A 57,107-nucleotide genomic window follows, 5' to 3' on the forward strand; every position below is an offset into this window, starting at 1 on the left:
CCGCGGGCCGCAGGCCCGCGTGGCGCGGGCCACGGCCGGCCCACCGGCCGTCGCGCAGCGACATGCCGCTCCCGCCGTTCCCTCGGGCCGCCGGCCGTCGCCGCGCCGCGCCGGTAGGCACCGGCCGCCGCAGGCGCGCGCACCACGTCAGCCAACACGGGCCGCAGGCCGACCCTCGTCACGGCCAACACGGCCGCCAGCCGCAAGCCGCACAGCGCAGCCGGCCGTCGTGCGACCACGCACCAAGGAACACCCGGCGCTCCGCGCCGGCAGGCGCCGGTCGCGCGGCCTGGGCCCACGTCCGACCCCGGCCGCCCCGCGGCGGCGCCGCGGGCCGCAGGCCCACGTCGCGGCACGGCCGCAAGCCGCGCAGCGGCAGACGGCCGCCGGCCGGTGCCGCGTCGTGAGTACCCGGCGCTCCGCGCCGGTTAGGCTCCGGTCGTCGGGAACTCCGCGTCGAGCGCGGCCAGTTCGGATTCGAAGCGGGCGCGGGCCGCCGACTTGTCGGCGGCCGGGAGCCACGCGGCGTCGATCGACCGCAGGGACATCTCGCGCAGCCGCGCCCGCGGAACGCCGATCGTCTCGGCGGCGATCCGGTACTCGTCGGCCAGCGAGGTCGGGAACATGCCCGGGTCGTCCGAGGCGAGGACGACGTTCAGGCCGGCGTCCACCATCGCGGCGATCGACGCGCGGCGCCACGGCCGCCAGGAGCGGCGCGACGTCGTCGAGATGACCGTGAACGGCACGCCCTCGTCGCGGCAGCGGGCGACCAGGTCGTCGTCCTCCAGCACGTAGTAGCCGTGGTCGATCCGGTCGCAGCCCAGCAGGTCGAGGCAGGTCGCCGTGTTGACCGCCACCGGCGCGTGCTCCGAGGCGTGCGCCGTGCGGCGCAGCCCCGCGTCGCCGGCCAGCCGGTACGCCTCGACGAACCGCTCGGGCGGGCCCGCGAGTTCGAGGTTGACCAGGCCGATGCCGGCCAGGTACTCGTGCGGCCGGTCCACCGCCCGCCGCACGTAGTCGAGCGCCCACTCGGCGTCCCGGCTGCGGTCGATCGAGCCGATCAGCCGGCCCGTCATCCCGAAGTCGCGCTCGGCCAGCCTGATGCCCTCGGCGCACGCCTCGAGCAGGCCGTGGAAGTCGAGCCCGGCCTCGGCCAGCCGCGGCGGCACGTCGTCGACGTGCAGCTCCAGGTGCCGGACGGCGCCGCGGTGCGCGTCCTCGAACGCCTCGTAGGTGATCCTGGTGAGGTCGTCCGCGTCGCGCAGCGCCTCCTCGACCCAGCCGCTCGCCCGGAACAGCGAGTACGACACCTCGGGCTCGTCCGGCGACCGCTCCTGCGGCACCGGGATCCGGGTGTTCCGGTACAACTCGGGGTCGGGCGGCAGGGAGTTGATGTCACGCCAGATGGCCTCGGGCGCGTCCGGCAGGTCGAGCCCGGCCCGGCCGGCGAGCTCGGCGAAGGTCGAGGCCCGCACCGTGCCGATCAGATGGACGTGCAGGTCCGCCTTGGGTATCCGCGCCAGGTACGCGGCCGGCGTCGGTTCGTTCGACGCCTGGTTCTCTGTCTCTCGCATGGCTCACTTACGGAGGTGGAACACCCGGGCCGGCGAGGGTGACTCCGCGTCGCCGGCCCGGGGGCTGTGGGGGGTGGGCAGATCAGGGACGTCCCGGCTCAGCTGCCGGAGACCTCGCGGGCGAACCGCTCCACCCACTCGGTGCGGTTCTCCACCAGCTGCCGCGGGTCGAGCGTCTGGTAGCCGGCCGCGATCGGGTCGGTGGCCGCCTCGCCCATCAGCTCGGCGAACGTCTCGGACGGCGCGACCTCCGGGTTCACCGGCAGGTCGGACTCCACGCTGGCCTGCTGCGCCTCGACCGACAGCATGTAGTCGATGAAGGCGTACGCGCCGGCGGAGTTGGGCGCGCCGTCCGGGACCATCAGCCGGTTGGTCGCCATGTAGCGGCCCTCGGTCGGCGGCACCCAGTCGACCGGCTCGCCGGCCGCGATCAGCGGCGGGACGAAGGCGCTGATGGTCGGCACGGCCGCGATCTCGCCCTGGGAGATCAGGTTGGTGACCTCGGTGGTCGAGCTGTAGAACTGCAGCACGCCGGACGACCAGCCGCCCATCGTCTCGAAGGCGGTGTCCATGTCGTAGGGGCCTTCGCCGAACTGCTCGCCGATGCCTGAGGCGGTCAACTGGCCTGCGGTGGCGGAGATGTCGGGCAGCGCGACCCTCCCCGAGAAGGCCGGGTCGCCGAAGACGCCCCAGTCCGCGGCCTCCTCGGCGCTCAGCTCGTCGGTCCGGTAGAGCACGCCGTTGAGCTGGTAGGTGTAGGCGGGCCCGGCGTAGGCGTCGTCCGCCGCGAACTCGGCGATGGCGTCCAGGTTGGGCACGTCGCCCGAGTCGAACTCCTGGAACAGGCCCTGGTCCTGGCCGAGCGCGGCGAAGGTGTCGGAGATCAGCATCACGTCGATGCCGGGGTCGCCGGCCGCCAGCTGGAGCTGGGTGAGGCGGTCGGCGTTGCTGCCGCTCTCGATCTCGACGGTCGCGCCGGTGGCCTCCTCGAACGGCTCGACGATGTTGGCCTCGAAGTCCTCGACGCCGAACGGGAACGTCGACACCACGATGGTGGCGCCCTCAAGACCTTCACCACCCTCGCTGCCCGAGCCGGCGTCGTCCGAGGAGTCGGAGCCGCAGGCGTTCAGGGTCAGCACGGTGGCGAGCGCGCCGGCGCCCACCGCGAGCCTGGGCAGTCCGGTCAGGTTGGGCAGTCCTCGTCTGGTCCGCCGCGTGCGCTGCGTCCGCTTCATGGGTTGTGCTCCGTTCGTACGTGTGACTCAAGGCTTCAGCCGGCGAGCGACACCAGGTGGTCGGGGCGCGCGGAGACCGTCACCCTGCCTCCCGGGTGCAGCGCGGCGCGGTCCTCGGGGGTGAGCGCGTCGCCGCGCAGCGAGGCGACCAGCGGGGTGGTCTCCCCGCCGGCCTCGGCCGCGTCGAGCGCGACGCGGACCTCGACCCCCCGGTAGGCGATCGACCGCACCGTCGCGGACACCGCCGTCTCGCCGCCCGCCACGTCCCCCGGCGAGACGGTCAGCAGCTCGGGCCGCACCGTCACCAGGCCGCGCTCGGGCAGCGTGAGGAAGTTCTCGTAGCCGAGGAACTCGGCCACGAACCGGTTGGCGGGCGCCGGGAACAGCTCGTCGGGCGCGCCCTGCTGCATCACCCGGCCCGCGTTCATCACGACCATGTGGTCGGACATCTCCAGGGCTTCTTCCTGGTCGTGGGTGACCAGGACGACGGTGAGGCCGGTCTCGGCCTGGATGCGGCGGATCTCGCCGCGCATCTGCACCCGCAGCCGGGCGTCCAGGTTGGAGAGCGGCTCGTCGAGCAGCAGCAGCCGGGGCCTGATGGCGATGGCGCGGGCCAGCGCGACCCGCTGCTGCTGGCCGCCGGAGAGCGCCTTGGGGCGGCGGTCCCCGAGGTGGCCGAGCCCGACCAGCTCCAGCGCCTCGGCGACCCGGCGGGTCCGCTCGGCCTTCGGCACCTTGCGCAGCTTGAGCCCGAAGCCGACGTTGCCGGCGACCGTCATGTGCGGGAAGAGCGCGTACGACTGGAAGACCATGCCGAGGTCGCGCTTCTCCGGCGGGGTGGTGGTGTGGTCCTTGCCGCCGATCATGATCGTGCCGGCGGAGGGCTCGAGGTATCCGGCCAGCATGCGCAGCGACGTCGTCTTGCCGCAGCCGCTCGGCCCGAGCAGCGTGGTGAGGGCGCCCTCGCGGATGGCGAGGTCGAGCGAGTCGACCGCGGTGAAGTCACCGAAGTGCCGGCTGACCGCCACGAATTCGGCTGCGGTGGTCATCTGTTGATTCCTCCGAAGATGCGGGCGAAGCCGAGGATCCGTTCGGCGACGACGGCGAGCACCACGGTGGCGGCGAGCAGCAGCGTGGACATCGCGGCGATGATCGGCGTGTAGTTCTGCTGGACGTAGTCGAGCATCGTGACGGGCAGGGTGCGGAAGTCCCGCGACTGGAGCAGCAGCGAGATCGGCACGTTGTTGAACGAGGTGACGAAGCTCAGCAGCGCGGCCGAGATGATGCCGGGCCGCAGCACCGGCAGCGTCACGGCGAAGAAGGTGCGCAGCGGCGAGGCACCGAGCCCGCGCGCCGCCTCCTCCAGGGCCGGGTCGGCGAGCACCAGCGAGGCGCCGGTGACCCGGACCGTGTAGGGCAGCAGCAGCGCGGTGTGGCCGATGAGCAGCGCCTGGAAGTTGTCGAGTTCCAGCTGGAGCATGAGCTGCTGGAAGAGGGCGAGGCCGACGACGAGTTCCGGGAGGATCAACGGCGAGAGGAAGAGCCCCTCGACGAGCGACTTGCCTGGCAGCCGGCCGCGCATGATCGCCAGCGTCGCCGGGATGCCGACGGCCAGCGCCAACACGGTGGCGAGCAGGGCGAGTTGGAGGCTGGAGAGCAGGGCGTCGGTGAACGGCTGGTAGCTGGTGGCCTCGTCGAACCAGCGGAGGGACAGGCCCTCGGGCGGGAACCGCAGGGTCTCGCCTTCGGTGAACGCGGTGGCGACCACGAACAGGATCGGCACGATCATCACGACGTAGCCGAGCACCGCGAGCGAGGCGGCCACGGGGCTTGAGCGCTTCACTGGATCCGCCCCCTCGTCCTGGTCGCCAGGGTCGACGCGACGTAGACCAGCACCACGAGGATCGTCATCACGATGGCGGTCGCGGAGGCGGCGGCCCAGTCGAGGGTGACGCCCGAGTAGCTGAAGAGCTGGGTGGAGAGCATCCGTTGCCGGGAGCCGCCGAGCAGGTAGGGGGTGGTGTAGGCGGTGACGGCGCCCGCGAAGACGAGGGTGGCGGCCATCGCGATGCCCGGCATGGAGAGCGGGATCACCACGCTCCACATGGTCCTGGTGCGGCCGGCGCCGAGCCCGCGCGCCGCGTCGTCGAGGCCGGCGTCGACCTGGGCCACCGCCGAGTAGCAGGTGACGATGGCCAGCGGCAGGAAGAGCTGCACCAGGCCGAGCACCACGGCGAGTTCGGTGTAGAGCAGCTGCGGCGCCTCGTCGGTGAAGCCGAGGGCGACCAGGGTCTTGCCGACGACGCCGTTGCTGCCGAGGACCACCAGCCAGCCGTAGGTCCGCACCACGTTGCTCAGCAGCAGCGGGAAGATCGCCAGCGCGAGCAGCGGCCCGGCCCAGCGGGACCTGGAGCGGGCCAGCAGGAAGGCGGTCGGGAAGCCGAGCAGCACGCAGATCGCGGTGACGACCAGGCCGACGCGGAGCGTGCGCCAGACGATCTCCAGGTCGTAGGGGTCGCTGAGCATCCGGCCCAGCCGGTCGAGGACTTCGCCCGTCTCCACCCGGGGTGGCGAAAGCAGCATCACGAGGGAGGGCGCGACGACCCCTCCGACGAGAAGTGCCAGGCCGGGCAGCAACAGCGCGAGCGCTATTCGGCGCGAACGGATCAAGGTGTGTCCTGATGACTCTCTGGTGATGCTCTCTGATGTAGCTCTCTGTACTCACAACCGGTTGCGCAACCGGTTGCGGTGACAGTAGTTTGCCGAGAGGTGCGGCGTACAGGGGGCGTTATTAACTCTTTGTAAAAGTCCCCGAGTGCGCCTCACGCTGGGTAAGATCACCTGCACACGCCCGAGGAGTCCGGTGCCCACGCTCGACGACGTCGCCCGCGCCGCCGGCGTCTCCAAGTCCACGGCCTCGCGCGCCCTTTCGCGCCCGGCCCTGGTGGCACCCGAGACGGTTCTCCGGGTGCGGGAGAGCGCCGAGCGGCTCGGCTTCGTGCCCAACCGCGCCGCCACCGCGCTGGCGCGCGGCCGCACCGGCGTCGTCGCGGTGGTGGTGCCCACCCTGGAGAACGCCTTCTTCACCCCGATCATCGGCGGCGCCCAGCGCCGCGCGGCCGAGTCGGGCCTCCAACTCACCGTCGTGGTCAACGCGTTGCGCCACGACGCGGACCTGGAGGCACTGACCCAGCTCTCCGCCCAGGTCGACGGCTTCCTGCTGACCGCACCGCTCGGCTCGGAGTCCCGCACGCTGGCCGCCTGCCAGCTCAAGCCGACGGTGCTGGTGGACCGCGAGATCCCCGGCGTCTCCTCGGTGATAGCCGACACGGCGACGGCCTTCGCCGCCGTCGCCCGCCACTTCATCCGGCGCGGCCACCGGCGGATCGCCCTGGTCGGCGGCTCCAACCGCTCCTGGCAGAACGAACAGCGCACCGAGGCCGTCAGCGCCGCCACCCGCGGCCTGGCCGAGCTCGCCATCCTCGACCCGATGCCGCCGACCTTCGCGGCCGGCACGGAGATCGCCCCCGCGATCGCCGACCGCGACGTGACCGCCGTCATCCCCTACGCCACCGCGCTCGGCCTCGGCATCATCTTCGCCCTCGGCGCGCGGGGCATCGCCGTCCCCGACGACATGGCCATCACCATCGAACGCCAGGTGGCCACGGCGCTCGGCCTCACCACCATGCCGACGATCGACGTCGACGGCCCCGAACTCGGCCGCACCGCGATGTCCACCCTCCACGACTTGATGACCCGCGACACGGCCGAGACCGCGGCCCGCCTGCGACTGCCGGTCCCGGTGGTCTACCCCACCGGGGCGTGAGAGCGGACGCCCTCCCGTTCAGAGGCCCCGGACCACCCGGGCCCTCCCCTGCGTGCGGAAACCGAGCTCGTGACGGTAGATCTCGGGCATGCGATAGCGGCCGTCAGCATCTCTGGCCAGCGCACCCCACTGCTCCAGAGCTTCGACGTCATCGGCCGTCAGTGCCACGTCTGCCGCGTCGAAGGGCATTCTGACGGAGTCCGAGAAGGCGGAGATATCCCGGAGAAGCTTTCCCAAACGCGGATTCTCCTGGTTGATCTCGTCAACTTTGGCGCGGCTACAGGCGCCCAGGGCGTTGCGCATAGCCGCCGGAGTCAAGACCCGGTCCGGCCAGCGCTCATCTCCGACCGAGGCGCTCGCCGCCTCGCGCAGAAAACGAACAACGTCGCGAGCCTGGATCTGTTCATTGAAGTCCGACAAGGCTGCGGGAACCCAGCGCTCGGACCGTGCCTCGCGCGAGCTGTCCGTCCCCAGCTTCGCACCCCAGAGAGGCTGGAGCGCCTGGACGATCTCGTCGTAGCCCATATCGGCGATCGAGCGATGTGGGGACGTCGCGTCGGCATTGGTCGCTACCCAGAGGGCGAGTCGGAGGGCATCCTCGGTGTCCCATCGCAGCTCATAGGGAGAGTAGCGGTCGAGGAACTGGCCGAGGTTCTGCCTGATCGCCGAGCGGACCAGGTCCTGGCGCACGAAGACCACAAGGCCAAGCGTGCGATGGCGAAGCATGCTGAGCCACGCGGGAATGTCCATGAGCAACGTCCGCAACGCGACGCGCTTGGGTTCCCCGTCCACCGACTCAAGCCAGTCCTCCAGGCCGTCGATGACGAAGACGCAGGCCCCGGACGCGTCCAACGTCCGATTGATCAGGTAGCCCTCGGCGGATTCATCCCGTTCGGCACCTGCTGACCATGCCAGACACTCCAGCCAGCGCAGCCGCCAGAACCCGGGGTCGTCGGCGTGCTCGTCCCGCAGACCGGCGTTGAGATGCCTCCGGATCTCAACCGCGGTAACGCCAGCCCCGCCCGCCGCGCGGTCTCTCAACGTCTGCGGCGACGTCACGTCGGCTTGCGGATCGGAGATGTTCGCCGGGTCCAACACGGGAACCACCATGGCGGACCGCTCAACGCCCTGCCCGCTCTCTCGCGCGAACGCCTCCCAAGTGCCACTGGCGCACATCCTGGCGTAGGTGAACGTCTTGCCCGAGCCCTTCGCGCCCACGACGACCGTTACCGGGAGATCGGTGCTGTGATCCGCAATCAGTCGTCGCATCGGCTCGGTGGTGAGGAACCCGAGACCCGTGTCCATGCCGCGCCGCTCAGCGAAGACGAGTCGGCCTGCCGCGTCTTCGAGGGCGCGCCGACGCCCCTCCAGCCTGGCCGGCTCCTCAAGGTGTGCCGGTGTCGTCGATGGCCTGCTCGGGGCGAATTCGCCGAGCAGGCCGGGCAGGCCATAGCGCCTGATGACCTCGATGACCGCGTCCCAGGTCGGCGGAAGCGCCAGCAGTTCCTCGCGGAAGGGACTCAGCACAGGCTTGGTGAGGACTTGCTCGTCGACCGCCAGTTCCTCCTGCGGGTAGGCGTCGGCGGTTGTTTCCGACAAGGCGATCGTGGATGACAGGGCTGCCGAGAGCGCGCCGCGTGCCCGCTCGGCATGAGAGTCATGGACGTCAAGCCGGTACTGCGTCACGATCGCCCCCGGCGTGGGATCCGTCCCCGCCACTGCGGGCGACTGCGCGCCCAACTGCCGGATCATGGTCTCGGTGCCACGGAGCGACTGGCTGCTGATTGTCGTCACGAAGACCCGCATCACCCGGGGGTCCAACAGGATCGGCGCCGCCAGTTCGGAAGCTCCGGCCCGGAGGTCCAGCACGACGGTATCGGCCTCGGCGGCGACCGCGAGGGCCGCCAGTGACTCACTGAGAAAGTACGGTGAGCGGTCCTCGGTCAGGAGGTCGGCGGGCCCGATCCGGGGCGGCCCGAGACGCCTGCGCCGACTGGCGGGAAGGACGGTCACCCGCCCTGTCCCCGGATATCGCGAGACCCGCTGATTCGGCAGATAGGCGGCGGCGATCTCCACCGCCTGGGTCGGATCGCCCCGCTGGGAGGAGTGAAGGAGGGCGAGGAGATCCTCGTACGCGATGTCGCAGCGCCCCCCCTGGGCCTGGTACATCCAGGTGATGCCGGGCGCCTCCAGGTCCGCGTCCACGAGGAGCACGTGCTGCCCCTCGGAGGCCAGCCGGTCAGCCAGCGCCACGGCATGCAGCGTGCGTCCCACACCTCCCTTGAACGAGTGGAACGCGGTGACCTGCGTGTCCCCGGCGAATCGCGTCGCTTCCGGGCGCGGAAGGGTTTCTGTCAACGCCGAGGTGACACGGCGTTCGCTGAGCTTCGGACGGCGCGCGACCATCCGGATATCCGTGGACTCGGCCAACCGCACGGGAAGCGACTCCTGCACGTGGCTGGTAGGACGGTCCAGGGCGAGATGAAGAAGACCGCCCTCGTGCTCGGCGGTTGATCCCAGGCCGAACTGACGATCCAACCACGCCCGGACGTCAGCCACTCCTGTGCCGGGGTGAACCGTCAGCTCCACCCCGTCCCACCACGCGTCGACCTCCAGCAGCCAAGCGGGCCACTCCCCCCCTTCCTCCCCGAGGGCTGCCTCGGCCAGTTGGGAATCGATGTCAACCCAGGTGAAGAGCTTGCCAGCCATAGCGCTCAAGATCCCTTCCTGGCGTCCATCACCAGTGACTTCAAGGCTTCCAACGCCGCCCTCTGATCATCCGCACGCAGTTCCGCACCATAGCGCCATGCCTCATGCAGGTCGTTGCTCTCGATCCAGGCGCCGCCCTTGTGTCGACGGCAGCGCAACGGGTCAGGGCCGGCTGGGAGAGGCGGCAGGTTCAATTTCTTCGCCAGGCGGCGCAGATTGTGCGTCCGTAGGTCACTGGGTAAGGCCGAGGTGTCCTCGCGGCGCAGAACCCAGTGCAGCACCTCGGCCTTCAAAGCGCACTCGGCGGCGTAGAAGAGCAACAGCCCGGCAACCGCGACTTCCCCCGCCTGTTCGGCGGCCTCTCCCCGCTTGGCGAGCCGATCACGGCTCCGCCGCAACTCGCTGACCCCCACGTCCACCATCGGAACAACCTACTTCTTCTCAGACCGCGGCCGGCCTGCGGGCGCGGCCCATGCGAAGCGCGGTGCGGATCTTGGCCGCGTGCGCGCTGGCGTTCGCCCCTGGTCGCTCCGACGACGGGGCGGGTTCGCCTCGGCAGGTGCCGCAGATGCCCCCGGGGAGTGCTTCGGGGCGGCCGGGCGCCGCGCAGACCGTGCATTCGAGGATGCGGCGAACCGAGGGTCCGGCCTTCGGCCGAGCTCGCTCCGGCGGCAGCTTCTCCGCCAATCGGCGGCGGGCGATCCCGCACGCCGAGAACACCTGCGATGGCAACCCCGCGGTGAGCGCGTGCCAGAACTGCTGCTCGGTCGCGCCTCGTTCGAACCAGGGCACGGCCAGCTTCTCCAACTCCGCGCAGTCGCGGGCCGACAGCATCATCCGGGCATCGGTCTCGCCAAGCCGGGCGAGGGCCGCGTAGGCACGGGAGCGGACCGGCTTCTGCTCCTCGTCCCAGTCCTTCGGCTGCTGGCCGCCGGTGAGGAACGCTTCCCACCAGGCGTCGTCGCGTGCCGTGCGGGAGAAGTAGGTGCGGGTGACCCACTGCGGCGCGCCGTCGACGCGCTCGTTGACCCGGCGCAGGTGTCCGGCCTCGGAGAGGCGGCGCAGTGAGGTGGACACGGCCATCTGTCCGAACGTGAGCTGGCCGGCCAGGCCCTTGATGGAGATGTCCGCGCCCTCGGGAAGCCGGTCGATGTGGTGGGCGATGGCGGCGTCGCGCCAGTGCAGGTGCTCGAAGTCGTGTCCGGTGCGGGACCGTTGACCGGGGGCCGAACGCTTTCCGTAACCGGAGCGTGCCATCGGGTGTGCGGTGGAGGGCGTGACGGGGCTAGGATTGGGCGAAGCCACGGGATTTTTTCCCTTTGTTTCGATCTTCGTGGTCAGAGCTCCGCTCGGTGGTCTCAACACCGGCGGGGCTCGTTTTTGTCCGCTGTGCCGCACGTTACGCCGTTGGAGCCAACTGTGTCCAATGCGTCACATGAGGTGATCGGCGCACCCCAGGAGGGCGGGAGGGTGGGTCAAGACCCGCCACCCATTCCACAGAAAGAGCGCTCGCTTCTCGCATCGCGAAACCCAAGCCCCGGCTGTTGGCCGCGTCACCCTCGACGTCGATGGCTCCGAACTCGGCCGGACCGCGATGTCCACCCTCCACGACCTGATGACCCGCGACACGGCCGAGACGGCGGCCCGCCTCCGCCTGCCGGTCCCGGCGGTCTACCCCACCGGGGCGTGAGGGGCCCGCCGGCCGTCGTCTCAGGGCCAGGTACGGTCGATCCGGTCGATCCGGACGGCGTAGGCCGCCGGCCCGCCCCGGACGATCGCCGCGTGTATGGCCTCGCGGTTGTGGTCGAGCCGGCTCACCATCTCCAGCGCGCGCAGTTGTTGGTTGTCCAGGTAGAAGAGCACCGCGGCCCGGTCCCGGACCGGCTCGATCTCCCGATCCCGCGTCTTGATGCGGCCGTCCTTGGACAGGGGGACCCACCCCTGGTCGAGACCGTGTGCGATCCAGTCCTCGTCGGCGATGTCCTGTGCGTCGGCCGGGAACACCTCGCCGATACGGTGCACCGTCCAGCCCCGCGCGCGTAACTCCTCAGCGACCCGCCGCCCGAGGTTCCGGTCGAGGAAGAACTCAGGCGGCAAGGCGCACCACGGCTCGGCACAGGGCGTCGACCTGGTCCGCTTCCATGTCGTACTCGTAGGCGATGTCCTCGACCGACTCCCCCGCCTCCCAGAGGTCGGTCACCGCCTTCACCGGCACCCGATTCGCCTCGATCACCGGGAGACCGTGCCCGAACCTCGGGTCGATGGCCACGGGAACCGACTCGGGATACTGCCGCAGCCGAAGACTGATCGGGAACTCGTCGCCGGGGTTCCAGGACAGATATCGCAGATAACCGGCGACGACCTCGCGGATGGGTGCCTGCCCGTCCCTGGCGCGGCGCAGGTCGCCGAGGCCATGCTCGACGAAGATGTCCACCCCGTCCGTGGCGATGCGGCGCGAGACCAGGCCGTAGGGGGTGTCGAAAGCGTCTCGCACAGCTGTGGCGGCCTCCCGGATCTCGCTCATCCGCAGCCCGAGTTCCCGCAGCGAGCGCAGAACGTAGGCCTCGGCCACGGCGACGAACGGCACCGAGGGCTGCCCCCTGCGGACGGGCTCGACCCTGTGCACGAGTGGGGCCCCGGCGGCCTTGCCCTGCAGCCAGGAGCGCAGGGTGGACTGCGGGATCTGAAGGTGGGAAGCGGTCTCAGCAGGCGTGATCATCCCGTCCGTGAACCTGTCGATCACCGACGCCTCCCTCCGCTCCGCGATGGAGCACCGGATCCTGTCATACCCAGGCTGCCATCCCTGCCCTCGAACTGGTCGCCGTGGGCGGCTCGCGTCCCGGCTCCCGGGTCGGGTCTCGATCCGTGCTGGACCGAGCCGGCCGCTTATCACCCGAAGGGGGGAAGCCTCCGCGTCGCCCGCGGCGCTACGGGCGACGCGTGGACGCGGCCTACCGTCTGTTCTCCTAGAGGCCGCGTACGTGCGGGCCGACGACGTTCGACCAGGCGTTGCCGCTGTGCGCGTCCCAGTTGACCGACCAGGTCATCGCCCCGCGCAGGTCGGGCCAGGTCTGGTCGGGCACGAAGTTCCCGCAGCGGGTGCCCTTGGTGAGGCAGTCGAGCGCGGCGGTCACCACACTGGGCGCCACATAGCCGGAGCCCGCCGCGTTGGGCGAGGCCGGGACGCCGAGGCCCACCTGGGAGGGTGCGAGGCCGTTCTCCAGCTGGATGCAGGCCAGCGCGGTGAGGAAGTCCACGCCGCCCGACGAGTAGACCTGGCCGTCGCACCCCAGCATCGAGCCGCTGTTGTAGTACTGCATGTTGACGACGGTCAGGAAGTCCCTGGTGTTCAGGGCCAGTTGGAAGTAGGGCGTGCTCGTGTTCTGCATGTCCAGCGTCTGCGGCGCCATCGTGTAGACGAGCCCGGCCCCGGCCCCGGCGCGAACGGCCTCCATGGCCTGGGTCATGTACTGCGCGTTGATGCCGTGTTCGAGGTCGATGTCCACGCCGTCGAACCCGTACTCGTCCATCAGGCCGAGCGTCGACTCGGCGAACGCCTGGGCCGAGGCGCTGTCGGTGACCGAGACGCTCGCGTTCTGGCCGCCGACCGAGATGATGACCGAGACGCCTTCGGCCTGCTTGGCGGCGATGTCGTCCTTGAACTCCTGCTCGGACGCGTAGCCGAGCACCGGGTCGAGGGTGAAGTCGATCTGTCCCGGGGTGGTGGTGGATTCGGCGAACGCCACCGCGATGATGTCGTACTCGTCCGACACGTCGCGCAGTTTCTGCACGACGGACCCGTTGCTGAAGTTGTGCCAGTAGCCGGTCAGGGCGTGCTCGGGGACCGCGGTCGGCGCGACGGCTTCCGCCGTGGCCTCGGCCGTTTCCAGGTCGTTCGCGCCCGCGGTCAGGGCGGGGCCGGTGAGAGCCAGGGCGCCGGCCAGGGCCGTCGCGCCGAGCAGCCGGCGCAGGTTGGTGCTGTCCACGCTCGCCTCCGTAGCGTCAAGTAGTGGGGGTGCTCGGGAGGAAACGGTGGCCACCGTTGGCCAGACAGATTGGTCCAGACCAGCGAAGGTGTCAATGGGGCCGGCGCGAGGAACTGTCATGCTGAGCGAGTTCGATTCGTTCCCCGCACCGTGGAGGGTATGGATGCGTGCCGGCGTCGTGGTCACCGCACACCCCGGTGTGGAGGATCTCGCCCAGCGGGCCGAGGAGTTGGGCCTATCCAGCTTCTGGGTCTACGACTCCCCGATGGTCCACGGCGACCCCTTCGTCGCCCTGAGCCTCTGCGCGAGGGCCACCAGCCGCATCAGGCTCGGCATCGGCGTGACCTCGCCGGGGCTGCGCTCGGCCCCGGCCGCCGCGAGCGGGCTCGCCAGCCTCAACGCCCTCGCGCCGGGCCGGATCATCTGCGGGGTCGGTACGGGAAACACCGCCCGACGCACCCTGGGGATGCGGCCGACCACGGCGGCCGCGCTGGAGAACTTCACCTCCGCGCTCCAGGACCTGTGCGCCGGGCGCACGACCGAGCATCGCGAAGGCGACCGGATCCGCGACGTCCGGTTCCTGCACACCGGCGGGCACGCGAACACCACCGACCCGATCGAGTTCGTCGTGGCCGCCCTCGGCCCGAAGGCCGCCGCCGTCGCCGGCCGCCGCGGCACCGGCCTCATCTCCTTCGGCCTGCTCGACCCGACCGCCTGGCACGCGTTGCACGACGCTCGCCGCCACGCCGCCGAGGGCACGCCAGGCGACCCCGACTCGTACCTGGTCACCGCGCTGCACGTCCTCGACGAGGACGAGGACCCGCACGGCGACGCCGCCCGGGACGCGACCGGCCACCTCGCCCTGTCACTGCTGGCGTACGCCGCCGACACACCCGCCTTCGCCGAGCAGCTCGGCCCCGAAGAGCGCGAGGCGGTCCGGCGCCTGCTCGACCGGCGCGGCACCACCGCCACCGCACCTGACCGGTACACCAGGCTCTACCCCAACTACCTCTGCCGCATCGCGCCCCAGGACCGGGATCTGGTCCTACCCTCGCTGATGAACGCCCTGGCCCTGGTCGGCACCCGCGACGACCTCCTCGCCCGCGTCACCGCCCTGGAACAGGCCGGCATCGACGAACTTCTCGTCCAGCCGGTGATCGACCCGCCCACCGAGATGGCCAGGCTCGCGGAACTCCTCGCCTGAGCGGGTGCCCGGCCACGATCGCTCAGCCCGAGACGCGGGCCTCGATGCCGTCGAGGAGGAAGTCGAGGCCGGTCAGGAACGTCTCGTCGGCGCTCAGGTGGGGGCCGTCGCGGACGACCGTGGCCATCGCGGGGTAGCGGCCCGTCGCGAAGGTCCGCTCCAGATACGGCCCGAAGGCGGCCTGCCACTGCTCCTTGTCGGTACCGGTGGCCCGCTCGGCGCGCCGCTCGCTGATCTCCCGGCGCACCGCGCCGATCACGTACGCGTTGACCGCGGCGACCACCGGCACGACGGTGTCCACGTCGACGCCTTCCATGCCGGCCACCACGGCCTCCCCGCTGGCCAGCGTGTGCGGGCCGAGCTGCGGCCGCCCCCCGATCAGGTCGGCGAACCACTCGTGCTCGTGCGCGGCACGCCGGGTGTCCTCGGCAAGGGAGCGCAGCACCTCCCGCCAACCGTCCCCGGCCGGCCTGATCTCGGCGTAGACCGCGTCGACCATCAGCTCGAGCAGCTCCTCCTTGGTGGCGATGTAGCCGTACAGCCGCATCGGCCCGACGCCCAGCGCGGCGGCGACCTTCCGCAGCGACACGGCCGTCAGCCCGTCCGCGTCGGCCAGCCGGACCGCCGCGCGCACGATCCGCTCCCGGCTCAACGGAGCCGGCACCGGCCGCTCCGGCGGCTCCGGCCGCTCCCACACCAACATGCGGCCGACGATACCCGCCCGATTCTTACGGCGACGTCAGGCGATACGGCGTATCGACGTCACCCGGCGAGCCAGGCGCGGAGGCCCGTGCCGATGACGACGTCATGCGGCAGCCGCGCTAACTCCAGCGGATCGGCGGCCACGCCCTGCCGGGCGAGGATGCCGGCCAGTGCCGACCAGTGGGCGGCCGCCGCCTGTTCCTGGGTCTGTCCGTCGAACGGCTCGTCGGGGCCGACGACGGTCCGGGCCGTGTCCTCGATCTCCTCGACCGAGGTCCAGTCGCGGATGTCCGCCTCGCCGACCGGGGAGGAACTCCAGCCGCGGTCGGCGAGCAACACCAGGGCGCGGCCGTCAGCGAGGACGGCTTCGAGCCGCGCCGACACCGACATCTGCCGGGCGTCGGTCACCGTCTCGTCCAGCTCGGCGCGCGTGACCAGCCGGCGCACGCCCGTCACAACTCACCACTCCGCACGGCGGAGACGAAGGCGGACCAACCGCCAGGGGTATGGAGCAGGGCCAGGCCGTGCGGAACCTTGGAGTCCCGCACCGGTATCGCGCCGGCCGGCGCGAACGTGCGGGAGAACTCGACGCACTGTCCGCCGTTGGCGTCGCTGTAGGAGGACCTGGCCCACTCGACGGCGGTGCGGTCCATGTCGCTGCTCATGCCCGGAACTCCTTCAACAGGCTGGTGATCATGGCCAGTGTCGCGTCAGGGGAAAGCGCGTTCGCCCTGAGCAGATCATAGTCATCCTGTGCCGCGGCGACCGTGCGCGCGGAGTCGTGCATCCGGCCGCCCACCCGGGTCTCCGTGTACAGCACGGTGGGTGAGTCCGGGAAGTGCAGCAGCGTGAACGGTTTCGTGGACGTGGCCGGTGCGCCGGCCGAGAAGGGCAGGATCTGGAGCCTGACGTTCGGGGACGTGGCCTCCTTCAGCAGATACTCGAGTTGGCCGGCCATCACCTCGGGCCCGCCCACCACCGTGCGCAGGCAGGACTCATGCAGGACGGCCCACAGCAACGGGGGTTCGTCCCGCTCGAACACCGAGCGGCGCCGGAGTCGCGTGGCGGCCTTGTCCTCGATCAGCTCCGACTTCGCACCCGAGTAGTAGGCGCGGAACGTGGCTCGCGCGTAGTCCTCGGTCTGGAGGATGCCGACCACGAGGGTGGTCGAGAAGTCCAGTATCCGCGACGCCTTCTGCTCCAGGTTGAGGTAGGGGGCGAACCAACTCGGGTGGTCGCCCTGGTCGATCCGGCGCAGGAGACCGATGAACAGGTTGCCGGTGCCGAAGGCGACGTCGCAGCCCTTCGCGAAGCGCTCGCTCGGCATCGGCAGCATCTTTCCCGCCTCGACCCGGCTGACGTACGCCTCCGAGTAGCCGGTCGCCTGGCCGAGGTGCTTCTGGGTGAGCTTGCGGGCGAGGCGCACCTGCCGCACGTCGCGACCGAATCGCTGGAGCGGGTTCAAGCTGCCTGGCTCTGGCGTGTCCTCCATGACCGTGACCTCTCTTCTCGCGGCCGGGGCCGAACGTCGCCGCAGTTGGCAGGCTTGCGCGCGGCTTGTTAAGCCCGGGATTCCACTCGCCACTGTGCCACCTTGGTGACCGCTGCGACACGCCCCGTGTTCGCGCTGGTTGACGCCCGGGTGCCACCGCGCCGCGCGGCCGAGTTGACGAAAGCGGGTCCACATGACGGCCAGTGATCAAGCGATCGTCCAAGAGCCCGAATCCGCTCAAGATAAGGATGCCGAGAGTGAGCACCTGGAGCTCCGGGAGAAGGTGCGGCGCGTCAACGCCGAGAGCGAATCGAACTTCCAGCTGAAGAGTGAGGGTTGGCGATGACTCGCGCACGCTTCCGGTTCCGGGACCACGCGTTCGGCCCGGACGAGTCCCCCGACGCGGAGCCGGTCAGGCAGGCCATGCAGTGCCTCTCCTGCGGCCTGTTCAGCCGCCGGTCCGAGAAGTCCGAGGACGGCTCCGAATGGGCCGTGGCCCACCTGAGGGAGAACCCGGAACACCTCGACTACCGGGCCCACCTCACCCGCCCGTACCGGTTCGTGCCGGGCGATTGGGGATGACGAAATTCAGCCCCTGGATGGACGAGTCGATCTGGGTAGCCTGAATATCGACGGCCCTCGCTCTCTTCCGGCCTGAGCCACGAACTCGGCAGACACTCGGCGAGGCGCTGCCCATGGACTGGCGAGCGCTCAAGCAACTGCAACGCAGACGGCTGGCTTCCCTGGGCATGAGCAACGACGTCACTCACCCCACGGAGCGAGAGAGCTTCGCCGAGGTCGTGCGGGACGCGTTGATCCTGCACGGCAAGGGCATGTTGGACGACATGCTGAAGAACGGCTCGACGCTCTTCGAAACCCGACTCGTCAATCCTGACGGGCTTCGGGCGGGGATCGAAGAGCTGAGCTTCGGCGGATACGACGAACAACGGCACTCTCAGCTGATCGAGGTCATTCATCTTCACCTGGCCGCGCGGGCCTATCTGTGACGGCCGCGCCAGCCAATCCATCGAAGCGCTCGGCCAGGTCGTCGACGAGTTCGGCGCGGCGGGCCATCAGATACATCGGTCCGTGGGTTTTCCGCATCTCGTGCACGACACGGAACCCCTGCTGCTCGTAGTAAGTCACCAGGCCAGCGAAACGGCAGCCGCGTCGAACCCAACGCATTCCCTCGCGGGCCGCACGATCGAGGGCCCACAAGGCGATGAGAGTGCCCGGCTTCCAATCCCGGAACGACGGGTCGGTGATGGTGGTGTACAGGTAGTGCGCCGGCTCGGCCAGTTCCTCCGCCGTCCACGCCATCGGCGGAGTCGAGTCCGTCACCGTGGTGCAACCGATGGGGCGGCCGTCCGCTTCCAGAACGAACATGGCGCCGTGTGGATTCTCGGCCTGCGCGCTCACCAGTTCGACTTCGGCGCGCCAACTCGGCATCCCGCGTTGCTCCAGCCACTCGGACCGGGCAAGCACCACGTCGGCGATGGGTGCGGCGTCAGCCGAACAGGCCGGACGAACGGCGAACTTCACCTTGCCTCCCTTGACATCGCACCACACGATACGACCGCCGGGTCGGACCGGCGGCATAGCCTGAGCCCGTCCGCACTGTCTGGGAGAGTTATGACAAGCAGGTTCACGGAGTTGACGGTTGACTGTCGCGATCCGGAGGGGCTCGCGGCCTTCTGGTGCGAGGTCCTGGACTTCGAGGTGATCGACCGGGGCGAGGGACAGGTCGAGATCGGCTCCTGGGTGCCGACCGTCGAGGAGGTCCGGGCCCGCCAGATGCCGCCCACCGTGCTGTTCGTCCAGGTGCCCGAGGGCAAGGCCGTGAAGAACCGGCTGCACCTCGACGTGAGCCCGATCGACGGCAGCACCGAGGACGAGGTCAACCGACTGCTCGGCCTCGGCGCCACCAGGGTGGATGTGGGCCAGGGCGCGGACCGGAGCTGGGTGGTCATGGCGGATCCCGAGGGCAACGAGTTCTGCGTTCTCCGCACGCTCGCACCGCGGGCCTGAGCCGCGACCGCGAACTCACCCCTCGGGCCAGGTGATCCACGAGTCGGGGATGTCGGCGTCGAGGCGGCGCACGTCCGGCCGGCGTAGCACCTCCTCGGCCGCGAGGCGGCCGGCGGTGAGGCGGGCGATCTCGATGGCGCCCAGCGGGCTGAAGTGGGTGTTGTCCTGCACGGTGCCGGTCCAGTTGAAGTACCGCTTGGTCTCCTCGGCGCCGAGCTTCCGCCAGCGGGCCAGGGAGAGTTCCTGGATGTCGAGCAGCGGAACGCGCTCGCGTTCCGCGAGGGCCCGCATGGCGGCCGGGTACTCGCCGTGCGTGGGGACCGCGTTGCCCGCGGCGTCGAAGCGGCGGCGTTCCACGGAGGTGGCGAGCACCGGCCGGGCGCCACGGGACCGTGCGCCGGTGACGTACTGGTTCAGGTGCTCCTGGTAGGTGGTCCACGGCTCGGTGTAGCGCGCGGGGTCCTCGATCTTCTCGTCGTTGTGGGCGAACTGGACGAGGAGCAGGTCGCCGGGACGGATCGACTCCAGGATGACGGCCAGCCGGCCCTCGTCGATGAAGCTCTTCGAACTGCGGCCGTTCATCGCGTGGTTGGCGACCGTCAGGGTGGGGCGCAGGAAGAAGGGGAGGGCCATCCCCCAGCCCGTCTCCGGCGCCGCGGTGGCGTACTTCTGGGCGGCGGTCGAGTCGCCGGCGAGGTAGAGAGTGCGGGGCACCGGGCGGTTGTCCTCTCGGGGGGCGGCGAGTGCGATGGGGGCCGTGGCGAGTCCGAGCGGTAGGCCGAGCAGGGACGCGAGCAGGGTCCGGCGCGCACTGATCACGGGATCTCCCTCGGGAGTGACGGACGGAGTAAGCGCTTGCAGACTGGCGAAACCTCGTTGACGGTAGGAGCGGACCGGCGCCGCGTCAATGGCGCGGCCGCGCCGGAAATGGGCGTGCGGACGGCGGCGCGGCGTGTCACGCTCCGGCGGTGAATCGTGAACAGCTGTCCCGTCTCGCCCACACGAACCATCCCGTCGCGGCTCCGCTCGACGACGACGCGGTGGGGGATCTCCTCGGCCACGCCGTCGCGCGCGGCGACGGCAGCGTGCTCGACCTCGGGTGCGGTGGGGGCGAGTGGCTGCTGCGGGCCCTGACCGCGCATCAGGGGCTGCGGGCCGAGGGGGTGGACGTCGCCGGGGCCGCGCTGGACCGGGCCCGGGGGGCCGCGCGGGAACTGGGGGTCGAGGGGCGGTTGACGCTGCATCAGGGTGACGTGGCCGAGTTCACCGCGCCGCACCGCTTCGATCTGGTGCTCTGCGTCGGGTCCACGCACGCCTTCGGCGGCCTGCCCGCCACCCTCGCGGCGGCCCGCCGGCACATGGCGCCCGGCGGGCGGGTGCTGGTCGGCGACGGGTTCTGGGCGGGCCGTCCCTCCACCACGGCCGTCGAGATCTTCGGCGAACTCCCCGACCTGCCGACCCTCGTGGACGGCGTGGTCGCCGACGGCTGGACGCCCGTCCACGGGCACGTCAGCACCCGGCGCGAACTCGACGCCTACGAGTGGGCCTGGACCGGCACGGTCGCCTCCTGGGCCCTCGACCACCCCGAAGACCAGGACAGCGCCCTCGCGTTGGAGACGGCCACCGCCCACCGGACCGGGTGGCTGCGCGGCTACCGTGACGCGTTCGGCTTCGTCTGCCTGGTGCTGCGCCCGACGTCCGGCTGAACAGGGGCGGCCACCGCGCTATCGCCAGGCGTCCACCAACTCCTCGGGACCCCAGTGGGCCGCCAGCGGCAGGCCGCCCTCCACACCGTGACGGGACACGGCGATCAGCGGGGTTCCCGGCGTGGCGCCGGGCACGGCGAGCCGGTGCCGGGCCAGCGCCTCGTACTCCCGACGGCCGAACGGCTGGGTCTCGAGCCACTTGATCGAGCCGGCGAAGTGCACCTCGCCCGCCACGGGCTCCCGGTCGGCTCCGATCAGGTCGATCTCGGGATTGTTCTGTCGGTTCCACCAGCCACCGATCGCCTCCGTCAGCGGCCACCGCTCGTCGGGGAGCAGACGCAGCAGCGAATCCCTGACCAACGGCTCGACGGCGCGCCCGCGCCAAGTGGTCCACGACCGCTCGATCCGCTCCAGGGCGAGGTCGCCGCGACCGCGCTCGATCAGCGGAATCCCTCGCCGCAGGAAGGCGAGCCAGAACCGCAGGTAGGGATCGGCCACGCGGTAGCGCTTGTTCTTGGTGTCGGGCTTCGCGGAGAGCGGCAGGTCGAAAGCCAGGACCCGCTTGGCCTGTAGGGTGTTGAGCAGCGGGGACAGCGTCCCCGAGGGCAGCGCGCCCGCGCCGCCGGTCTGCGCGGCGATGGTGGAGAAGGTGCGCTCGCCGCTGCCCACCGCCTCCAGCACGGCGCGGGAGTGGGACGCCTCGGGGAACTCGCCGAGGAGTGACAGCTCTCCCGCCGCGAGCAGCGGGGAGAGCGGATTGGCCGCCGCCTCGCGAAGGAATTCGACGCGGGTCGTTCCCGGTCGCCAGGACTGGACGATCTCGGGGAACCCCCCGGTGATCAGCCACGCGTCCACCGCGTCGGCCGCGGCCAGGTTCGTCATCTCCCGGACGTCGGCCACGTGCAGCGGGCGCACGGTCATCTTCGCCGCGCGCCCGAAGAAGGGGCGGCCGTAGGACTGCAGCGCCTCCATCACCGACATGTCGCTGCCGACCAGGATGAGCAGGACCGGTTTGGCGGACAGGTGACGGTCCCAGGCCGTCTGCAGGGCGCCCTCGAACTCCCCGTCCTGTTCCACCAGCCACGGCACCTCGTCGATCACGACGATGCTGGGGGCGTCGTCCGGGAGGGCGAGCGCGAGGGATCGCAGCGCCTGGTTCCAGTCGCCGACCTCCACGCCCGCCAGCAGTTCGGCCCCAGGGAGGGCCGAGTGGGCGAGCGTCGCGAGGAAGTCCGCACGCTCGGCGACCGCGTTGCGCCCCCGGGTCGCCTGAAAGACCGCGTAGGCGAGCCCGGATCGGTCAGAGAACTCCTGGACCAGCCGCGACTTCCCCACCCGCCGGCGGCCCGTCATGATCACGGCTTGCCCCCGGGTCGCGCCACGCCCTTCGGCCACCGATGCCAGCTGCCGAGCCAGCTGATCCAGATCGGCCGCCCTGCCCCGAAACTCCATCGGCACCTCGCCTGCCCAATCAAGGTAGATTCAATCTTACGTAGATTGAATCTTACATTGTTGCACCGGCATCCCCCGGGAGGCCGCGCCCGACGTCCGGCCGAGGCCGAGCCCGAGGCCCTGGCAGGATGGGTGGCATGGCCTCCCAACTCCCCTTCGACGTGGACGACTTCCTGAGCCGGCCGCTCACCGCGCGGATCGCGACGAGTGGGCCGACGGTGCGGCCGGTGTGGTTCCTCTGGGAGGACGGGGCGTTCTGGATCCTGACCGGGCCGTGGGCCCGGCTCGCCGCGCGAGTGGCGGAGGATCCGGCGGTCGCGCTGGTGGTGGACGAGTGCGATCTGGCGACGGGCCTGGTCCGGCAGGTGATCGCCCGGGGGCGGGCGGAGCTGCTGCCGTTCGACGTGGCGCGGGGGCGGCGCAAGCTCGGGCGCTACCTGGGCGCGGACGAGGCGGCCTGGGACGAGCGGTTCGTCCGCTACCTGCACGACGATCCGGACGCGCGGGGCACCCGGTGGCTGCGGCTGCGTCCCGCCTCGCTCGTGGCGAAGGACCTGAGCTACGCGGCGCAGGAAACGTCCGCGTACATCGCGTAAAGCACAGGCCAGAATTCCCGCATAACGCGTGCTGAGCGACGGCCATCGCACTTGCCCGGAAGAGTGAATCGCCGTCGGCACGAATTCCGCCCCGCCGCGGATCGGGTACGTCCGCCATCTGCGCCGATGAGCACCGGACTTGTTGGCGTCACTCCGACCGCGTCCCCGTCGCACAGCAGTCCGGGCTTGAGGCGCGCCGAGAAACTGCGGAAGCCTTGCCGGCACAGCCGTCGACAGGGGGGATCCGGCTCATGCCGAAGCTCAGCGAGGCCTTCGCGAGATCCGTCGTCACACCGCTGCGCGGGCTGGCCTTCAGGTCGGCCGCCGCGATCACTCCGGTGATCGTCGCCGAGCGTGACAACATCCGCTACTACCTCAACACCCACGACCGCGAGATCTGCCGGAAGATCTTCACCACCGGGAGTTTCGAGAGATCGGCGATGGACGCCGCGTTCCGGGCGATGTCGCAGCTCAACGGCGAGCGGTTCGACCTGTCGGGAAAGACCTTCCTGGATCTCGGGGCGAACATCGGAAGCGCCACCCTGCTGGCCCTGCTGCGGTTCGACGCGAAGACCGCGCTCGCCGTGGAGCCGGACCCGGAGAACTTCGTGCTGCTCCAGAACAACCTGCTGGCCAACGGGCTCGAGGACCGGGTGACGGCCGTGCGCCGCGCGCTCTCCGACCAGCCGGGCGAGGTGTTGTTGGCGCTCTCCGAGAAGAACCGCGGAAACCACCTCCTCACCAGGGACCCGCACGGCCTGCCCGCCGAGTGGGCGCGGACCATCGCCGTCCAGGCGGTCACGCTGGACGACCTGTTGGTCGCCGAGGGGGTCGATCCGTGGGACGTCGGGATGTGCTGGATCGACGTCGAGGGCTACGAGGGGCATCTGCTGCGCGGCGCCTCCACCCTGCTGGCGGCGAGGGTGCCCACGGTCGCCGAGTTCTGGCCCTACGGCCTCGAACTCTCGGGCGGCCACGACGAGTTGTGCGCGGTGGTGGGCGCCCACTACTCCGCGTTCGTCGATCTGCGGCGGCCGTTCGACGACGCCGGGGGGCCGATCACGCGTCCCACCGGGTCGCTGGGCGACCTCCGGGCGGTCTACCGGGGCCGCGAGTGCACCGAACTCCTGCTGCTCCCCTAGCCGGAGCGGCACCGTGAAGTCCTCGACCGCCGTGCTCGCCGTCGCGCTGTGCACGGCGTGCTCCGGCATCGTCACCCTCATCGTGGCGGGGCTCACCCTGCCGCCGACGGTCATCGCCTTCTGGCGGGTGGCGATCGCCGCGGCGACGCTCGCGGTGCTGGTCTCGCTCGCCGGGCGCCGCAGGCTGCTGCGGTACCCGGGCCGGGTGATCCTGCTGCCCGGCGTGCTGCTCGCCGTCCAGTGGGGGCTGAGCTTCGCGGCGCTACAGCACACCTCGATCATCAGCGCGGTGCTGATGACCTCGACGGCACCGGTGATGATCGCCGTCCTGGCGCCGCTGCTTCTGCGCGAGCGGCCGGCGCCGCTCTCGTTGACGGCGCTCCCGCTGGCCGTCGCCGCCACCGCGCTCATCGTCACCCGCGGCGAACAGGGCGGCGAACCGCGCCCGGTCGGGCTGGCGTTGGGCGCGGGTTCGGCCCTCGCCTACGCGCTGCTCGTCATCTATCTCAAGCGCTACACCGACGACGTCGACCCGACGACGCTGGTCTTCTACGAAACCCTGGTGGCCGCCCTGGTGTTGAGCCCGACCTACCTGCTCGCCAGGCCGGTCGTGACCCAGAGCGAGCTGGCCAGGCTCGCGCTGCTCGGCGTCGTGCTCACCGCCTGCCTGGGCATCGCCTACCAGAGCGCGATGCGCCGGGTCACCGCGCTGGAGGTCGGCGTGCTCTCCTACGTGGAGCCGGGCGCCACCGCCCTGTTGGCGGTGACGCTCGAGGGCGAGCCGCTGACCCCGGAGATCGTCGCCGGCGGCGCGGTGATCCTCTTCGCCGGCGGCCTGGTCACGTTGGGCAACCTGCGCGGCGGGGAGCTGGGGAACCCCCCGCGCCAGGCCCCCGCCCCCGCGCCCGCGCCCGCCGCGCAGGCGCCGGCCGTCAGACCGGCAGGTCGTGCTCGTTGAGCGACATCAGCGCGTCCGCCTCCGGGTTGGTCAGCTCCGCCACCCGCATCGCCTGCCGTTCCGTCATCTGCTGGAAGAGCTGGCGCGCCGTGCGGCCGTTGCCGAAGCCCTCGCTGCGCGGGATGGCGCCGATGAAGCCGGAGAGTGCCTTCCTGGCGCCGTCGGTGAGCTGGTAGCGGTGCCGGCGGGCGTTGTGCTCGACGATGCTGACCAGTTCGTCGGTCGAGTAGTCGGCGAAGGCGAGGCTGCGGGTGAACCGGGAGGCCAGGCCGGGGTTGGAGTTGATGAAGCGGCTCATCTCCCCCGGGTAGCCGGCGGCGATCACGACGACCTCGTCGCGGTGGTCCTCCATCAGCTTCACCAGGGTGGCGATGGCCTCGCTGCCGAAGTCCTGCGCCACCCCGGCGGGGGTGAGCGCGTACGCCTCGTCGATGAACAGCACGCCGCCCATGGCCTTCTCGAACGCCTCGGTGGTCTTCGGCCCGGTGTGGCCGATGTACTCGCCGACCAGGGCGCTGCGGTCCACCTCCACCAGGTGGCCGCGGGAGAGCAGCCCGAGGGCGCCGAGCAGCCGGCCGTAGAGCCGGGCCACGGTGGTCTTGCCGGTGCCCGGGTTGCCGGCGAAGACCAGGTGGCGGCTGAGCGGCGGGGCCGGCAGGCCGGCCTCCTGCCGCATCCGGACCGTCTGCATCAGCTTGACCAGGCCGCTGACGTCCCGCTTGACGCCATCCAGGCCGACCAACTCGTCCAGCTCGGCGAGGAGTTCGGGCAGCGACTCCTGGCTGGGGCCGTCCTCGAACTCGTCGTCCTCCCGCCGCTCGGCCTTGGTGGCGGTGGCGGTCGGCCTGGGGGCGGCGGCCGCCGGCCCCTGGTCGCGGTCGCGCTCGCCGTCCCGGTCCCGGGTCCTGCGCCGCCGGTCCTGGCTCGGGCCGGGCGTGGGCGGGCGCTCGGGACCGCCGTGGCCCCGGTCGAGCCCGGGGAGCCTGGGCGAGCCGACGTTGATGGCGACGCAGTTCTCGAAGAGGGCCTGGGCGCCCTCGGCGAGGCCCAGGTCGTGCGCGGAGTCGAAGACCCGGCAGCCGCGGAACCTCGGTGACGCGTCCCTGGCGACGTGCAGCGCCGGCAGGGCGCTGGCGATCACGTCGCAGTGGTCGAAGGTGCCGAGGGCGCCCTCGCCGACCAGCACCCCGTGCTTACCCGAGCGGGCCACCCGCACCCCGCGCAGCCGCGGGTCGGCGCCGGCGGCCAGCTCGACGCCGTTGCCCTGCTGGCCGGTCACGGTGCAGTAGAAGAGCAGCGACTCCTCGGTGGAGCGCAGCCGGACGCCGGTCTCGCCGCCGGTCACCCGGGCGCCGCGGGCCATCACCCGGGCCTGGTCGCGGACCTCGACGCCGGAGAGCCGGGCGCCGGCCAGCGTCGACTCGTTGATCTCGGCGCGCGCCGTGTGGTCGAGCCGCACCCCGGAGCGGGCCGCGTTCTCCACCCGGCAGTCGGTGAGCAGCGCCTCGGCGGCGTCCTGCACCAGCACGCCGTTCCGGCCGGCGCCGAACAGGCCGCTGCCGCGCAGCAGCACCCGGGACGAGTCGCGGGCGCGGAGCGCGGATCCCGAGCCGCCGTGCACCCGCAGCTGGTCGGCGCGGAGCACGGCGCTGCCGGAGACGGCGATGCCGATGCCCTCGACGCCCTCGATCGCGGTGTCGTCCAGGCGGGCCAGGGCGTCGCCGGTGAGGTGCAGGGCGGTGTGCCTGGCGGCCCGCAGCTTGGTGCGGCGGGTCACCAGGACGCCGCCGTCCGTGGGGTCGGCCAGCTCGGCGGAGAGGTCGTTGTCCAACGGAATGGTGCCGACCGGTACTTCGGGCCGGGCGGTGAGGTTGCGGGAGCCGATGACCTCGACCCGGCCGTGGGTGACGACGCAGTCCTCCAGGGTCAGCCCCGAGGCGTCCTCGACCCGCAGCAGGGCCTCGGCCGGGTCGGCGCCGCGCAGCACCAGGCCGCGCATCCGGCAGTCCGGCGCGGCCACCGTCAGCGGGCCGGCGGCCAGCGGCACGGCGATGGTGACGGAGCCGTCGCCGTGCTGCGGGATCAGCGTCACCCGGCGGGCCAGCCGGAACACCTCGGCGTACTCGCCAGGCGCGACGCTGATCACCGCGCCGGCCGGCGCGACGGCCAGGGCCTCGGTGATCGTGCGGTGCGCGCCCCGGGTTCTGGGCGCGACGCGGATCGGCTCGTCGGTCATCGAACTCCTAGCGTGGAGATCCCGGGTTTCGGCCGGGGTTCTGAGAAGCGTCGTGGCGGGGTGTGCCGGGGAGCGTGGCGAGCGGCTCGGGGCTACTCGGGTCCTGTGGTGTCACCCCCGGCGGGCCAGCCCGGGGGCGTGCCAGGCGAGCCGTCTACCCGTCCGATCGAGATGGGGGTGAAGTCGAAGGGTTGGTCGTTGGAGGCACCGGTTCCTGGCGGGGTGATGCCGAGGGAGGCGCGGATCTCCGGGGCCAGGACGAAGACGGCCAGGTTCTTGTCGATCAGCTTGCCGAGGACCGGCATCACCAGGAAGTCGATGATCCCGGCCCGGTGGTAGAGGCGGGCGGCCGCGGTGTTCTGCATCATGCCGCGGATGGCGCCGACGCTGAACGTGCCGGCGAGGCCGCCGGCGAGACCGACGACGCCGTACATCAGCGCGTCGACACCCGAGAGTTGGTGCCGGTTGCCCTCGGAGTCCTTGACGCCGAAGATCGCCGCGCCGGCCGCCGCGCCGACGAAGCCGGCCAGGCCGCCGACGCCGGCGTTGACGAAGAAGTCGTAGGTGCCGCCGCGCCAGCGCAGCACCTTCTCGTTGCCGGCGAACTCGGCGCCCCAGTTGTCGTCGTTCTGGCGGAAGTTGTAGGCGTAGCCCTGGTCCTTGTTGCCGAAGCCGACCTTCCAGGTGCCGCGGTGGGCCCCCCAGTTGTGCAGGCCGACCGAGAGGGACTTGAAGCCCGCGCCGATGGCGGCGCCGAACGCGGCCTGCTGGACGTCGGTGATGGTGAACGGGGTGCCGGTGGCGGCCGAGACGATGCCGAAGACCGCGAGGTTGAGCAGGAAGTCCAGGGTGAACTCCTGGGTGAGCGCCACCGCGACCGAGCCCATGTTGTTGGCGAGGAACGGCGTGTAGAGGGATTCGGCGCCCTGCACCCCGCCCGGCCGGTTGGTGACTGCCGGGCCCCAGCTGTAGCGCAGCGACTCGCTCCACTCGCGGGTGAAGCCGCGGAACTCGTTGGAGAAGTCGATGAAGTGCGTCTCGCGGCCCACGAGATGGGTCCGTCCGAAGGTGTCGCGCTCGTAGACGTTGCCCGGGATGGTGCGGTCGTTGAGCACGACATGGGAGTTGTTGTTGCCGAAGACGTGCCGGCGCCACTGCTTCTGCCAGGTCTCCGACTCCAGGAACGAGCCGTCCGGCAGCCGCTTTATCTCGCGCACCGTGATGCCCGCGTCGAACTCCTTCCAGGCGCGGTAGGCGTCGGCGCCCCGGGCGCCGCCGGCGAGGTCGTCGGGCTTGGGCACGTACTCGCGGATCCGCCAGGGGTCGAGGGTGAGGGGGTCGCGCAGCGGGTTGCCGCTGGCGGCGAACTTCGGGATCTCCTGGATCCTGGCGGCGTTCCCCGCGCCGTCCAGGTGGTCCACCCACCGGGCGCCCGGCTTCCACTCGCTCAGCAGGTTGCCGGTGGCGGAGTCGTACCAGCGGCGGACCCGCTCGTTCTCGTTGCCGAACCGCTGCACGGTGCCGTCGGCGTCGACCTTGTTCCAGCGCCAGGACGCCGGCTGCCCCGGCGTGTGGGGCAGCTGCTGCGCGTCCAGGGTGACGCCGTCCGCCATCAGCCGGTGCTCGCGGACCAGTTGGCCGTCCATGAAGTCCTGGAAGGAGTGGCGGTCCCAGCCCCGGTAGTGGATGTCGTTGTTCGCCGCGTACTTGCGGACGCCGCTGGAGCCGTCGGCGCCGACCCAGCGGTTGTTCCCGTCGCTCCACACCCGGAAGGCGCTGTTGCCGAGGCCGAAGGTGTCCTGGCGGACGACCACCGCGCCGTGGTGGTCGAGGATCATCCAGTCGTTGGCCGCGCCGCCCTGGTGGCCCGTGCGGCGCAGGTCGAGCCCGGTGGTCGCCGGGTTCTCCACGGGGCGCGGCTTGTACTCCAGGACGGTGCCGTCCTTGAAGCCGACCCTGGCGATGTTCCAGTCGCCCGCGTTGGCGGTCGGCGTGAACGGGTTGGCGTGGTTGGCGTCGGTGCGGAACCGGTCGACGAAGAGCACGTCGTTGCCGGTCTTGCCGCTGCGCGGCGGCAGGGTGACGGTGGTGAAGTCCGTCCGGACGAAGCTGCGGTGGCCCTGGAGGTTGTCGGCGCCCTCCGACCAGGGCCGGTAGCCGGCCGGCAGGGTGACGCCGTCGGGCAGCTTGACGTCGGCGCCCACGGTGAGCTCGTTGCCGTTCGTGAGCTTGCGGGTCTCGCCGACGAAGTCCCCGGCGTGGTTGATGCGGAACACGCCGTGGCCGTGCTGGCTGGTGAACTGGATGCCGTGGTCGACGACCGTCCCGCCGTTGGACTGTTCCCAGCGGGCGATCTGCATCCTGCTGTCCTTGGCCCAACCCGCCTGGTCGGTGGCGAAGTTGGTGGTGCGGAACTCCGAGCTGAGCACCGACCGCCAGGCGTTCGGCGGCCGCTGCTCGGCGATCCGCTCGAACGACAGGGTGTCACCGTTCTTGAGCGCCTTGGCGCCGGCGACGTCCTTGCCGGTCGGCGCGACGGCCTTGAACTCGGCGTTCCAGCTGCCGTTCGGGTTGATGTCGTGCGCGGTGTAGCGGCGCAGGTCGTCGAGGCCGGCGACGCGGCCCACCTTCACGTGCACCACCTTGCGCTCGCCGGTGGCCGCGTCCAGCATCTCGTCGGTCCACGAGCGGCCGAGGCCCCACTTCCTGGTGCCGTCGGCGACCTGCTTGAAGTCGCCGTCGAAACGGGTCCAGTCGCTGGTGCCGCCGTTCCAGTAGTGGGCGTTCATGCCGCGCATGTCGGCGATGACGTGGCCGCCCTGCGGGTTCTCCCGGAAGTGGCGCACGGGGTTGCCCGCGTTGTCGTAGTCGACCCAGGCGCGGCCGCTGACGCTCCACTTGCGGCGGCCGAAGTCGCCAGCGGTGCCGTTGGCCCGGATCTCGGACCAGTGGTCCCTGGTGCCGGGGCCGTAGCCGATGCTCTGGCTCCCGCGCAGGTTGGGGGCGGAGACATGGGAGTCGAGGACGTTCCCGTCGGGCAGCACCCGGCGGTCGAAGACCGGGGAGCCGGAGTGGGAGGTCAGCGAGACGTGGCCGCGCTCGCCGCCCTTGACGTCGACCTTGCCGAAGTCGTTCCAGCCCGGGTTCCTGGGGGCCGTGGCGCCGGCGACGCCGGTGTTCCTGGTCCAGGTGGGCGCGTCGGGGTTGGTCCGGAAGTCGAGCAGGAAGTGCTGGTTGCCGACGGCCCGTCCCTGGTGGAAGACGTCGATGCGCTGCGCCGTGATCTTGCCCGCGGTGCTGTACTCCGTCCACTCGTTGGCGCGGACGCCGTGGCCGTCGACGCGGTAGCCGCCGTTGCCCGGCAGGGCCTGGATGGTGCCGTGCGTGGTGATGGGGGTGAGTTCGCCGCCGCGCAGCTGGAGGTGGGTGGGGTTGGTGATGTCGAGGTAGCGGGAGTCGACGCCGTCCGACAGTTCGAGGACCCGCAGGTTGGTCGGGGCGCCGCCGTCGGCGGCGTGCAGGGTGACGTTGCGGATGTTGGTGGTGGCGTCCGGGGCGCCGACGGTGACGTCGAGGTGGCCGTCCTGCCGGTAGAGCCGGAAGGTGTCGCCCGCGTCGTTGACGCGGAAGCCGGGGTTCGCGTTGGCGCCGACCTGGGGCCTGGGCAGCACGGTGCGGTCGGGGATGACGACGCGCAGGTTGTCGAGGAGTTCGTACGAGCGCCGGCCGAAGTCGCCCTCGAACTGCCGCATCCGCACGAACTGGTCGGCGCCGCCGGCGCCGGCGCCGGGCAGCCGGGTGTCCCGGAACTGGAACGCGCCGTCGCCGTCGAACCGGGTGACGAGGTTGTTGCCCGGGGTGCTGATCTCGAGTTCGCCGGCGGGGAGCCGGGTGATGGTGGTGTGGGGCGTGGTCGTGCCGTGCACGTTCCGCAGCCCGATCGCGGCCGGGTTGTTGATGTCGGTGAAGGCGTAACGCGTCGGCTGCCCGGGCGAGTCCAGGGTGACGACGTGGTGGGTGACGTTGCCCCGCGGGTCGATCATCACGTGGTGGTCGCCGCTCTGGACCCGGAAGCCGGACGGCGTGCCGGCGTGGTCGAACTGCTGGGTGACGGTGGCCGGCACCGGACGTGGCCCCTGCACGTGCCCGGCGTCGCCCCGGGCCGTGATGACGAGATCCCGCCCGTTCAGGCCAGCGGGGCCGCCGCGGAGGTGGTAGATCTCCTCGACCAGCTGGCCGGGGCGCGGACCGCCCACCTGGTGGGTGGTGTCGAGGTGCACGCCGCGCACCGTCACCGAGTTGCCGGTGACCGCGCCGTTGACCGCGGCGCCGTCGCCGGCCCGCAGCACGGACGCGCCGCCGCCGACCGCCGGGGTGTGCACGAAGGCGTCGAGCGGGCCGCCGCCGCGGCCCAGCAGCGTGGTGACGTTGTGGGTGACGTTGCCCCGGGTGTCGACGAGGACGTGGTAGCCGGCGGTCTCGACCCGGATGCCGGTCGTCGTGCCGCCCTGGATCTGCTGGGTGACGGTGGCCGGTACCGGTCCTGTCGGGGTGTGGACCCGGCCCGCGGTGCCCTGCGCAGGAACGCGGAGGTCCATTCCGTGCAGGCCGAGCGGGCCGCCCTGGACGTGGTAGACCTCGTCGATCAGCTGGCCGGCGCGCGGTCCACCGAGGTGGTGCGTGGTGTCGACGTGTACGCCGCGCACCGTCACCGAGTTGCCGGTCACGGCGCTGTTGACCGCGGCGCCGTCGCCGGCCCGCAGCACCGGTGCGCCGCCCGGCTGGATCGGCGTGTGCGCGAACGCGTCGAGTCGACCGCCGCCGCGGCCGCTGAGCTGGACGACCTGGGAGAGGTTGGTGCCGGCGGCGTCGACGGAGAGGTGGACGTCGCCGCCCACCAGCCGGGTGCCGCCGCCGCGCTGCGGGACGACGGTGATGCCGGCCACGCCCTGCCCGTCGAGGCCGCGGATCACGGCGCCGCCGCCGGCGGTGTCGCCAACCGGCGCGAACACGTGGCGCCCGCCGGCCGGCACGGCTCCCGCGGCCGCGCCAGGTGGCGGCGCCGGCACGGGGAGCACGTGGTGGGTGACGGCGCCGTTGGCGTCGACGACCATCCGGTTCTGTCCCACCGTGACGAGGTGGTGGCCGGTGATGTGGGTGCCGAGCCCGGTGACGGCGCCGTCCGCCACGGATCCGTCGGCGCGCAGCAGGACGGGGGCGCCGCCGGCCGTCTCGTCGAAGCGGAGCGCGGTGCCCCCGAAGCCCGGGAACGTGCCGAGGTCGACGTTCCGGTGCACGGTGAGCCCGGTCGGCTGGGCGTCGGTGATCCGCACCGTCCAGTCGCGCGAGATCCCGCCGCCGAGGTCGTGGTGCAGCCGCACCGTGCCAGCCGCGTCGCCTGGCGGGGCGGTGATCGGCGCGCCGTCGGGGCGGGTGGCACCCGTCACGGCCGGTCCGCCGGGGGCCAGGTCGTCGATCTGGAGGTCCACCGCGCCGAACCTGGCGTTCGTGAGGGTGGCGGTGCGTTCCATGGAGAGCAGTTCGACGCCGTCGCCGTTCACCCGGAAGCCCAGGTCGCGGGTGACGCCGCCGCCGAGGTTCTGCTGGGCCCGGAACACGTCCGCCGGGTCGCCGGCGTGGTGGGTCGCCCGCACCGGGGCGTTGGTCCCGGAGATGAGCTGGACCTGGGTGACGCCGCCGGCGTCGTCGAAGCTGGTCGCGAAGCGGACGCCGGTGAGCCCGTCGACGTCGAAGCTCCTGCTGTGGGCGCCCTGCGGGCCCGCGGGGCGGGGCGCCGGGGTGAGCCCCTCGGTCTCGGAGACCCGGACGATCGACGAGTCGAGCGGCCCGCCGGTGGAGCTCGAACCACCGAGCGTGCCGGTCGAGCGACCGGGCGGCGGCGGGGCCGGCAGCTCCCCGAGCTCGTCCAGCGCCTCCAGGGCGGGCGGGTCGCCGAGCACGCGCGGCGGCGGGACGTGGGAGGACGAGCCGACGGACGGGATGTGGCCGCCGGGCGGCGTGCCGAGAGTGTGCGCGGGCGGGGTGCCGAGGGCGCTGCCCGGCGCGTGGCCCGGCGGGGGGCCGAACACCTGGGCGGGCACGTTGACCTGGCCGCCGGGCAGCGGGGTGCCCTGGGTGAGGGGCGGGTTGACGTTCGTGACGCCCCCGGTGGGGTTCGTCGTGCTGGTGCCGCTGTGCGAGCCCGGGTTGGTCGTGGTGAGGTCGTCGGTGCTGTTGAGGGCGCCCGAGCCGTTCGAGGTGAAGGCCGTGTTGACCGTCATCTCCCGGAAGTACGCGGGCGGCGGGGCGTTGTGGGTGAGGCCGAGCTCCTCCAGGGCCCGCCACATCGCCATGTCCGGGTTGATGTCCCACAGCCTGCCGCTGAACAGGTCGGAGACCGACCGGCCACCGCCACCGCCGGTGCCACCGGTGGCCTTCTCCGACGTCGGCGCCGGGGCCGGCGGGGTGGCCGTGGTCTCGGGGCGCGCGGCCAGCGGCACGGGCACGGGCTGCGGGGCGGCGGTGACGCCCTCCGCGAGCTGGGAGTCGAGCGTCGGGGGCGCGTACTGGGTGCCGGTCGCGCGCGGGCCGTCCGTCGCCTCGGTGAAGCGGGTGACCCCGGAGTTGCCGAGCGCGTCGTCGGCGCCGTTGGTGGGCGCGAGCCCGCCGATCCTGGTGTCGGCTGGGGTGGGGATGTCGGCGGCCCTGATGCCGCCCGGCACGTTGAGGTCGCCGGTCCTGACGCCGTTCGGGGTGGCCACGTCGTTGCCGACCGAGAGGCCGACGGGGCGCGCCTCGATGGAGCTGATCTTGATCGGGGCCACGCCGTTCATGTTCAGCGTGATGTCCCCGAGCGAGGCCGTCTCGGCGCCGGTGGCCCGGACCGTGGGCGGGGTGGCGGTCACCGGGGCCGGGGTGACGGCGTGCGCCGGGGGCGCCACCGTGACGTCCAGGTGCGGTACCTGGGCGCCGGGGGCCACCGTCGGCGCGTCGTTGAGCGAGTGTTGCAGCCCCTCGCCGAGGTTGATCGAGAAGGAGTTGGTGTTGCCGAGGTTGACGTCCAGCTGGCCGGGGTTGGGCGCGGCGATGGACACCCCGTCCGGCAGCGCGCTGGCGACGTTCAGGTTGTCGAGCTGGCCGGCGGTCGGCGGCGCGATGTTGAGGTTGTCGGCCAGCGCCGGCATCGAGGTGTTGAGCCCCTGGAGCGAGGGCATCTCGACGGAGCCGAGATCCGCCATCGGGCCCCTGGCGCCGGCCAGCGAGACGTCCGGCGTGCTCAGCGACATGCCCTGGTCGGCGAAGTTCAGCCGGAGCGAGGGCATCGAGGGCAGGTTGAGGTCGAGCGCGAGCCCGTCGCCGCCGAGCCGCGGCGCCGTCGTCGGCAGGTTGCCGAGGCCCTGGCCGCCGACGCCCGCGTCGGTGACCCCGGCCGGGTTGAGGTTGGCCGTCGGGATGGTGATGCCGCTCGGCGAGACCACGCTCATGTCGCCGAGCTGCGGCATGTTGGCGATGTGGACGGCGGGCATCCGGCCGTCGGCGGTGGCCGGCACGATGGTCACGCCGTTCTGACCGTAGGTCACCCTGATCGGGGTGAACGCGTCCATGTTGATGGTCAGCGTCAGGTCGCCCGCCCGGGTGGCGCCCGCGAAGCCGTCCGGCAGCGGGATGGCGACGGCGACCGTCTGCCCGCCGGAGCCCGGCACGTGGACCACGACCGACGGCTGGACCGCCCCGACCAGGCCGCCGGTGTTGATCGCCGGCATGTCGAAGACGTTGGCGCCGAGTCCTGGACCGCTCATCCCGGAGATGCCGATGTCCAGGCCGCGGCCGGCGAAGCTCAGCGAGATGGGCTGCACGGGCGGCAAGTCGGGCATCGAGAAGTTGCCGCCGCTGACGACGCCCTGGCCGACCCGGCCGGTGTCGGCGAGGTTGATCACGTGGGCGATGCCGGAGAACGACTGGGATCCGGCGAACCCGCCGGGCTGGTACTTGACCATCTTGCTGGCGTCGATGATCGGCATCCCGTCGGAGCCGAAGCCCCTGATGGCGCGGATGTCGATGACGTTGCTGCCCTGGACGAACGCGCCGGTCCTGAACTGGTTGCCGAGACCGCGGTTGACGAGCGAGATCTTGAACGCGTTGGCGAGGCCGGTGAAGGAGAAGGTGCGGCCGAGTTCGGCGGCGTTGACCGGGGCGATGATCGCCAGCGGCCCGAAGCCCTTGAAGTGGGAGACGACGTAGCCGCCGAAGCCGGTGGCGTTGTTGAGCCGGAAGAGCGCGGTACTGCCGGTCCAGTGGGTGAGGTTGATGGTCGCCTTGCCGAGGCCGCCGAGGCCGCCGCCCACCCAGCCGGCCCGCAGCACGTCCAGGGCGAACCCGGAGAAGTGGCCGATGGCGGCGCCCATGTTCAGGCCCCCGACGAACAGGAAGGCGAGGCCACGGCCGAAGGTCATCGGGACCCAGAGCATCCCCCTGCCGACCAGGTCGGTCAGGTAGATGAACTTCCCGAGGGTGTTCATGTTCTTCATGGGGGCGAAGGTGGTCTTCCCCCAGTTCTTGAAGGCGGAGCCGATCTTGGTGATGTTGATGCCCCGGGTGGTGGGCACCAGCACGCCGACGATCGACAGCACCAACTCGGTGATGCTGGCGTTGCCGTTGGCGAAGTCGATCGCGGTCTTGACGAGCAGCGCGGCGTTGATGGCGAGGGCGGCGAGCGCGACCGGGCCGCCGAGGATGATGGCCGGCAGGATCAGGGCGATCGCGAAGAAGGTCAGGAACTTCCAGAACTCGGCGCACTCGTCGACGGGCGAGGGGATGTCGTAGGCGGCGGCGTTCAGCGCCTCGCCGGCCGTCTGGGCGGCGCTCTCCAGAGCCTCGCGGGCCTCCTCGGCCTTGCTCTTCTGGCTGTCCCTGCCCTCCTCGTCGTCCTCGTCGAGGCCCTGCCCGGCGGTCAGCGCGGCGTCCGCGATGCCCTGCTGCTCGATCATGACGCCGCGGTAGGTGACCAGCGCGTCCTGGACGGCCTGGTGGGCGTCGCGGAAGCCGTCGACGTACTTCCGCAGCCGGTTGTCCATCAGGTCACGCAGCGCGTCGGCCGTCTCGCCCTTGAACGACGTGCTGTGTTCGCTCATCAGGTTGGTGAGGCCGGTGTCGATCTCGTCGGCGATCTCCAGGAGGTCGGCCTGCGAGTCGATCAGCGACTGGAGTTCGTCCGGGTCGCCTGGCGTCGGGTCCTCGCCCAGGTTGATCGCGCTCCAGTCCGGTGGGCGGGGCATGACCTGGGTCCCTCTCCTTCTCGCTGCGTCTCGCTGCGGGGGCGCCGGTGGCGTCCCTCGCAACCTCCACGCGCGAGCGGGCCCGGGGGTTCACTTCCGCGATCGGCCTGAACCTTCCCCACGGCTGGTGCGTGGAGGGTGAGAAGGCGCTCCCCACGCGGGAGCCGACGACCACCGGGCCCGGGAGGCGCGTATGCCCGACTTCTTGATGGACTACGAGGAGCTCTACGCCATGCAGCGCGGCATGCACTCGCTCGCCGACCAGGCGGGCGACGGCGGCGGCAGCGGCAAGTTCGCGGAGCTGGGGAACCGCACCTCCTCCGAGAACACGGCGGTGTTCGGCTCCAGCTATCTGTCCAGCCAGTTCAGTGTGTTCTTCCGGATGTCCAAGTCGCGAACCGAGAAGGCCACCGAGAAGCTGCGGCAGTTCGGCGACACCTTCGAGGGCGTCGCACAGGCCCTGTTCCAGCAGGACTCGGAGATCGCCGCCGGCGCGGCGGCCGCCTCGGCCAAGTCGGAGTTCGGCCGCTGGCTGGACGAGAAGGAGCGGCACGACAACTGGGTCGAGGCCACCGAGGAGTGGAACGAGTACCTGGAGAGCATCGGCGCGGCCGACTACTTCGAGGAACACCCCGACGCGATCATGGGCGAGGTCTGCGCGGAGGACGACCGCCCGGACTTCTGCGAGAAGTGGGAGAACGACCTCGACGAGAACAAGGCTCCGCAGCAGCCGAGCCCCGACGAGCCGCCCGTACCGGACGAGAACCCGCCGAGCCGGATGAAGTTCACCAACGCCGACGGCTCCACGACCGAGGTCACGCTCTCGTACAACGACGACTACGAGATCACGAGCGAGACCTCGACGACCACCCTCCCGGACGGCGAGACGATCACCCAGACCACCGACTACACGTACGACGACGACGGCAACGTCTCCCAGGAGACCGTGACCGTCGACCTGCCGGACGACACGGAGACGAAGACCGTTACCGACTACACGTACGACGGCGACGGTGAGGTCACCAAGGAGACCGCGACGACCACGCACGGCGAGGACGAGTCGACGTCCGTCACGGAGTACGAGGGGGAGCGCACCGAGGGGCTGCGCTACGACGACCGCGACTACACCGTCACCACCGAGAACTCCGACGGCTCCAAGAGTGTCGAGGACGTCACGATCAACGAGGACGGTTCGGGAACCAGGACCGTCACCGAGACGGACGAGGACGGGAACGAGACGACCACCACGTACACCCGTGAGGGGCCCGGCAACCGGTGGGTGGACGAGAACGAGGACGACGACTGACGCCCGAGCGACTTCACGGCCCCTGACCAACCCGCCATCCGACGGAGGAGAGACCTGCCATGCCCAACATCAGCATCACGTACCAGGACGTGGACAGCGCCGCCACGGCCATGCGCACCAGCAACGAGACCGTCATCCAGCCGGCCGCCGACGCGGCCAAGGCGGCGGTCGACGACGCGCTGGCGAACCACCTGATCATGCCGAACACCGGCGGCGTGCTCACCCAGAAGTACACCGAGTTCCACACCCAGTTGACCGAGCTGATCACCAACATCAGCTCGTTCGCCGACCAGTTCGTCGCGATCAAGGACGGCATGATCGACCTCGACGAGCAGATGGCGAACAACCTCAACAACCCGCCGGCGCAGTAACGGGCCGCGGCGCCCCCACCCCACCACCGACCACGAACGAAGGAGGCGACCATGGCGGATCTCTCCGCCGACTACGCGGGCATTCTCGACACCACGACGAAGCTCAGCACCCAGTGCGGCATCATCATCCCCGAGATCTACAGCCTGATGGCCGAGGTCAGCACGCTGCTGGACAACGGGCTCTACCTGGAGCAGGCCAGCCCGGCCCTGAAGACCGCGTACGAGGAGTTCAGCAGGTCGCTGCAGTCGGCGGCCGGCAACCTCCAGATCTTCGCGAACATCTTCACCGGCATCAAGGAGAGCCTGCAGAACAACGACGCGGAGCTCTTCGCCTCCACGCTCTCCAGCCTGGACGGTGAGGGCGGCTACGAGGTCACGGCCGAGGACTTCACCACCGAGCCCCCGGACCCGGAGGACTGGGACGACAGCAAGAACATCGGCGGCACGCCGGTCACCTGGAACGAGGACCGGACCGAGCTCACCAGCCACGGCAACTGAGCCCTCCCCCGCCGATGCGCGACGGCGGCCGGACCCCCACGGGGTCCGGCCGCCGCGGTGTTTCCCGGCACGGGGCCGGTTCTTGACCTTCCCTTTACTCTCTCTTGGTGATTCTTGGGCCGTCGTCAGGTCACCGAGAAGTCCCTCAGCGCCGATAACCTCTTCGTCTTCGGGGCCTTCCTCGTCTGGACCGCCTGGAAGCTGGTCCAGGAGGCGCGGGCCGGCCAGGAGGACGAGGGCTGGGAGGAGGGTCGCCTGCTGAAGGCCGTTCAGCGGCGCGTGCCCTCCACCGACACGTGGCACGGCACGAAGCTGGTCGTCAGGGAGAACGGCAGGCGGCTGGTCACCCCGATGCTGATCGTCATGCTGGCGATCGGCCTCACGAACGTCCTCTTCGCGGTGGACTCGATCCCGGCGATCTTCGGCCTGACCCAGGACCCGTACATCGTGTTCACCGCCAACGCCTTCGCGCTGATGGGCCTGCGCCTGCTGTACTTCCTCATCGTCGGGCTGCTGGAGAAGCTGGTCCACCTGTCGTACGGCCTGTCCGTCATCCTCGCCTTCATCGGCGTGAAGCTGGTCCTGCACGGCCTCCACGAGACGACGAGCCCGCACGTGCCGGAGATCTCCACCCCGGTCTCGCTCGGCGTCATCCGCGGCGTGCTGGTCGTCACGACGCTCACCAGCCTGGCGGCGTCGAGGAGGGCGGAGCGGCAGGCGCCGGAAGACGACGCGGCCCGGCCCTAGGGAGGGCCGGGCCGCGAAGGGCCGTTCGGGAGACGGGCGTTACTCCTGGAGGACGGTCAGCGGGATCTGGATGGCGACCGGGCGGCCCTGGCGGTCGGCGAGCCAGGCGCGGCCGGGGGTGGACGGCGGGCGGAGCTGTTCGGGGGCCAGCCGGACGCCGACCAGTTCGCCCTCACCGAGGTTCTTCGGCGCCAGCAACATCCCGCGCCTGGCCCGGCGGGCGATGCCGATCCAGCCCATCGCGGTCATGCCGTCCGCCGGGCCGCCGAGCAGCAGGCCGAGGCCGCGGTCCCGGCCCGCCGAGGCGACGCGGCGCAGCGCCTGGTCGGCGCGGCCCGACATCAGCATCTCGGCGTCGTCGACCACCACCACGGCCGGCCGCCCCTCCAACGACGTGAGCGCGGCCTCCAGTTCGTCGCCCGTCGGGTCGGACGCGGAGAGCACCCTGGCCAGGCCGTGCGCCGCGAGGCGGCGCAGCGGCGAGTCCCTCGGGGTCAGCACCACCAGCGCGGTGCCGCCCATCAGCAGCGAGACGGACATCGCCGCGAGGGTGTTGGAGCGACCGCTGCCGGGCGGGCCGGCGACGATGAAGGAGCCGACGTCGGCGGTGAAGTCGTAGCCGATCGGCGCCGCCTCGTCGCCGCCGAGGCCGAGCAGCGCCCACATCGGGCGGCGGTGCTCCTCGGGGATCAGGTCCACGGCCTCCTGGAAGCCGACCACGGTGGGCAGTTCGCTGATCTGGAACGGCCGCTGCCCGTCGTCGATGCCGGAGTCGCGGGCGGTGGCGCGGCGGCCGATGGCGCGGAGCGCGTCGGCCTGGTCGCCGCGGCCCTTGGCGGGCGGCGCCTTGTCCAGCTTCGAGCCGGTCCCGGGGGCCGGCGCCGGCAACAGCAGGATCTGCGCCTCGGTGGCGCCCGGCGTGAACCAGCCGCGGCCCGGCGGGATGCGCTCGGGCACGGAACGCCGGTTGATGCCCGCCGCGGCGAAGTCCATCCGGTCGGTCTGGCGGAGCAGCAGCCGGCGGTCGTTGTGCTGGGCCGGGCGGCCGCCGAGCAGGATGCGCTCGGAGGTGGCGATCACGTGGATGCCGGCGGCGGCGCCCTCGCGGAGCAGCCTGAGCAGCTCGTCGAGCAGCCGGCCGCCGTCGTACTTGTCGAGCATGCTGTTGAGCGCGTCCCAGCCGTCGATCAACAGCAGGACGTGGGCCGGGCGTTCGGCCTTCGGCAGCTTGGCGCGCAGCTCGGAGATCGAGGTCACGTCCTCGCGGGCGATGTGGCTCTGCCGCTCGGTGAGTTCGGCCATCAGCCGGCGTACCAGGCGGTCGAGCCGCTCCGGGTCGTGGCGGGAGACCACCGAGCCGCAGTGCGGCAGGGTCTCGAGGGCCGAGAGGCCGCCGCCGCCCGCGTCGATGCCGTAGATGTGCAGCTGGTCGGTGGTGAGGTGGGAGGCGGCCGCACCGGCGATGGTGCGGAGCGTCTGGGTGCGTCCCGAGCGGGGCGCGCCGATGACGTAGAGGTGGCCGAAGGAGGCGAAGTCCAGGTAGCCGAGCCGCTGGTCCTGCCGGTGCGGCAGGTCGAAGTAGGCGTAGGGCACGGGCTGCAGCCGCAGGGATCCGGGGGCCGGGTCGGTCTCGGGCTCCGGCATGGTGACCCGCTCGTCGAGCGGCGGGAGCCAGGGGCGCGGCTGGGGGCGGAAGTCGGGCAGCTCCTCGGCCGCGGCGCGCACCGCGGCCACCAGCTCGCTGAGGTCGGTCGGCGGGTCCTGGGGCTCGCCGGCATCGGCCTCCGGGGCGGCGACGAGGTCGTCGAGGTCGGTCGGCATGGAGATGGGCCGGCCCAGCTGCTGCCAGGTCAACTCGGCGCCGCGGACCGAGCGGTGGGCGGCGCCGGGGCGGGCCTCGCCCTCGCCCTCGGCGGGCGCCCGCTCGGCGCCGACCCAGGCGGTCTGGAACGGGAGTGGCGGGCCGTCGCCGCGCCGGATCATGGCCCGGCCCGGGGTGGAGGGCGAGATCCCGGAGGCGGCCGGGGAGTTGATGATGTCGGTGGACTCGGTGCGGTCGGTGACGCGCAGCGCGATCCGCAGGTTGGTGTTGGCGCGGATCTCGTTGCTGACGGCGCCGGCCGGGCGCTGGGTGGCGAGCATCAGGTGCAGGCCGAGCGAGCGGCCGCGCTGGGCGAGGCTGATCAACCCGGGTACGAACTCGACCAGTTCGCGGACCAGGGTGGCGAACTCGTCGATGACCAGCAGCAGTCGGGGCAGCGGGGGCAGCTCGGGCTCGCGGGCCCGCTTGGCCCGGTACTCGCGGTGGTCCTTGACGCCGACGTCGGCCAGCAGCTGTTCGCGGCGCTTGAGTTCGGCGTCGAGCGAGGCCAGGGCGCGCTGCACCAGGTGGCCGTCGAGGTCGGTGATCATGCCCAGGGTGTGCGGCAGTTCCGCGCACTCGCGGAAGGCGCTGCCGCCCTTGTAGTCGATGAGCACGAAGGTCAGCTCGTCCGGCCGGTTGACGGCGGCCAGCGAGGCGATCATGGACTGGAGCAGTTCGGACTTGCCGGATCCCGTGGTGCCGCCGATGAGGCCGTGCGGGCCGTCGGCCGCCAGGTCGAGGACGGCGGTGCCCTCGAATCCCGAGCCGATGACGAAGGCGGTGCTGGCCGGCCGGCGCTGCCAGTCGGCCACCAGCGCGGCCGGGTTCGGCGGCTCCTGGCCGAGCAGCGGCAACAGCCTTACCTCGGTGGGAAGTCCGGCGTCCGCGTCGATGCTGACGTCGCGCAGCGGGGCGAGGGCGCGGGCCGCCTCCTCGCACCATTCGGGGTCGACCTGGTCGGCGCGCACCCCGGTGACGGTCGGGTGGCCCGAGCTGCGGACGGTGAGCCGGTTGCCGACGGCGGTGACGACGGCGGTGCACTGCTCGGGCAGCAGCCGCTCGCGCTCGTCGAGGCAGATGCTGAAGATCCGGGCCGCGGGGCCCTCGGTGAGGACCTGGGTGACGCCCGGCACCTCGCGCAGCCGGTAGGCGCCGTCCATGATGACCAGCACGTCGGGCTCGGCGGGCGCGGCGGCCTGCCGCCCGGCGCCGCCGGTGACGGCGGTCCTGACCTGGATCTCGGCGAAGAGTTCGCTGACCCGGCGGGAGGTGGACTCGGGGTCGTTGCCGAGGGCGATCAGCGGGGCGCCGGTGCCCGACCTGGCGGGCCTGAGGTGGGGCAGCCAGCGGACCCAGGCCCAGTCGTCGACGTGCTGTTCGTCGGTGAGGATGACGATCCGCAGGTCGCGCGGGCTGTGCAGGACGGCGGCCTGGGCGACGGCCCAGCGGGCGACGGCGCGGGCGGTGGTGCTGGTGCCGGTGAGGCCGAGCACGCCGAGCTGGCGGATCTCGGCGCCGAGCGGCACGTCGGCGAGGCGCCAGTGCACCTGGCGGTGGTTGGTCTCGCGCGCCTGGTCGCTGATCTTCTTGAGCGAGGCGCGGGCGACGGTGCCGAGCCGCAGGGTGAGGTAGTCGCCGTGGTGGCGCCGCCGTTCCCACAGTTGGCGTCCTGGGCCGGTCGCGGTGAGCTGGACGGCCGCGGGGTCGGGGGACGCCTCGTTGCGCAGCCCGCGCTCCTCGACGCTGGCCCGGCGCATCTCGAGTTCGAGGGCGGCGCGGCGCAGCCGGTAGCGGCGCATCTGCTCCTCGTGCCGCTTCCGGTTGGAGCGGCGCCCCGTCAGCCAGTTGCCCACCGCCATCAGCGGGGTGAACAGGATGAGGATCATGAAGTAGAAGGACCGGAAGATCGCCATCATGGCGAGGCCCATGACCAGCGGCGAGAGCATGAGCATGAGCGGGAAGGTGCGCGGCCCCGGGGGCGACGGCGGTCCTGGCAGGCTCAGGTTCTCGGCGTCCAGCGGCGGGACGATGCGGGGCGGCCGGTTGTAGTCCATGGTCAGGCCGTCGGCGGCCGGCTTGACGGCGGCGTCCGGCTCGAACGGCGGCGCCAGGCGCAGCAGGTGGTCGCCGAGCGTGAGGTCGGCGAAGAGCGGCCAGTCCTCGAAGCCGGCGTCCGGCGGCGGCAGTTGGCCGGGCGGTGGCGGCGGGGGCGGCTCGGGCGAACCATCGGGGCCGATGGTGTGCTTCGGCTCGACGCTGTGCCCGCCTGGGCCGCCGTCCTGCGGCCCGGCCGGCTCCTCGTCGGTGAGCGGGGTGCCGGTCTCGGGGTCGACGGGCGGCGGCGGGGTGAGGCTGCGCAGCCCGCACTGGTCGGGGTCGGCGTCCTCCGGCAGCCGGTAGCTGGCCGTGCCGTCGGTGTGGACGGTGATCCAGGTGCCGGTCGGGGGCAGCCCGTCGTCCTCGTTCGGGTCGTCGGTCGAGCTGTCGGCGAGCCGGATGGCGCAGCTGCGGTCGGTGCCGATCTCGTAGGCGCCAGGGCCGAGCCGCCAGATCCGGCCGGCGCCGGGGCCCGAGACGTGGCGCAGTTCGAGGAGCGCCGGGTCGGTGGCGGGCGGCGTCCAGGCGCGGGCGGCGCTGGCCTGGTGTGGCGCGGGCGTGCCACGGCCGAGCAGCACGCCGTCGCGGACGCCGCCGATGCCGAGCGGCGCGTCGGAGTCGAGCAGCCGCTCGCCGAGGAAGAGCCTCGGGGTGTCGAGCGCCGCGGCCAGCTCGGCGACGGTGGCGTCCCCTGGCAGGTCGAGCAGGTGGTCCGTGAGCCGACCCTGCTGGTCGGCGGTGGTCACGGTGAGCTTCACGGGCGGTCCAACCGGCGTCGGTGAGTGGGGTGGCGGGGCGATCAGTGCGGGAGCGAGCGGGTCGTCTCGCGCGTGGTCCTGGTGGAGACGGGGGCGCCGCTTGGCGCGGTGTCGGCGTCACGCTCGGGCGCCACGAGGCGGTGCTCGCCCGTGTCGTCGGACTCCTCCTCCAACTCCGCGCGGGGCGGGCGGGGGGCGACGACGGTGGTGGTGGACGGCGCCCAGGCGTCGGCGTCCGCGCCCGAGGCACCGGTCGCGTCTCCCACGGCCGTCTCCTCCTCGTCGTCCGACTCGGCGAAGGCGCGGGTGGTGTGGGCGGCGTCCCCGGCGGGCGGCGCGGGCGGCAGCACGGGCGGGATCACGGAGAGCACCTTGGCGATGGCGCGGCTGAGGGCGTTGCCCGTGGTGAGCAGCGGGGTGCCGACGACGGAGATCTGGCCGTGCCGGTCGCTCAGCAGGGTGCGCTGGTGGCCGCGCCCCTCGCCGAGCAGCAGCAGCCGCAGGGCGGGGAACTCCTCGGGCGGCTCGGAGAGTTCGGCCGGCACCGGGTCGGGCAGCTCGGCGGTGACCAGGACCGGCGAGAGGCCGAGCCTGGGGCGCAGCTCGCGGGCCGCGCGGTGCGCGGCGCGCACCGGCGTCCCGGCGAAGCCGCGGTGCACGCCCTCGGCGACCACGACCAGGCCCTCGGGCAACCGGACGTCGAGCTGCGCGGCGACGGCCTGGTGCAGGGCGACGGCGGAGCGGCGCTCGCCCTCGACGGAGACCATCGGCGGCCCGGCCGCCAGGTCGAGGAAGGCGCAGCGGCCGTCGATCTCGCCGACGGCGACCAGCACCGGGTGCACCTGGTCGGGGACGGGCACCACGGGCGGCAGGTCGGCGCGGGCCACGCTCCAGTGGTCGTCCGCGTCGTCGCTGGCGAGCCACCAGCGCTGGTCGTCGGGGAGCGTGAGGTGTCCGCTCTCGGCGTCACCCGCGACGAGCACGGTGACGCTGTCGCCGTCCACCAGCGCCCCGTACGCCTGGCCGCCGGCCTCCCGGGCGGCGGCCACGGCGCGCTCGGCGTCCCGCCAGGTCGCGGGGGTCCGCAGGCCGCGCACCAGGGCACGGAACGAGCGCCGGTGCCGCAGCCAGGCGCGGACGGGTGCCGCGAACGCGTGCCCGGTGACGGCGAACTCGTGGCACAGCCGCCGCCACGCCCTGCGCCAGCCGCCGAGCCGCATCGCGAAGAAGCGCACGATGAGGAACACCACGAGCAGCACGGCGATGATGCCGAGCACGCGGAAGATGGTGTCCCGGTGGCGATCGATGAACTCGAAGGGATCGGTGGTCCTCATGCCGCCTCCGCCGCCGTAGCGGACTCGAACTCCGAACGCAGGGCCGCCAGAGCGTAGTGCACACGGGACTTCACGGTCCCCTTGGGTATGCCCAACAGCCGTGCGGTGTCGGCCCGCGACCGGTCGCACAGGTGGACGTGGGCCAGCACGTCGCGGTGGAGCGGGCTGAGCCCGGACAGGGCCCGCACCACGGCGACGCGGTCGACGACGGCGTCGGCGACGTCGGAACCGCCGTCGGCGGCCCGGTGCAGCAGCGCGGCCGGCACGATGCCGATCGGCACGCTGCGGTCGCGACGGCGGGCGTCGACCGCGAGGTTGCGGGCGACGGTGTGCAGCCAGGCGGCGAGGTGGTCGTCGTCGGCGTGGAACCCGCTCTCCTCGCCGGCGAACTCGTCGGCGGCGAGCCAGGCGCGGAGCATGGTCTCCTGCACGATGTCCTCGGCCCGGTGCGGGTCGCCCGCGGTGAGGCGGTTGGCGTACCTCAGCAGCCGGCTCCGGTAGCGCTCGGCCGCCGGCTGTCGGGTGCCGGGGCAGGGCGCGGCCCTGGCGACCGGCGCGGGCACGTCGGACGCCGGGGTGGCGGAGACCGGGCTGGCGGACGCCGGGACCGCGGGCGCCGGCGCGGCGACGGCGGTCGGGGCGGTCGAGGCGGCGGGCACGGAAGCTGGCCGAAGGCCCGGCCGGGCCATGAGGTGAGGCGACTGAGCGTCAGGCATCGCTCTGCTCCAACAGCGCTCGGACGGTGCGGCTTTAGAGGCTACGCCTCTGTAAATGACCGGTACGTTACCGCCAGGTGGCGACGGCGTCTCGGCAACACGCGGGCGGCTCACCGACGTTCGAGCCTCCACGTCTGCGCGGGCGTGCGGTTGCACAGCCACTGGTGGACGTTGGCGCCCCAGTCAGTGCTGGCGTCCATCACGTCAACGCAGTGGCTGGTCATCGTCGAGACCAGGATGTAGCCGTTGAGGTTGGGCTCCAGGCGGAACCGCTGCGACATACCGCCGTTGCAGTTCCACATGTGGATGTTCGCACCCGCATCGAGCGAATCACCCGCGATGTCCACGCAGTTGCCGCCGAGACCGGTGAGGGTGTACGTGTTCAGCTCCCCGGTGCTCTGTAGCGCGAAGTTCTGGGCCGCGGTCTCGTTGCACTCCCACTGGCGGACGTTGGTGCCGTTCTCGGTGCCGCTGGAGTCCACGTCGAGGCAACGGTCGTCGGTGGTGCCGGCCAGCAGCCGGTAGACGCCGTCGGGCACCAGGTTCTCCTGCCTGACGACCTCGGCGTTCTCCGGCTCCGGCTCCTCGGCCGGCTCCTCCTCGGGCTCCTCGACCGGCTCCTCCACGGGCTCCTCGGTCTCCTCGGTCTCCGGGTCCGGGGCGGGCGGCGGGGGCTGCTCCTCGGTCTCGGGCTCCTCCTCGACCGTCTCCTCCTCCGTCGGCTCGGGGGCCGGCTCCCGCTCGGGGGCCGGCTCCGGCGCGGGTATCCGCGCGGTGAGGTCGGCGGCGACCGGCGTCTCGTCGTCGCCGGACATGACGTTCCCCAGCGACCAGGCGGACAGGGCGACGACGACCGCCACCGCCGCCGCCGAGGCGAGCGAGGTGAACACCCGCCTCCCCGGCAGCATTCCGCGGCGGGCCAGCGCCGGCCGGTGGGTGAAGGCGTCGACGAATCGCTCAGGTTGTTGCTTCGGCATCGTTGCGGTGCCTCACGGGGGGAAGGGGGAAACGTTGACTGTTGTACTGACGGTACGTTGGAGACAGGTCTACTCCAACGTCGGCCAGCGGTACACCCCGAGACTAGGGTTCTTTACGTTGTCGAACGTTGCGTTTGCGTTTCGAGAGCTCTTCGGATGGGTCAACCGGTGGTGAAGGTGCCCCACCGGAGAGGTCGTCGGGCGCGGCTCCATGGTTCCGGAAGGCTTCGAACTTTGCTCCTCGGTGGATAAATAACGTCCGGATTGCGGCGCGTTCGTTCCGGCACTGCCACGATGTGGTGGTCATGAGAGCGGGCCGGGCATTGCGAGCAGCGCGGGCGGCCGTGTTCGCCGCGCTCTGCGTGCTGCTCGCGGCCTGGGTGCACGTGATGATGTCCGGCGTGGCGGTCGCCGGTTGGGCCCTGACGCTGGCCCTCGCCGGAGTGGGCGGCGGCGCCTGGCTGTTCGCCGGCCGGGAGCGCGGACCGGTCGCCGTGATGGGCGCCACGCTCGCCGTCCAGGCCGCGCTCCACCTGCTGTTCTCGGCCGGCCGGGTCGAGGGGACCACGGCGCCGACCGACCCGCGGACGGTGGCCCCACACGACGCGATGCGCCTGCTCACCGGGGCGGGATTCGACCCGCACGCCGCGCATCTGCCGCACACCGCACAGGAGTTGGGCGGCGGCAGCGTCGGCATGGGGACCGCGCACGTGCTGGTCGCGCTGGCCAGCGCGGTGTGGCTGTGGCGCGGCGAACGGGCCCTCTTCGGCCTGCTGCGCCGGGCCGCGTCCGGCGTGCTGCGGCCGGTGTTCCGCCCACCGAGCCGGTCCGCCCCGCCCGAGCCGCCGGCCGTCCGCTGCCCGCTCGGCGCCGACCGCGCGCCGTGCCGGCCGCCGCCGATCCACGCCGTCTGGACGCGTGGCCCACCGTCCGGGGCCCTGCCCGGGTGGCTACCGTCTGCCCGCCCGCGGCCGTCAGGCCCGGTGTCTCCCTCCCGCCATCGGCCGGATTCCGCCCTCCGTCGTGCCGCCGCGCACGGCGCCCCGGGCGCGACCGGCCCACGCCCGGCACTCAGGTCGTGCGGCGGGCCGACCCGGCCGTCGGCGCGGGTGGGCGATGCCGGCCTGCCCTGGCGGGGCCGCCGCCGCTGCCACGGCCGGGCCACCCCCGACTGACGTCCCCCGTCCCCGCTCGCGGGTCGTCCCGGCCTCCCTTACCGTCCACGGCCCGCTCGCGGCCGTGGACTCGTGAAAGGCGACAGGGACGTTGACCACGACCACACTCACCTCGCCACGCCAACGCACGGACGCCAGCGCGCGGTTGGACGACCGCACCGTCACCGAGTGGGCACTGGCCGCCAGGTCGGGCGACCGGCGCGCCACGGAGCGCTTCGTCCAGGCGGTCCGCGGCGATCTGCTGCGCTATGTCACGCGGTTGAGCGGTGACGCGCAGGCCGCCGAGGACCTGACCCAGGAGACCCTGCTGCGCGCGCTCCGCAGCCTGCCCGCGTTCGAGGGCCGCTCGTCGGCCCGCACCTGGCTGCTGTCGATCGCCCGCCGCACGGTGGTGGACCGGATCCGCTACGAGCGGTCCCGGCCCCGTCTCGCCGACACGGCCGACTGGCTGACGGCGGTGGAGGGCGCCCAGTGCCGGGCGCAGCCGGGCTTCGAGGAGGGCGTCGCCCTCGCCGAACTGCTCGCCGAGCTGCCGTCCGACCGGTCGACCGCCTTCACCCTCACCCAGATCCTCGGCCTGCCCTACGCCGAGGCGGCCCGCGCCACCGGCTGCCCGGTGGGCACGGTCCGCTCCCGGGTGGCCAGGGCCAGGCAGGCGCTGATCTCCCAACTCGCGGAGCGCTAGCGGCGCTTGCGCCCTGGCAGACGGACGACGGCCGGCCCCGGATCCACCGGGTGCCGGCCGTCGTTCTGTCGTTCCGTCGTTCTGTCGTGCGGCTACCGCCCTTCGCCGGCCCTGGCCGGCGCCCCCTCCACCCGGCCGAGCACCGTGTCGACCAGCAGGAAGCCGAGCAGCGTGACGCCGAACAGCGGCAGGAACCAGCCGACCAGCGCCACGCAGGCGGCGAGCGGCCACAGCAGCGCCGGCGGCACCCGGCGCCAGGCGCCGCGCGGCAGCGGGCGGCCGAAGGCCCCGCTCCGGCCGCGCTGCCACCACATCCGGTAGCCGAGCACGATCATCGTGATCAGGCAGAGCGCCAGGGTGCCGAGCGCGATCTGGTTGACCAGCCCGAAGAGCGTCCCGGAGTGCAGGTCGATCCCCCACCGGCTGAGCTTGGCGAGCAGCGGGAAGTCGTCGAACCGCACCACGTCGAGCACCTCGCCGCCGTTCGGGTTGATGGCGACGGCGTCCTGCTTCTCCGGCCAGCTGCGCTGGATCTGCCGCACCACGTAGGCGGACTCGGTGTCGGCCGGCGGCACCAGCTCCACCGGGTTGTCGAGGCCCTGGGCGCGGGCGATGGCCATCACCTCGTCGACCCAGAGTCCGGACGCCGGCCGGTCGCCGCCGCTCGCCTCCCCCGCGACGTCCGGGTGGCCCTCGTGCCCGGCGGGCGTCTCCGCCCCGCCCTCGACCGTCGGGGAGACGTCCGGGGTCGCCTGCCCGAGCGAGGAGCGCAGCTCGGTCACGTTGGTGCCGGCGTAGGCGGACCAGGTCAGGCCGGTGGCGGAGAGGAAGAACAGGCCGGCCGCCACCGAGGCGCCCAGCGTGCCGTGCAGGCCGAGCGTGCGGCGCCGGCCGGTGGCCGGCCGCTTCCCCGCCGGGTCGCCGCCCCTGGCGCGGCGGGCGCGCCAGCGGGCCAGGAACAGCACCAGGCCGCCGCCGGCCACCACCCACAGCCAGCTGGCCGCCAACTCGCTGTAGAGCCTGCCCGGTTCGCCGAGGTGCAGATCGCGGTGCAGCTCGTCTATCCAGGTGCGGAGCGGCAACGCGCCGCTGGAGCCGTACTGTTCGAGCGCGCCGCGCACCTCGCCGGTGTAGGGGTCGACGAACACGGCGAGCGTCTTGTCGTCGTCGATGTCGGGCACCCCGGCGAGCAGCACCCTGGTGGTCTCACCGGCCCCAGGCGAGGGCCGGATCGCGGAGATCGAGCCCTCCGGGTACGCCTCCCTGGCGTTCTCCACCTGCATGGAGAGCGGCAGCTCCACGCCGTCACCGACCGGCACCCGCAGCTCGTCCGCGTAGACGACCCTCTCCAGCTGGAACGAGGCGGCGTACAGCAGCCCGCTGCCGGCGGCGACCAGCAGGAAAGGCGCGATCAGCACGCCGGCGTAGAAGTGCAGCCGCAGCACGAGCGGGCGCAACGCCGCCCAGCCGGCGGACCGACCGGGCGGCGTCGTTCGGACGTCGGGCGTCTCGGTGGACGACTCACTGGACTCGGTGACGGTCATCGCGCTCCCGCATCACACCGGACCACGCGGTTCGCGGCCTCACTCCGGTGGTCGGACGCGGCCCGACGGAAGTTCCCGTCAGCTTTCGGCGGCGGCCTGGCTCGCGCAGATGTCCTCGGCGATCTCCCACAGCAGGCCCAGGTCAAGCAGTTCACTGACCCGGTGGTCGGCGGAGCGGTACTGGGCCCCGCCCCCTGGCTGGTCGAACCAGGGTCGGGCGGAGCCGGCCTCCACCGTGATGTCGTCGCGCACCTCGTAGCAGTGGTAGTCGACGTGGTGCTCGTCGCCGACCGGGTTCAGGGCGTCAGGCGGCAGGGCGCGTTCCGCGAAGAGCACCCCGGCCGGGGAGAGGAACCGGCCGCTCGGCGGGCCGAACCGGTCCACGAGGTCGCCGAACTCCAGCGTCTTCGGGGTGATGTCGGCGGTGATGGTCTGTCCCTCGACGGTCGTGGTGAAGCCGTTGAGCGGCGGGTAACGCCAGTCGTCCTTGTCGGTTCGCCGGTAGAGCTCGAGGAACCCGTTGTTGTACTGGACCCCGTGGTCCTGGAGGCCGCCGAGCGGATGGTAGCCGGCGAGCAGCGGAGTCGCCGGGTCCGCCGTGGGCAGCGGCCAGGGGCCCAGGTGCTCGTTCCCGCACAGGTACGGGGAGCCCACGGGCTGCCCCGCCGAGCACTTCTGGAGCGAGTCGGCTAGGGGCGCCGGCTCCGACGCGGACACGGGGGAGGTGGTCACCAGGATGGGCACGAGAAGGAACAGGGCGGCCACGGCACGAAGCGCGGCTCGGAAGCTCTTCGACACGTACGACACCGTATGGTTCGGGCGAATCACCAGAAAAGGTCGCCGACCGCAAACTCACCACAAGGTGTAGTGGTGTTGCGCGGCCGGCGACCAGCGCCGTGTCAGACCTTGCGGGCCACGCCCCCGTACTGGTGCACCTCGGCCGGCAGGCCGAACGCGAGGGCGTCGGGGCGCCAGCGGGAGCAGGACACCACGCCGGGCTCCAGCAGTTCGAGGCCGTCGAAGAAGCGGGCGATCTCCTCGGGGCTGCGCAGGATGTACGGCACCGAACCGCCGTCGTTGTAGCGGGCGATGGCCTCCACGTACTCCTGGCTGGTGTTGGTGGAGTCGTAGTGCACCAGGTAGCTGCCGGACGGCAGCGCGTCCACCAGCTGCTTGACGATGGCGCGGGCCTGCTCATAGTCCTCGATATGGCCGAGAATGCCCATCAGCATCAGCGCGACCGGCTGCTCGAAGTCCAGCGTCTCGCTGGCGCCGGCCACGATCCCGTCGGGCTCGTAGAGGTCGGCGTGGATGTAGCCGGCCTCGCCCTCCGGCGAGCTGACCAGCAGCGCCCGCGCGTGGGCGAGCACCAGCGGGTCGTTGTCGACGTAGACGATCCGCGACTCCGGGGCCACGCGCTGCGCGATCTCGTGCGTGTTGTCGACGTTCGGCAGCCCGGTGCCGATGTCCAGGAACTGCCGCACGCCGGCCTCGCCGGCGAGCACCCGCACGGCACGGGCGAGGAAGTAACGGGCGGCACGGGCCCCGTCGACGATCCCCGGAAACACGTCCCGGAACGCGTCACCGGCGGCCCGGTCCACCTCGTAGTTGTCCTTGCCGCCCAGCCAGTAGTTCCAGATCCTGGCGGAGTGCGGCACGCTGATGTCGATCTGCGCCCGCGCGGCCGCGTCGGGATACGACGGCTCGTCGGTCATGCTGCTCCTCGTCCTGGTGCGCGTGGGTGTGGCTCTTGGGTGGTCGAGACCACACGCTATGTTCGACGCCCGCCGGTCGCCACCCGAACCACGCGCTTTCGCCAGTCACCGCAGCTCACGGGCGGGACACGGCAGTTGGGGCCGGTTCCGGTTCGGTGAGCAGCCGAGGAGGTCGAGGGTGAGGTAGCCGGTCGCCTGGACATACCAGGCGGCATGCGCGTCGCCTCCCCGGCGGAGGGCGTCCCGGACGTGCGCGACCTTCGCGGCGAGTCGTTCTGGTTCCCGTTCCTGCGGCGAGGCGAACCCGGGCGCGGCGCGGGTGATCTGTTCCTCGAACCATTCGGTGGCCGCGTCGACCTCGCGGAACGTGCCGGCGATCGTGCCGGCCGGCCGCAGCAGCCAGTTGGCGACCACGATCGGCGTGCACCGGCTCGCCGCGAACCCCGCCGCCTCGGGCCGCCGCGGCCCCTCCTGGTCGTAGGTACGGCGATCCCCCTGCCAGCGGTAGGCGTGAAAGTGCGGCCGGGGCCGGCCCCCTTCCGAGGGCCGGCCGTCGTGCGGGCTACTGGCGTCCACAGCCGTCGCCGTCTCCACAGCCGCCGGAGTCGCCTTCGGTTGGTTCGTCGTCTCCCGGATCCACCGCCATGTCGGCTACCGTTCCTCTCATCCCAAGGCGCGGGGCCTGTCCCCGCGCCGGTGGTGCAGCCGTTCCGGGCGGGGACGGCCAAATCCATCCGCCCGGAACGGACATCTCTCTTCACTCGCGGTGGTAGGGATTGCCCGGAGCCGGCGTGACGAGCCAGAACGACTCCGTCACCAACCGATAGCGCCGGTGCGCGGGGTGCAGCCCGGTGTGCTTCAACGCCCACACCTCAACCGGCAGCTGCTCGTCCTCCACCCGCATCGACGCCAACCCGCAAGACAGGCACATCACCTGGAACACGCCTTGCGGGACGCCGTCTTCGGTATCAGCGGTCACCGTCCACGCAGTTGCGCGGATGACCCGCCGGCGGGTCAACGCGGCTCCGCAGAGCGCCGGTTCGTCTCCGCCACCAGCGGGCCCAACGACTCACTCAGCGCGACCGGCGCCACGTCTCCCGGCCGGGCAGCCCACTCGCACCCACCACCCAACGGCCGCAACCACACCCGCCCGCACTCATGCGCCATCACCCGACCGACCTCGTCGCGGGATGCGTCGCGCGCGGTAGCGCCCACGTCGAGAGGCAGAGCCGGTTTCCCGGTTGGAGGCGGAGGAATGTCGCGCATGTCATCAGCTCCTTGATCGCTGGCAGCCACGCCCCGGCACGGCGCCAGCCACTTCCAGGGCCTTCACGGGGACCCCGAGGCGTAGCGCCGACCGCACGGGCAACGCGCCAGACCATATCGCTATTCGCAAAAAGCAGCAAGATTGAGGAGGTCGCCCCATGGCCTACCGTGTATGAGTGACGAGTGCATCGAGGAGGACGTATGAGCAGCGGCTGGACCGCTACGTCAGTGCCCTACCTGGCGCCTCACGAGGACGGCGCCGGCGACCTGTGGGGTGCTGACGCCGCCGCGCGCGGGCGGCGGGGCACCCAGCGTGTGGTGTACGCCGGTGAGGCGGAGGCACCGTCCGAGGTGGCCGAACTGCTGGGCACCGCAGCCGGCGCTGCGGTGGTCGTCCGGCGGCGGATCATGTATCTCGACGACCAGCCATGCGAGTTGACCGACACCTACTACCCGGCACACATCGCCGCCGGAACCCGGCTGGCGGGCACTGCCAAGATCCGCGGCGGGGCGGTCACGCTGCTGGCCGAGCTCGGACATGTGGGTGTGCTGGCCCGCGAGGAGGTGACCGCCCGGATGCCGACCGAGGAAGAGCGCGAACTGCTCCGTGCCGGCCCGGATGAGCCAGTGCTCCAGCTGACCCGTGTCACATTGGACGATGCGAGCCGGCCCATCCAGGCCGAGATCATGACCATGCACGCCCGACATCAGCGACTGCGCTACGAACTCCGGATTGGATGACCTCCGCCCATGGCCGACACCGACGCCCCTGACCGCCGATCTCTGCACGAACGGATCGCGGCGGATCTGCGCGACGAGATTCTGAGCGGTGATCTGGCCCCGGGCGCGAAGCTTCCCTCCACAGCGCAGCTCAAGGCCAGGTTCGGTGCCTCGAACGCGACCGTGCAAAAAGCCCTGCACCTGCTCAAGAATGAACGGCTGGTCGTCGGCCGACCGGGTGCCGCAGTCACCGTCCGTGAACGCCGCTTGCGCACCCTCCGCCCGGCCTCCTCCATGGCCCCGGCCCCGACCGGCGAGCCGTACCGATGGCTCACCGAAGTCGAGAGGTTGGGCGCCGCAGCCCGAAGCAAGTTGCTCGACGTACGGGAAGCTGTGCCTCCTGCCGACGTGGCGACCGCGCTCGGCCTCGCCGCAGGTGACACCGTGCTGCTGCGCAGCCAGGTACTCATACTCGACGACGAACCGGTCGAGATCGTCTCGTCCTACTACCCGCTGGGCATCGCTCGCGGCACCGCCCTGATGGAGCGCCGCAGGATCAAGGGCGGAACCCCGACCCTCCTGGCCGAACTCGGCCATCCTCCCCGGCTGAGCGTCGACCGCGTCTCCGCACGGGTACCGACCCAAGACCAGTTCGCCTTGCTCGAACTCCCCAGCAGCCTGCCGGTGCTGCGGACGCTTCGCGTCGTTTACAGCGACGACGACCGGCCGATCGAGGCAAGCGTCATGATCAAGGCGGGTCACCTCTACGAGCTCCAGTACGAGTTCGTCCCTGAGGCGTTCGGCGAGGCACCGGGCGTACGCTCGACAGAACTGTCGTAGGCGCCGGGCAGGGAGCCATGACGAGGCGTGACGTCAGCTGCTCAGTATCGAGAGCGTCCGGCGTTCGTTCCCCCAACCGTGCGGCGGGCGTGAAAGGGCGCGGACGGCGACCGAGGAGAGTCAGTGCCGGTGCAGGACAAGACCACACTCACCGATTCGCAGTGGCGGAACGCTCAGGTGCTCTGGGACTACCACCTGATGCGGCACGAGTCGCGGTCGTGTTCGGTGGGCATCGGCCTGGGGAGCCACGACCTCGGCGTGGCGACGTGTGCGGCCGCCCTCTACGGCATCGCGTTTTCGCGGCGGCTCCTCGAAGCGGCCGGTATCGAGGTCCGGTCGGTCCTCCTGATCTGCAAGCCGTACATGGAGCGCCGCGTCTACGCCACGTGTCGTCACGTATGGCCGGAGGTCGAGGTCGTCTGTGCGTCGGAGCCGCTGACGCTGAACGAGTACGTGAAGTCCATCGGCGACGAGCGACTGGTGGTCGACATGATCGTCGGCGACCTGCAACGGGTCATCGAGTATCCCGCGCGCGGATACGCCATCCCCCAACCCGTCCCCGACGATGTGCACGCGGCCTACCAGCGTCTTCTCCTGGCGGGCTTCGACAGCCGACTCATGCAGCCTTGACAGGGCCCCGTTCCCTACACTTGATCGCGTGGTTGAGGACACCCCGCTCGCGCCCGTCGTGGTCGACCACGACCCGAACTGGCAGGCGCGAGGGCTCGCCCTCGCCGACGAGCTGCGCGCCGCCCTCGCGCCGCTGGCGCTGCGCGTCGAGCACATCGGCAGCACGGCGATCCCCGGCATGGCGGCCAAGCCGGTCTTGGACCTCCAGGTCGGCGTCCGCGATCTCCAGGACGCCGAGCGTGCCTTCGACCGCCCCTTGGAAGAACTGGGGTTCCGGCGATCCGCCTACCAGCAGGACCACGTCCCGGCCGGTTGCGACGACGATCCGGCCCGCTGGGTGAAGCGGCTGTGGACCCGGCGTGGGCACGCCGGTGAGGACGTCAATCTGCACGTGCGCGTCGTGGGCTCGCCCAACGAGCGGCTCGCCCTGCTGTTCCGCGACTGGTTCCGCGCGCACCCCGAGGCGGTCCCGGCCTACGCCCGCTTCAAGGGCGTCCTCGCGGACACCGTCGACGACACCGCGGTCTACGCCGACGTCAAGGACCCTGTGGTCGACCTGGTCGTCGCCGTGGCCGAGTCCTGGGCCGCCGCGACCGGTTGGCCCGGCGCCGGCGGCGGCAGCACGTCGGCGCCGTATCTCGGCCCGCGCCCGTCGGACGTGTGGGGCGCCGATGCCGCCGCGCGTGGCCGGCGCGGTACGCAGCGGGTGGTGCACGCCGGCGAGGTGCCGGCGCCGGCCGAGGTCGCGGCGCTGCTCGGCGTCGCGGCCGGCGATCCGGTGATCGTGCGCCGCCGGATCATGTATCTCGACGAGCAGCCGTGCGAGTTGACCGACACGTACTACCCGGCGCACATCGCCGCCGGCACTCGGCTGGCGGGCACCGCCAAGATCCGGGGCGGGGCGGTCGCGCTGCTGGCCGCGCTGGGTCACGTGGGCGTGCTGGCCCGCGAGGAGGTGACGGCCCGCATGCCGGCCGACGAGGAACGCGAACTGCTCCGCGCCGGCCCGGACGAGCCGGTGCTCCGGCTGACCCGCGTCACCCTGGACGACGCGCGCCGGCCCGTCCAGGCCGAGCTCATGACCATGCACGCCCGGCATCAGCGACTCCGCTACGAGCTAGGGATCCGATGACCGGACCCGTACGCTCGTCGCGGTTGATCCCGGGAGAGGGGCGGGTGCTGGGCGATATGCCGGGCGAGAGGTGCGAGCGGTGCGAGCTGCTGGTCGACGCGGGCTGTGCGTGCGACGAGGGCCGGGGACGGCGGGGCCCGACGCCGGTGGAGCGCATCCTCATCTCCCGCAACGGGAAGGCGCATCTCCCCGAGCAGTGCAATCACTGGCCCAACGAGGACTACGACTACGAGGCGGCTGGCTGGGGTTGGGTGCCTGAACCGCGACCTGGCCTGTGGGAGCTGATCGCCCCGGACAGACCGCTGCGCGCCACGGCCGGCGACACCAGCCTGGTCGCCCGGGAGCGGTGCCGGCACTGCTCGGCCTGACGCCCCGTGCGCCAGGACAGGGCCGGAGTCCGGCGAGTGTGACGTTGGGCCCGTTCCAAGGGGCGGATCCCGGTCCCAACGTCACAGTCAAGGCCGCGACGCCGGCACGGTCAGAGGCCGTCGGCGACCATGGCCGCGACGATGCGGACGTGGCGGTCGGCGTTGGTGGTGGACCACTCGTTGTCGTAGTTGAGGCCGTAGGGCCAGAAGTGGCCGCCGCCGGTGGAGAGGACGGCGCCCGAG

The 57,107-nt window shown here is 71.9% G+C and carries 49 protein-coding genes and 2 pseudogenes (1 of these 51 running past the window's edge); 21 read left to right on the forward strand and 30 right to left on the reverse strand.

Annotated elements, in window-relative coordinates; all coding sequences use genetic code 11:
- Positions 1–428 precede the first annotated feature (428 nt).
- From ACYVPE_RS17130 to ACYVPE_RS17150, 5 genes are all read right to left on the reverse strand, one after another.
- Complete coding sequence (locus tag ACYVPE_RS17130) at positions 429–1,574, reverse strand: adenosine deaminase family protein (protein WP_461034475.1); 1,146 nt, start codon at positions 1,572–1,574, stop codon at positions 429–431.
- 98 nt (positions 1,575–1,672) lie between these two features.
- Positions 1,673–2,809: an extracellular solute-binding protein gene (locus ACYVPE_RS17135; RefSeq protein WP_461034476.1), complete on the reverse strand. Its 1,137-nt coding sequence runs from the start codon at positions 2,807–2,809 to the stop codon at positions 1,673–1,675.
- A gap of 35 nt (positions 2,810–2,844) precedes the next feature.
- Positions 2,845–3,858 (reverse strand): ABC transporter ATP-binding protein, encoded by a 1,014-nt coding sequence (locus ACYVPE_RS17140; RefSeq protein WP_461034477.1) that lies wholly within the window; start codon positions 3,856–3,858, stop codon positions 2,845–2,847.
- A complete protein-coding gene (locus tag ACYVPE_RS17145; protein ID WP_461034478.1) occupies positions 3,855–4,652 on the reverse strand; it encodes an ABC transporter permease in 798 nt (265 codons plus the stop codon). The genes ACYVPE_RS17140 and ACYVPE_RS17145 overlap by 4 nt, the downstream gene beginning before the upstream one ends.
- Positions 4,649–5,479, reverse strand: coding sequence for an ABC transporter permease (locus ACYVPE_RS17150; protein ID WP_132815712.1), 831 nt, complete (start codon positions 5,477–5,479; stop codon positions 4,649–4,651). The genes ACYVPE_RS17145 and ACYVPE_RS17150 overlap by 4 nt, the downstream gene beginning before the upstream one ends.
- A gap of 193 nt (positions 5,480–5,672) precedes the next feature.
- Between ACYVPE_RS17150 and ACYVPE_RS17155 the strand changes: the two genes are divergently transcribed.
- Positions 5,673–6,635, forward strand: coding sequence for a LacI family DNA-binding transcriptional regulator (locus tag ACYVPE_RS17155; RefSeq protein ID WP_461034479.1), 963 nt, complete (start codon positions 5,673–5,675; stop codon positions 6,633–6,635).
- An 18-nt stretch (positions 6,636–6,653) separates the two neighbouring features.
- Here the strand turns inward: ACYVPE_RS17155 and ACYVPE_RS17160 are convergent, their stop codons facing one another.
- From ACYVPE_RS17160 to ACYVPE_RS17185, 6 genes are all read right to left on the reverse strand, one after another.
- Positions 6,654–9,344 (reverse strand): KGGVGR-motif variant AAA ATPase, encoded by a 2,691-nt coding sequence (locus tag ACYVPE_RS17160; RefSeq protein ID WP_461034480.1) that lies wholly within the window; start codon positions 9,342–9,344, stop codon positions 6,654–6,656.
- A 5-nt stretch (positions 9,345–9,349) separates the two neighbouring features.
- A complete protein-coding gene (locus ACYVPE_RS17165; RefSeq protein ID WP_461034481.1) occupies positions 9,350–9,766 on the reverse strand; it encodes a hypothetical protein in 417 nt (138 codons plus the stop codon).
- A 19-nt stretch (positions 9,767–9,785) separates the two neighbouring features.
- Positions 9,786–10,601 (reverse strand): hypothetical protein, encoded by an 816-nt coding sequence (locus ACYVPE_RS17170; RefSeq protein ID WP_461034482.1) that lies wholly within the window; start codon positions 10,599–10,601, stop codon positions 9,786–9,788.
- Between the two features lie 453 nt (positions 10,602–11,054).
- Complete coding sequence (locus tag ACYVPE_RS17175; protein WP_461034483.1) at positions 11,055–11,441, reverse strand: PIN-like domain-containing protein; 387 nt, start codon at positions 11,439–11,441, stop codon at positions 11,055–11,057.
- Positions 11,431–12,087, reverse strand: coding sequence for a DUF433 domain-containing protein (locus tag ACYVPE_RS17180; RefSeq protein ID WP_461034484.1), 657 nt, complete (start codon positions 12,085–12,087; stop codon positions 11,431–11,433). The genes ACYVPE_RS17175 and ACYVPE_RS17180 overlap by 11 nt, the downstream gene beginning before the upstream one ends.
- A 223-nt stretch (positions 12,088–12,310) precedes the next feature.
- The gene (locus ACYVPE_RS17185; protein ID WP_461034485.1) at positions 12,311–13,330 is read right to left on the reverse strand and encodes a chitinase; all 1,020 of its coding nucleotides are present in this window, start codon (positions 13,328–13,330) and stop codon (positions 12,311–12,313) included.
- Positions 13,331–13,493: 163 nt separating this feature from the next.
- Here ACYVPE_RS17185 and ACYVPE_RS17190 point away from each other — a divergent pair, with 163 nt between their 5' ends.
- Positions 13,494–14,534, forward strand: coding sequence for an LLM class flavin-dependent oxidoreductase (locus ACYVPE_RS17190; RefSeq protein ID WP_461034486.1), 1,041 nt, complete (start codon positions 13,494–13,496; stop codon positions 14,532–14,534).
- Between the two features lie 22 nt (positions 14,535–14,556).
- Here ACYVPE_RS17190 and ACYVPE_RS17195 read toward each other — a convergent pair whose 3' ends face one another.
- The 4 genes from ACYVPE_RS17195 to ACYVPE_RS17210 are packed head-to-tail and all read right to left on the reverse strand — an operon-like array spanning position 14,557 to position 16,728.
- Positions 14,557–15,237 carry a TetR/AcrR family transcriptional regulator gene (locus ACYVPE_RS17195; protein ID WP_461034487.1) on the reverse strand — a complete coding sequence of 227 codons (681 nt, stop codon included), beginning with the start codon at positions 15,235–15,237 and terminating at the stop codon, positions 14,557–14,559.
- 59 nt (positions 15,238–15,296) lie between these two features.
- Positions 15,297–15,692, reverse strand: coding sequence for a hypothetical protein (locus ACYVPE_RS17200; protein WP_461034488.1), 396 nt, complete (start codon positions 15,690–15,692; stop codon positions 15,297–15,299).
- On the reverse strand, positions 15,689–15,901 hold the full coding sequence (locus ACYVPE_RS17205; protein WP_461034489.1) for a DUF397 domain-containing protein: 213 nt from the start codon (positions 15,899–15,901) through the stop codon (positions 15,689–15,691). Before ACYVPE_RS17205 ends, ACYVPE_RS17200 begins: the two co-directional genes overlap by 4 nt.
- Positions 15,898–16,728: a helix-turn-helix domain-containing protein gene (locus ACYVPE_RS17210; RefSeq protein ID WP_461034490.1), complete on the reverse strand. Its 831-nt coding sequence runs from the start codon at positions 16,726–16,728 to the stop codon at positions 15,898–15,900. The genes ACYVPE_RS17205 and ACYVPE_RS17210 overlap by 4 nt, the downstream gene beginning before the upstream one ends.
- Before the next feature lie 342 nt (positions 16,729–17,070).
- Between ACYVPE_RS17210 and ACYVPE_RS17215 the strand changes: the two genes are divergently transcribed.
- Both ACYVPE_RS17215 and ACYVPE_RS17220 read left to right on the forward strand, forming a co-directional pair.
- On the forward strand, positions 17,071–17,310 hold the full coding sequence (locus tag ACYVPE_RS17215) for a DUF7848 domain-containing protein (RefSeq protein WP_461034491.1): 240 nt from the start codon (positions 17,071–17,073) through the stop codon (positions 17,308–17,310).
- A gap of 113 nt (positions 17,311–17,423) precedes the next feature.
- Entirely contained in the window at positions 17,424–17,735 is a 312-nt protein-coding gene (locus ACYVPE_RS17220; RefSeq protein ID WP_461034492.1) for a hypothetical protein, read from the forward strand.
- On the opposite strand, the gene ACYVPE_RS17225 is transcribed toward ACYVPE_RS17220, so the two are convergent.
- Positions 17,698–18,270 carry a GNAT family N-acetyltransferase gene (locus ACYVPE_RS17225; RefSeq protein WP_461034493.1) on the reverse strand — a complete coding sequence of 191 codons (573 nt, stop codon included), beginning with the start codon at positions 18,268–18,270 and terminating at the stop codon, positions 17,698–17,700. The two genes, ACYVPE_RS17220 and ACYVPE_RS17225, sit on opposite strands and share 38 nt — an antisense overlap.
- A 90-nt stretch (positions 18,271–18,360) precedes the next feature.
- Here ACYVPE_RS17225 and ACYVPE_RS17230 point away from each other — a divergent pair, with 90 nt between their 5' ends.
- Complete coding sequence (locus tag ACYVPE_RS17230; protein ID WP_461034494.1) at positions 18,361–18,756, forward strand: VOC family protein; 396 nt, start codon at positions 18,361–18,363, stop codon at positions 18,754–18,756.
- 15 nt (positions 18,757–18,771) lie between these two features.
- Here ACYVPE_RS17230 and ACYVPE_RS17235 read toward each other — a convergent pair whose 3' ends face one another.
- On the reverse strand, positions 18,772–19,575 hold the full coding sequence (locus tag ACYVPE_RS17235; RefSeq protein ID WP_461034495.1) for a rhamnogalacturonan acetylesterase: 804 nt from the start codon (positions 19,573–19,575) through the stop codon (positions 18,772–18,774).
- Between the two features lie 149 nt (positions 19,576–19,724).
- Here ACYVPE_RS17235 and ACYVPE_RS17240 point away from each other — a divergent pair, with 149 nt between their 5' ends.
- Positions 19,725–20,462, forward strand: a complete 738-nt coding sequence (locus ACYVPE_RS17240; protein WP_461034496.1) for an SAM-dependent methyltransferase — start codon at positions 19,725–19,727, stop codon at positions 20,460–20,462.
- 18 nt (positions 20,463–20,480) lie between these two features.
- On the opposite strand, the gene ACYVPE_RS17245 is transcribed toward ACYVPE_RS17240, so the two are convergent.
- Entirely contained in the window at positions 20,481–21,914 is a 1,434-nt protein-coding gene (locus ACYVPE_RS17245; RefSeq protein WP_461034497.1) for an ATP-binding protein, read from the reverse strand.
- Positions 21,915–22,051: 137 nt separating this feature from the next.
- Here ACYVPE_RS17245 and ACYVPE_RS17250 point away from each other — a divergent pair, with 137 nt between their 5' ends.
- The 3 genes from ACYVPE_RS17250 (at position 22,052) to ACYVPE_RS17260 (ending at position 24,610) form a co-directional block, all read left to right on the forward strand.
- Positions 22,052–22,510, forward strand: coding sequence for a pyridoxamine 5'-phosphate oxidase family protein (locus ACYVPE_RS17250; protein WP_461034498.1), 459 nt, complete (start codon positions 22,052–22,054; stop codon positions 22,508–22,510).
- Between the two features lie 251 nt (positions 22,511–22,761).
- Positions 22,762–23,652: an FkbM family methyltransferase gene (locus tag ACYVPE_RS17255; RefSeq protein WP_461034499.1), complete on the forward strand. Its 891-nt coding sequence runs from the start codon at positions 22,762–22,764 to the stop codon at positions 23,650–23,652.
- 13 nt (positions 23,653–23,665) lie between these two features.
- The gene (locus ACYVPE_RS17260) at positions 23,666–24,610 is read left to right on the forward strand and encodes a DMT family transporter (RefSeq protein WP_461034500.1); all 945 of its coding nucleotides are present in this window, start codon (positions 23,666–23,668) and stop codon (positions 24,608–24,610) included.
- Here the strand turns inward: ACYVPE_RS17260 and ACYVPE_RS17265 are convergent.
- Positions 24,585–26,846, reverse strand: coding sequence for a right-handed parallel beta-helix repeat-containing protein (locus ACYVPE_RS17265; RefSeq protein WP_461034501.1), 2,262 nt, complete (start codon positions 26,844–26,846; stop codon positions 24,585–24,587). The two genes, ACYVPE_RS17260 and ACYVPE_RS17265, sit on opposite strands and share 26 nt — an antisense overlap.
- Before the next feature lie 92 nt (positions 26,847–26,938).
- Positions 26,939–36,121 carry a hypothetical protein gene (locus ACYVPE_RS17270; protein ID WP_461034502.1) on the reverse strand — a complete coding sequence of 3,061 codons (9,183 nt, stop codon included), beginning with the start codon at positions 36,119–36,121 and terminating at the stop codon, positions 26,939–26,941.
- Positions 36,122–36,314: 193 nt separating this feature from the next.
- On the opposite strand from ACYVPE_RS17270, the gene ACYVPE_RS17275 reads away from it, so the two are divergent.
- From ACYVPE_RS17275 to ACYVPE_RS17290, 4 genes and pseudogenes are all read left to right on the forward strand, one after another.
- A complete protein-coding gene (locus ACYVPE_RS17275) occupies positions 36,315–37,427 on the forward strand; it encodes a hypothetical protein (protein WP_461034503.1) in 1,113 nt (370 codons plus the stop codon).
- 59 nt (positions 37,428–37,486) lie between these two features.
- A complete protein-coding gene (locus ACYVPE_RS17280) occupies positions 37,487–37,798 on the forward strand; it encodes a hypothetical protein (RefSeq protein WP_132820746.1) in 312 nt (103 codons plus the stop codon).
- 51 nt (positions 37,799–37,849) lie between these two features.
- The gene (locus ACYVPE_RS17285) at positions 37,850–38,296 is read left to right on the forward strand and encodes a hypothetical protein (protein WP_461034504.1); all 447 of its coding nucleotides are present in this window, start codon (positions 37,850–37,852) and stop codon (positions 38,294–38,296) included.
- Between the two features lie 162 nt (positions 38,297–38,458).
- A pseudogene (locus ACYVPE_RS17290) lies at positions 38,459–39,043 on the forward strand (TerC family protein); the annotation flags it as partial.
- 39 nt (positions 39,044–39,082) lie between these two features.
- On the opposite strand, the gene ACYVPE_RS17295 reads toward ACYVPE_RS17290, so the two are convergent.
- From ACYVPE_RS17295 to ACYVPE_RS17310, 4 genes are all read right to left on the reverse strand, one after another.
- Positions 39,083–43,762, reverse strand: coding sequence for an FtsK/SpoIIIE domain-containing protein (locus tag ACYVPE_RS17295; protein WP_461034505.1), 4,680 nt, complete (start codon positions 43,760–43,762; stop codon positions 39,083–39,085).
- A 41-nt stretch (positions 43,763–43,803) separates the two neighbouring features.
- On the reverse strand, positions 43,804–45,096 hold the full coding sequence (locus ACYVPE_RS17300) for a hypothetical protein (RefSeq protein WP_461034506.1): 1,293 nt from the start codon (positions 45,094–45,096) through the stop codon (positions 43,804–43,806).
- Positions 45,093–45,755: an RNA polymerase sigma factor gene (locus tag ACYVPE_RS17305; RefSeq protein WP_461034507.1), complete on the reverse strand. Its 663-nt coding sequence runs from the start codon at positions 45,753–45,755 to the stop codon at positions 45,093–45,095. The genes ACYVPE_RS17300 and ACYVPE_RS17305 overlap by 4 nt, the downstream gene beginning before the upstream one ends.
- Before the next feature lie 167 nt (positions 45,756–45,922).
- The gene (locus tag ACYVPE_RS17310) at positions 45,923–46,789 is read right to left on the reverse strand and encodes an RICIN domain-containing protein (RefSeq protein WP_461034508.1); all 867 of its coding nucleotides are present in this window, start codon (positions 46,787–46,789) and stop codon (positions 45,923–45,925) included.
- A 305-nt stretch (positions 46,790–47,094) separates the two neighbouring features.
- Between ACYVPE_RS17310 and ACYVPE_RS17315 the strand changes: the two genes are divergently transcribed.
- The gene (locus ACYVPE_RS17315; protein WP_461034509.1) at positions 47,095–47,964 is read left to right on the forward strand and encodes a hypothetical protein; all 870 of its coding nucleotides are present in this window, start codon (positions 47,095–47,097) and stop codon (positions 47,962–47,964) included.
- Between the two features lie 91 nt (positions 47,965–48,055).
- Positions 48,056–48,649 carry a sigma-70 family RNA polymerase sigma factor gene (locus ACYVPE_RS17320; protein ID WP_461034510.1) on the forward strand — a complete coding sequence of 198 codons (594 nt, stop codon included), beginning with the start codon at positions 48,056–48,058 and terminating at the stop codon, positions 48,647–48,649.
- Positions 48,650–48,741: 92 nt separating this feature from the next.
- On the opposite strand, the gene ACYVPE_RS17325 is transcribed toward ACYVPE_RS17320, so the two are convergent.
- The 5 genes from ACYVPE_RS17325 to ACYVPE_RS17345 form a co-directional block, all read right to left on the reverse strand.
- A complete protein-coding gene (locus ACYVPE_RS17325; RefSeq protein ID WP_461034511.1) occupies positions 48,742–50,193 on the reverse strand; it encodes a PepSY-associated TM helix domain-containing protein in 1,452 nt (483 codons plus the stop codon).
- A 78-nt stretch (positions 50,194–50,271) separates the two neighbouring features.
- Positions 50,272–50,991: a TNT domain-containing protein gene (locus ACYVPE_RS17330; protein WP_461034512.1), complete on the reverse strand. Its 720-nt coding sequence runs from the start codon at positions 50,989–50,991 to the stop codon at positions 50,272–50,274.
- A gap of 101 nt (positions 50,992–51,092) precedes the next feature.
- Positions 51,093–51,908 (reverse strand): SAM-dependent methyltransferase, encoded by an 816-nt coding sequence (locus ACYVPE_RS17335; RefSeq protein WP_461034513.1) that lies wholly within the window; start codon positions 51,906–51,908, stop codon positions 51,093–51,095.
- A gap of 105 nt (positions 51,909–52,013) precedes the next feature.
- Positions 52,014–52,484, reverse strand: coding sequence for a hypothetical protein (locus ACYVPE_RS17340; protein WP_461034514.1), 471 nt, complete (start codon positions 52,482–52,484; stop codon positions 52,014–52,016).
- Between the two features lie 181 nt (positions 52,485–52,665).
- The gene (locus tag ACYVPE_RS17345) at positions 52,666–52,926 is read right to left on the reverse strand and encodes a DUF7848 domain-containing protein (RefSeq protein ID WP_461034515.1); all 261 of its coding nucleotides are present in this window, start codon (positions 52,924–52,926) and stop codon (positions 52,666–52,668) included.
- 449 nt (positions 52,927–53,375) lie between these two features.
- On the opposite strand from ACYVPE_RS17345, the gene ACYVPE_RS17350 reads away from it, so the two are divergent.
- The 6 genes and pseudogenes from ACYVPE_RS17350 (at position 53,376) to ACYVPE_RS17375 (ending at position 56,864) form a co-directional block, all read left to right on the forward strand.
- Positions 53,376–53,915 (forward strand): GntR family transcriptional regulator, encoded by a 540-nt coding sequence (locus ACYVPE_RS17350; RefSeq protein WP_461034516.1) that lies wholly within the window; start codon positions 53,376–53,378, stop codon positions 53,913–53,915.
- 9 nt (positions 53,916–53,924) lie between these two features.
- Complete coding sequence (locus tag ACYVPE_RS17355; RefSeq protein ID WP_461034517.1) at positions 53,925–54,734, forward strand: GntR family transcriptional regulator; 810 nt, start codon at positions 53,925–53,927, stop codon at positions 54,732–54,734.
- A gap of 123 nt (positions 54,735–54,857) precedes the next feature.
- Positions 54,858–55,364 carry a YdcF family protein gene (locus ACYVPE_RS17360; protein ID WP_461034518.1) on the forward strand — a complete coding sequence of 169 codons (507 nt, stop codon included), beginning with the start codon at positions 54,858–54,860 and terminating at the stop codon, positions 55,362–55,364.
- Positions 55,300–55,914: pseudogene (locus ACYVPE_RS17365) on the forward strand (GrpB family protein); the annotation flags it as partial. The gene ACYVPE_RS17360 and the pseudogene ACYVPE_RS17365, both read left to right, overlap by 65 nt.
- A gap of 18 nt (positions 55,915–55,932) precedes the next feature.
- Complete coding sequence (locus ACYVPE_RS17370; protein ID WP_461034527.1) at positions 55,933–56,496, forward strand: GntR family transcriptional regulator; 564 nt, start codon at positions 55,933–55,935, stop codon at positions 56,494–56,496.
- Entirely contained in the window at positions 56,493–56,864 is a 372-nt protein-coding gene (locus tag ACYVPE_RS17375) for a hypothetical protein (RefSeq protein ID WP_461034519.1), read from the forward strand. Before ACYVPE_RS17370 ends, ACYVPE_RS17375 begins: the two co-directional genes overlap by 4 nt.
- Before the next feature lie 110 nt (positions 56,865–56,974).
- On the opposite strand, the gene ACYVPE_RS17380 is transcribed toward ACYVPE_RS17375, so the two are convergent.
- On the reverse strand, positions 56,975–57,107 hold the end of the coding sequence (locus ACYVPE_RS17380) for a hypothetical protein (protein WP_461034520.1). The gene runs 482 nt beyond the window's last position; the window shows 133 of its 615 coding nt (coding positions 483–615); its start codon lies off the right edge, out of view — the gene reads right to left on this strand; the stop codon is at positions 56,975–56,977.

It is taken from the genome of Streptomyces mayteni, assembly GCF_054783955.1.

Coding starts and splice junctions, on each gene's coding strand:
- ACYVPE_RS17285 (WP_461034504.1), top strand. CDS start 37,850: ATGGCGGATCTCTCCGCCGACTACGCGGGCATTCTCGACACCACGACG.
- ACYVPE_RS17245 (WP_461034497.1), bottom strand. CDS start 21,914: ATGGAGTTTCGGGGCAGGGCGGCCGATCTGGATCAGCTGGCTCGGCAG.
- ACYVPE_RS17310 (WP_461034508.1), bottom strand. CDS start 46,789: ATGCCGAAGCAACAACCTGAGCGATTCGTCGACGCCTTCACCCACCGG.
- ACYVPE_RS17135 (WP_461034476.1), bottom strand. CDS start 2,809: ATGAAGCGGACGCAGCGCACGCGGCGGACCAGACGAGGACTGCCCAAC.
- ACYVPE_RS17350 (WP_461034516.1), top strand. CDS start 53,376: ATGAGCAGCGGCTGGACCGCTACGTCAGTGCCCTACCTGGCGCCTCAC.
- ACYVPE_RS17160 (WP_461034480.1), bottom strand. CDS start 9,344: ATGGCTGGCAAGCTCTTCACCTGGGTTGACATCGATTCCCAACTGGCC.
- ACYVPE_RS17255 (WP_461034499.1), top strand. CDS start 22,762: ATGCCGAAGCTCAGCGAGGCCTTCGCGAGATCCGTCGTCACACCGCTG.
- ACYVPE_RS17300 (WP_461034506.1), bottom strand. CDS start 45,096: ATGAGGACCACCGATCCCTTCGAGTTCATCGATCGCCACCGGGACACC.
- ACYVPE_RS17210 (WP_461034490.1), bottom strand. CDS start 16,728: ATGGAGGACACGCCAGAGCCAGGCAGCTTGAACCCGCTCCAGCGATTC.
- ACYVPE_RS17165 (WP_461034481.1), bottom strand. CDS start 9,766: ATGGTGGACGTGGGGGTCAGCGAGTTGCGGCGGAGCCGTGATCGGCTC.
- ACYVPE_RS17215 (WP_461034491.1), top strand. CDS start 17,071: ATGACTCGCGCACGCTTCCGGTTCCGGGACCACGCGTTCGGCCCGGAC.
- ACYVPE_RS17195 (WP_461034487.1), bottom strand. CDS start 15,237: ATGTTGGTGTGGGAGCGGCCGGAGCCGCCGGAGCGGCCGGTGCCGGCT.
- ACYVPE_RS17205 (WP_461034489.1), bottom strand. CDS start 15,901: ATGAGCAGCGACATGGACCGCACCGCCGTCGAGTGGGCCAGGTCCTCC.
- ACYVPE_RS17190 (WP_461034486.1), top strand. CDS start 13,494: ATGCGTGCCGGCGTCGTGGTCACCGCACACCCCGGTGTGGAGGATCTC.
- ACYVPE_RS17220 (WP_461034492.1), top strand. CDS start 17,424: ATGGACTGGCGAGCGCTCAAGCAACTGCAACGCAGACGGCTGGCTTCC.
- ACYVPE_RS17355 (WP_461034517.1), top strand. CDS start 53,925: ATGGCCGACACCGACGCCCCTGACCGCCGATCTCTGCACGAACGGATC.
- ACYVPE_RS17265 (WP_461034501.1), bottom strand. CDS start 26,846: ATGACCGACGAGCCGATCCGCGTCGCGCCCAGAACCCGGGGCGCGCAC.
- ACYVPE_RS17275 (WP_461034503.1), top strand. CDS start 36,315: ATGCCCGACTTCTTGATGGACTACGAGGAGCTCTACGCCATGCAGCGC.
- ACYVPE_RS17250 (WP_461034498.1), top strand. CDS start 22,052: ATGGCCTCCCAACTCCCCTTCGACGTGGACGACTTCCTGAGCCGGCCG.
- ACYVPE_RS17130 (WP_461034475.1), bottom strand. CDS start 1,574: ATGCGAGAGACAGAGAACCAGGCGTCGAACGAACCGACGCCGGCCGCG.
- ACYVPE_RS17375 (WP_461034519.1), top strand. CDS start 56,493: ATGACCGGACCCGTACGCTCGTCGCGGTTGATCCCGGGAGAGGGGCGG.
- ACYVPE_RS17270 (WP_461034502.1), bottom strand. CDS start 36,121: ATGCCCCGCCCACCGGACTGGAGCGCGATCAACCTGGGCGAGGACCCG.
- ACYVPE_RS17140 (WP_461034477.1), bottom strand. CDS start 3,858: ATGACCACCGCAGCCGAATTCGTGGCGGTCAGCCGGCACTTCGGTGAC.
- ACYVPE_RS17335 (WP_461034513.1), bottom strand. CDS start 51,908: ATGACCGACGAGCCGTCGTATCCCGACGCGGCCGCGCGGGCGCAGATC.
- ACYVPE_RS17315 (WP_461034509.1), top strand. CDS start 47,095: ATGAGAGCGGGCCGGGCATTGCGAGCAGCGCGGGCGGCCGTGTTCGCC.
- ACYVPE_RS17280 (WP_132820746.1), top strand. CDS start 37,487: ATGCCCAACATCAGCATCACGTACCAGGACGTGGACAGCGCCGCCACG.
- ACYVPE_RS17325 (WP_461034511.1), bottom strand. CDS start 50,193: ATGACCGTCACCGAGTCCAGTGAGTCGTCCACCGAGACGCCCGACGTC.
- ACYVPE_RS17230 (WP_461034494.1), top strand. CDS start 18,361: ATGACAAGCAGGTTCACGGAGTTGACGGTTGACTGTCGCGATCCGGAG.
- ACYVPE_RS17170 (WP_461034482.1), bottom strand. CDS start 10,601: ATGGCACGCTCCGGTTACGGAAAGCGTTCGGCCCCCGGTCAACGGTCC.